Source organism: Candidatus Methylobacter oryzae (genome assembly GCF_003994235.2).
GTDB classification, from domain to species: domain Bacteria; phylum Pseudomonadota; class Gammaproteobacteria; order Methylococcales; family Methylomonadaceae; genus Methylobacter_A; species Methylobacter_A oryzae.
This window is the reverse complement of the sequence record NZ_RYFG02000106.1, coordinates 1-57,671: the sequence shown is the minus strand read 5'-3', so window position 1 is coordinate 57,671 and position 57,671 is coordinate 1. Positions and strand designations below refer to the sequence as shown.

51 protein-coding genes and 2 pseudogenes (1 of these 53 running past the window's edge) are annotated in these 57,671 nt (G+C 48.3%); 23 read left to right on the top strand and 30 right to left on the bottom strand.

The window, feature by feature from the left end; translation table 11 throughout:
- The 6 genes from EKO24_RS14515 to EKO24_RS14490 all read right to left on the bottom strand — a co-directional run.
- Positions 1 to 126, bottom strand: the 5' portion of a protein-coding gene (locus EKO24_RS14515) for an ExbD/TolR family protein (protein ID WP_127029338.1). The gene continues 285 nt to the left of window position 1, outside the view; the window shows 126 of its 411 coding nt (coding positions 1-126); it begins with the start codon at positions 124 to 126; its stop codon lies off the left edge, out of view.
- Positions 127 to 128: 2 nt separating this feature from the next.
- Positions 129 to 794: a MotA/TolQ/ExbB proton channel family protein gene (locus EKO24_RS14510; protein WP_127029337.1), complete on the bottom strand. Its 666-nt coding sequence runs from the start codon at positions 792 to 794 to the stop codon at positions 129 to 131.
- Between the two features lie 93 nt (positions 795 to 887).
- Entirely contained in the window at positions 888 to 1,700 is an 813-nt protein-coding gene (locus tag EKO24_RS14505; RefSeq protein ID WP_127029336.1) for an energy transducer TonB, read from the bottom strand.
- Positions 1,701 to 1,862: 162 nt separating this feature from the next.
- Positions 1,863 to 2,519, bottom strand: coding sequence for a VTT domain-containing protein (locus tag EKO24_RS14500; RefSeq protein ID WP_127029335.1), 657 nt, complete (start codon positions 2,517 to 2,519; stop codon positions 1,863 to 1,865).
- A 257-nt stretch (positions 2,520 to 2,776) separates the two neighbouring features.
- Entirely contained in the window at positions 2,777 to 4,012 is a 1,236-nt protein-coding gene (locus EKO24_RS14495) for a sialidase family protein (protein ID WP_127029334.1), read from the bottom strand.
- Between the two features lie 126 nt (positions 4,013 to 4,138).
- On the bottom strand, positions 4,139 to 6,595 hold the full coding sequence (locus EKO24_RS14490) for a TonB-dependent receptor (RefSeq protein ID WP_127029333.1): 2,457 nt from the start codon (positions 6,593 to 6,595) through the stop codon (positions 4,139 to 4,141).
- A 364-nt stretch (positions 6,596 to 6,959) separates the two neighbouring features.
- Here EKO24_RS14490 and EKO24_RS14485 point away from each other — a divergent pair, with 364 nt between their 5' ends.
- Positions 6,960 to 7,286, top strand: a complete 327-nt coding sequence (locus EKO24_RS14485; RefSeq protein WP_127029332.1) for a hypothetical protein — start codon at positions 6,960 to 6,962, stop codon at positions 7,284 to 7,286.
- Positions 7,283 to 7,816, top strand: a complete 534-nt coding sequence (locus EKO24_RS14480; RefSeq protein ID WP_127029331.1) for a hypothetical protein — start codon at positions 7,283 to 7,285, stop codon at positions 7,814 to 7,816. Before EKO24_RS14485 ends, EKO24_RS14480 begins: the two co-directional genes overlap by 4 nt.
- 91 nt (positions 7,817 to 7,907) lie before the next feature.
- Here EKO24_RS14480 and EKO24_RS22895 read toward each other — a convergent pair whose 3' ends face one another.
- The 7 genes from EKO24_RS22895 to EKO24_RS14450 form a co-directional block, all read right to left on the bottom strand.
- On the bottom strand, positions 7,908 to 8,099 hold the full coding sequence (locus EKO24_RS22895; protein WP_206667282.1) for a hypothetical protein: 192 nt from the start codon (positions 8,097 to 8,099) through the stop codon (positions 7,908 to 7,910).
- A gap of 362 nt (positions 8,100 to 8,461) precedes the next feature.
- A complete protein-coding gene (locus tag EKO24_RS14475) occupies positions 8,462 to 9,379 on the bottom strand; it encodes an FAD:protein FMN transferase (protein WP_127029330.1) in 918 nt (305 codons plus the stop codon).
- 34 nt (positions 9,380 to 9,413) lie between these two features.
- Complete coding sequence (locus EKO24_RS14470) at positions 9,414 to 12,059, bottom strand: DUF3570 domain-containing protein (RefSeq protein WP_206667281.1); 2,646 nt, start codon at positions 12,057 to 12,059, stop codon at positions 9,414 to 9,416.
- 124 nt (positions 12,060 to 12,183) lie between these two features.
- On the bottom strand, positions 12,184 to 12,390 hold the full coding sequence (locus EKO24_RS23410; protein ID WP_127029363.1) for a DUF4266 domain-containing protein: 207 nt from the start codon (positions 12,388 to 12,390) through the stop codon (positions 12,184 to 12,186).
- A 78-nt stretch (positions 12,391 to 12,468) separates the two neighbouring features.
- Entirely contained in the window at positions 12,469 to 12,981 is a 513-nt protein-coding gene (locus EKO24_RS14460) for a TlpA family protein disulfide reductase (RefSeq protein WP_127029328.1), read from the bottom strand.
- A gap of 98 nt (positions 12,982 to 13,079) precedes the next feature.
- A complete protein-coding gene (locus EKO24_RS14455; protein WP_127029327.1) occupies positions 13,080 to 13,538 on the bottom strand; it encodes a hypothetical protein in 459 nt (152 codons plus the stop codon).
- 628 nt (positions 13,539 to 14,166) lie between these two features.
- Positions 14,167 to 15,108 (bottom strand): hypothetical protein, encoded by a 942-nt coding sequence (locus EKO24_RS14450; RefSeq protein WP_127029326.1) that lies wholly within the window; start codon positions 15,106 to 15,108, stop codon positions 14,167 to 14,169.
- Positions 15,109 to 15,548: 440 nt separating this feature from the next.
- On the opposite strand from EKO24_RS14450, the gene aroG reads away from it, so the two are divergent.
- The 3 genes from aroG to trmB are packed head-to-tail and all read left to right on the top strand — an operon-like array spanning position 15,549 to position 18,349.
- A complete protein-coding gene (gene aroG, locus EKO24_RS14445; protein WP_127029325.1) occupies positions 15,549 to 16,637 on the top strand; it encodes a 3-deoxy-7-phosphoheptulonate synthase AroG in 1,089 nt (362 codons plus the stop codon).
- Positions 16,634 to 17,611: a sulfur carrier protein ThiS gene (gene thiS / locus EKO24_RS14440; RefSeq protein WP_127029324.1), complete on the top strand. Its 978-nt coding sequence runs from the start codon at positions 16,634 to 16,636 to the stop codon at positions 17,609 to 17,611. Before aroG ends, thiS begins: the two co-directional genes overlap by 4 nt.
- 48 nt (positions 17,612 to 17,659) lie before the next feature.
- The gene (trmB, locus tag EKO24_RS14435; RefSeq protein ID WP_127029323.1) at positions 17,660 to 18,349 is read left to right on the top strand and encodes a tRNA (guanosine(46)-N7)-methyltransferase TrmB; all 690 of its coding nucleotides are present in this window, start codon (positions 17,660 to 17,662) and stop codon (positions 18,347 to 18,349) included.
- 43 nt (positions 18,350 to 18,392) lie between these two features.
- On the opposite strand, the gene EKO24_RS14430 is transcribed toward trmB, so the two are convergent.
- The 3 genes from EKO24_RS14430 to hemW all read right to left on the bottom strand — a co-directional run bounded on the left by EKO24_RS14430 (position 18,393) and on the right by hemW (position 22,356).
- Positions 18,393 to 20,318, bottom strand: coding sequence for a dynamin family protein (locus EKO24_RS14430; RefSeq protein ID WP_127029322.1), 1,926 nt, complete (start codon positions 20,316 to 20,318; stop codon positions 18,393 to 18,395).
- Between the two features lie 217 nt (positions 20,319 to 20,535).
- Positions 20,536 to 21,192, bottom strand: a complete 657-nt coding sequence (gene pyrE, locus EKO24_RS14425; protein WP_127029321.1) for an orotate phosphoribosyltransferase — start codon at positions 21,190 to 21,192, stop codon at positions 20,536 to 20,538.
- A 30-nt stretch (positions 21,193 to 21,222) separates the two neighbouring features.
- Positions 21,223 to 22,356 carry a radical SAM family heme chaperone HemW gene (gene hemW, locus EKO24_RS14420; protein WP_127029320.1) on the bottom strand — a complete coding sequence of 378 codons (1,134 nt, stop codon included), beginning with the start codon at positions 22,354 to 22,356 and terminating at the stop codon, positions 21,223 to 21,225.
- Positions 22,357 to 22,524: 168 nt separating this feature from the next.
- Here hemW and EKO24_RS14415 point away from each other — a divergent pair, with 168 nt between their 5' ends.
- Together EKO24_RS14415 and EKO24_RS14410 are read left to right on the top strand one after the other, a co-directional pair.
- Entirely contained in the window at positions 22,525 to 23,184 is a 660-nt protein-coding gene (locus EKO24_RS14415) for a response regulator (RefSeq protein ID WP_127029319.1), read from the top strand.
- Between the two features lie 185 nt (positions 23,185 to 23,369).
- Entirely contained in the window at positions 23,370 to 24,965 is a 1,596-nt protein-coding gene (locus tag EKO24_RS14410; RefSeq protein ID WP_127029318.1) for an ATP-binding protein, read from the top strand.
- Positions 24,966 to 25,044: 79 nt separating this feature from the next.
- Here the strand turns inward: EKO24_RS14410 and EKO24_RS14405 are convergent, their stop codons facing one another.
- From EKO24_RS14405 to EKO24_RS14375, 8 genes and pseudogenes are all read right to left on the bottom strand, one after another.
- A complete protein-coding gene (locus EKO24_RS14405) occupies positions 25,045 to 25,479 on the bottom strand; it encodes a type IV pilin protein (protein ID WP_127029317.1) in 435 nt (144 codons plus the stop codon).
- 94 nt (positions 25,480 to 25,573) lie between these two features.
- Entirely contained in the window at positions 25,574 to 29,113 is a 3,540-nt protein-coding gene (locus tag EKO24_RS14400; protein WP_127029316.1) for a pilus assembly protein, read from the bottom strand.
- A gap of 48 nt (positions 29,114 to 29,161) precedes the next feature.
- Positions 29,162 to 29,653 (bottom strand): pilus assembly PilX family protein, encoded by a 492-nt coding sequence (locus tag EKO24_RS14395; RefSeq protein WP_127029315.1) that lies wholly within the window; start codon positions 29,651 to 29,653, stop codon positions 29,162 to 29,164.
- An 11-nt stretch (positions 29,654 to 29,664) separates the two neighbouring features.
- Positions 29,665 to 30,681, bottom strand: a complete 1,017-nt coding sequence (locus tag EKO24_RS14390; protein ID WP_127029314.1) for a PilW family protein — start codon at positions 30,679 to 30,681, stop codon at positions 29,665 to 29,667.
- On the bottom strand, positions 30,678 to 31,154 hold the full coding sequence (pilV, locus tag EKO24_RS14385; protein WP_127029313.1) for a type IV pilus modification protein PilV: 477 nt from the start codon (positions 31,152 to 31,154) through the stop codon (positions 30,678 to 30,680). The genes EKO24_RS14390 and pilV overlap by 4 nt, the downstream gene beginning before the upstream one ends.
- A gap of 43 nt (positions 31,155 to 31,197) precedes the next feature.
- Positions 31,198 to 31,581, bottom strand: a complete 384-nt coding sequence (locus EKO24_RS14380) for a GspH/FimT family protein (RefSeq protein ID WP_421743937.1) — start codon at positions 31,579 to 31,581, stop codon at positions 31,198 to 31,200.
- A 60-nt stretch (positions 31,582 to 31,641) separates the two neighbouring features.
- A pseudogene (locus tag EKO24_RS23650) lies at positions 31,642 to 31,728 on the bottom strand (pilus assembly FimT family protein); the annotation flags it as partial.
- 130 nt (positions 31,729 to 31,858) lie between these two features.
- Complete coding sequence (locus EKO24_RS14375) at positions 31,859 to 32,743, bottom strand: fumarylacetoacetate hydrolase family protein (RefSeq protein ID WP_127029311.1); 885 nt, start codon at positions 32,741 to 32,743, stop codon at positions 31,859 to 31,861.
- A 105-nt stretch (positions 32,744 to 32,848) separates the two neighbouring features.
- On the opposite strand from EKO24_RS14375, the gene rpe reads away from it, so the two are divergent.
- From rpe to EKO24_RS14340, 8 genes and pseudogenes are all read left to right on the top strand, one after another.
- A complete protein-coding gene (rpe, locus tag EKO24_RS14370) occupies positions 32,849 to 33,526 on the top strand; it encodes a ribulose-phosphate 3-epimerase (protein WP_143733233.1) in 678 nt (225 codons plus the stop codon).
- A gap of 112 nt (positions 33,527 to 33,638) precedes the next feature.
- Positions 33,639 to 35,126 carry an anthranilate synthase component I gene (gene trpE / locus EKO24_RS14365; protein WP_127029202.1) on the top strand — a complete coding sequence of 496 codons (1,488 nt, stop codon included), beginning with the start codon at positions 33,639 to 33,641 and terminating at the stop codon, positions 35,124 to 35,126.
- A complete protein-coding gene (locus EKO24_RS14360) occupies positions 35,123 to 35,710 on the top strand; it encodes an anthranilate synthase component II (RefSeq protein WP_206667280.1) in 588 nt (195 codons plus the stop codon). Before trpE ends, EKO24_RS14360 begins: the two co-directional genes overlap by 4 nt.
- Before the next feature lie 123 nt (positions 35,711 to 35,833).
- A pseudogene (locus EKO24_RS23250) lies at positions 35,834 to 36,190 on the top strand (IF-2-associated domain-containing protein); the annotation flags it as partial.
- Positions 36,191 to 36,208: 18 nt separating this feature from the next.
- A complete protein-coding gene (locus EKO24_RS14355; protein ID WP_196240027.1) occupies positions 36,209 to 37,243 on the top strand; it encodes an AAA family ATPase in 1,035 nt (344 codons plus the stop codon).
- Positions 37,244 to 37,245: 2 nt separating this feature from the next.
- Entirely contained in the window at positions 37,246 to 37,752 is a 507-nt protein-coding gene (locus EKO24_RS14350) for a cysteine--tRNA ligase (RefSeq protein ID WP_127029199.1), read from the top strand.
- Positions 37,753 to 37,812: 60 nt separating this feature from the next.
- Positions 37,813 to 41,907, top strand: coding sequence for a hypothetical protein (locus EKO24_RS14345; RefSeq protein ID WP_127029198.1), 4,095 nt, complete (start codon positions 37,813 to 37,815; stop codon positions 41,905 to 41,907).
- Between the two features lie 607 nt (positions 41,908 to 42,514).
- Complete coding sequence (locus EKO24_RS14340) at positions 42,515 to 45,163, top strand: methyl-accepting chemotaxis protein (RefSeq protein WP_127029197.1); 2,649 nt, start codon at positions 42,515 to 42,517, stop codon at positions 45,161 to 45,163.
- A 137-nt stretch (positions 45,164 to 45,300) separates the two neighbouring features.
- Here the strand turns inward: EKO24_RS14340 and EKO24_RS14335 are convergent, their stop codons facing one another.
- Positions 45,301 to 46,197, bottom strand: coding sequence for a hypothetical protein (locus EKO24_RS14335; RefSeq protein WP_127029196.1), 897 nt, complete (start codon positions 46,195 to 46,197; stop codon positions 45,301 to 45,303).
- Between the two features lie 232 nt (positions 46,198 to 46,429).
- On the opposite strand from EKO24_RS14335, the gene EKO24_RS14330 reads away from it, so the two are divergent.
- Both EKO24_RS14330 and EKO24_RS23245 read left to right on the top strand, forming a co-directional pair.
- Positions 46,430 to 47,152, top strand: a complete 723-nt coding sequence (locus tag EKO24_RS14330) for a tRNA1(Val) (adenine(37)-N6)-methyltransferase (RefSeq protein WP_127029195.1) — start codon at positions 46,430 to 46,432, stop codon at positions 47,150 to 47,152.
- 201 nt (positions 47,153 to 47,353) lie between these two features.
- Positions 47,354 to 47,929 (top strand): cold shock domain-containing protein, encoded by a 576-nt coding sequence (locus EKO24_RS23245; protein WP_127029194.1) that lies wholly within the window; start codon positions 47,354 to 47,356, stop codon positions 47,927 to 47,929.
- Between the two features lie 77 nt (positions 47,930 to 48,006).
- Here EKO24_RS23245 and EKO24_RS14320 read toward each other — a convergent pair whose 3' ends face one another.
- The 3 genes from EKO24_RS14320 to EKO24_RS14310 form a co-directional block, all read right to left on the bottom strand.
- On the bottom strand, positions 48,007 to 48,402 hold the full coding sequence (locus EKO24_RS14320) for a glycine zipper family protein (protein ID WP_127029193.1): 396 nt from the start codon (positions 48,400 to 48,402) through the stop codon (positions 48,007 to 48,009).
- A gap of 160 nt (positions 48,403 to 48,562) precedes the next feature.
- The gene (locus EKO24_RS14315; protein WP_127029192.1) at positions 48,563 to 51,040 is read right to left on the bottom strand and encodes an ABC transporter permease; all 2,478 of its coding nucleotides are present in this window, start codon (positions 51,038 to 51,040) and stop codon (positions 48,563 to 48,565) included.
- Positions 51,041 to 51,231: 191 nt separating this feature from the next.
- On the bottom strand, positions 51,232 to 51,969 hold the full coding sequence (locus EKO24_RS14310) for an ABC transporter ATP-binding protein (RefSeq protein ID WP_241674554.1): 738 nt from the start codon (positions 51,967 to 51,969) through the stop codon (positions 51,232 to 51,234).
- 1 nt (position 51,970) lies between these two features.
- Here EKO24_RS14310 and EKO24_RS14305 point away from each other — a divergent pair, with 1 nt between their 5' ends.
- The 3 genes from EKO24_RS14305 to EKO24_RS14295 all read left to right on the top strand — a co-directional run bounded on the left by EKO24_RS14305 (position 51,971) and on the right by EKO24_RS14295 (position 53,888).
- Positions 51,971 to 52,573, top strand: coding sequence for an arylesterase (locus EKO24_RS14305; protein WP_127029191.1), 603 nt, complete (start codon positions 51,971 to 51,973; stop codon positions 52,571 to 52,573).
- Between the two features lie 29 nt (positions 52,574 to 52,602).
- Positions 52,603 to 53,031 carry a GlcG/HbpS family heme-binding protein gene (locus EKO24_RS14300; protein ID WP_127029190.1) on the top strand — a complete coding sequence of 143 codons (429 nt, stop codon included), beginning with the start codon at positions 52,603 to 52,605 and terminating at the stop codon, positions 53,029 to 53,031.
- 110 nt (positions 53,032 to 53,141) lie between these two features.
- On the top strand, positions 53,142 to 53,888 hold the full coding sequence (locus EKO24_RS14295) for a DUF5765 domain-containing protein (RefSeq protein WP_127029189.1): 747 nt from the start codon (positions 53,142 to 53,144) through the stop codon (positions 53,886 to 53,888).
- Positions 53,889 to 54,010: 122 nt separating this feature from the next.
- Here the strand turns inward: EKO24_RS14295 and EKO24_RS14290 are convergent, their stop codons facing one another.
- Both EKO24_RS14290 and EKO24_RS14285 read right to left on the bottom strand, forming a co-directional pair.
- Positions 54,011 to 54,706, bottom strand: a complete 696-nt coding sequence (locus tag EKO24_RS14290; protein ID WP_127029188.1) for a class I SAM-dependent methyltransferase — start codon at positions 54,704 to 54,706, stop codon at positions 54,011 to 54,013.
- A gap of 57 nt (positions 54,707 to 54,763) precedes the next feature.
- On the bottom strand, positions 54,764 to 55,063 hold the full coding sequence (locus EKO24_RS14285; RefSeq protein WP_127029187.1) for a hypothetical protein: 300 nt from the start codon (positions 55,061 to 55,063) through the stop codon (positions 54,764 to 54,766).
- A gap of 215 nt (positions 55,064 to 55,278) precedes the next feature.
- Between EKO24_RS14285 and EKO24_RS14280 the strand changes: the two genes are divergently transcribed.
- The 3 genes from EKO24_RS14280 to EKO24_RS14270 all read left to right on the top strand — a co-directional run bounded on the left by EKO24_RS14280 (position 55,279) and on the right by EKO24_RS14270 (position 57,584).
- Positions 55,279 to 56,199, top strand: coding sequence for an SPFH domain-containing protein (locus EKO24_RS14280; protein WP_127029186.1), 921 nt, complete (start codon positions 55,279 to 55,281; stop codon positions 56,197 to 56,199).
- Positions 56,200 to 56,210: 11 nt separating this feature from the next.
- Positions 56,211 to 56,654, top strand: coding sequence for an NfeD family protein (locus EKO24_RS14275; protein ID WP_127029185.1), 444 nt, complete (start codon positions 56,211 to 56,213; stop codon positions 56,652 to 56,654).
- 120 nt (positions 56,655 to 56,774) lie between these two features.
- Complete coding sequence (locus EKO24_RS14270) at positions 56,775 to 57,584, top strand: sulfite exporter TauE/SafE family protein (RefSeq protein ID WP_127029184.1); 810 nt, start codon at positions 56,775 to 56,777, stop codon at positions 57,582 to 57,584.
- The last annotated feature ends 87 nt before the right edge of the window (positions 57,585 to 57,671 follow it).

Genomic DNA, 57,671 nt, shown 5'->3' with positions numbered 1-57,671 from the left:
GGATTGAGTTACTAACGGTGCGGTCACTAATAAAATAATCACCAACACCAGCATCACGTCAACGAGAGGCGTGACGTTAATCTCGCTCATCGCTCCTTCGTCTTCCGATTGCGGTTTAAAAGCCATGCCTACTCCTTGCCATTGGCATTTATGCTTGAGGCGATATGCGTAAAGCTGACAACGAAATTTTCCAAGTCCGCACGTTGTTTTTTAGCCCGGCGCAAGAAAAAGTTATACGCCAATACTGCCGGTACGGCGACCGCGATACCGATCGCAGTAGCAACCAGAGCATCGCCGATGGGGCCGGCCACCACGTCCAGGCTGGTCGAACCGCTGGCAGTGATCTCATGCATCGCATGCATGATGCCCAGCACGGTGCCGAACAGGCCGACGAACGGCGCAGTACTGCCGATACTGGCCAGTAACGTCAGTCCGCTTTCCATGCCATGCTGCTCTTTCTGCATTTGCACAAGCAACGAATGCTCCAGCAATTCAGCGGGAACGCCGCGATATTTAAGACTCTTGCCTGCAGACTGCTGACTTTCGTCCATCCATGTAAAGCCTTGCAACGCAATGCGCGCTTGCGGACCTCTGACTATATCAGTAGGTAGCGTCTTTGCTTGCTCCAGAGAAGGAGCATCCCAAAATGCCTGGTTAAAACGCTGGTTAAAATAATTATTTTTTATGAATTGCCAGATTTTGAAAAAAATTATCGTCCATGTGGCCACTGAAAAGGCCAACAAAGTGTATAACGTAGCGTCGATAATAAAAGTGGGGGTAACATGATAGGGCATTCCTATCTCCTCTGATCAATAATGAAATTAAGCAAACCGATCGTTTTATATTAGTCTTGATACGGACAATATATCCTGAAAAATACAAACCGATCATTGTGTGAGTTTAAATTGCAGCGTCTGAACAGCTCGCTGTTCAACAGCGACGCCATTCACTATCTTTTCTTTAAAAATCCACTGATTAATGGCTTTCAATGCGGCTTCGTCAAAGACTTCGGCCGGTTCCGCCTCAACAACAACGGCATTTTCAACTGTCCCGCTCGTGGTAATGGTAAATTCGATTTTAACCCAGCCTTCAATATGACGATTAGCCGCTCGCGCCGGATACTTAGGAGGAACTCGCTCCAAAGGAACCACGCCTGTGCTGATTTTCGGTTCATTACTAATGACAGCAGGAGCCGGCCGACTGACAGGCGGCTGAGGTGCCGGAGCAGGAACTGGAGAGACAGGAGCCGAATCGGAAGGAGCCGGCTTTTCTTCAGCAATAACCGGCTGCGGTTTTGGTAGCTCCGCCTGCTTAGGAATAACCGGTGTTTTTTTCTTGACCGGCTGTTTCGCAGGTTGTTTCTTCGGCGGTTCGGGTTTAAGAGGCTCCGGTGGTTTAGGTGGCGCTGGAGGCGTTACTTCGGCTTTTTGAGCCGGTGTAGAAAGCAGTGAAACCTCCATTACCATAGGGGCCGGAGGTTTGGGAGACTCAGCTGGTTTTAAAAACCAAAATCCAACCCCTATATGTAATAGCACCACTAACATAAACATCAGCCCGCCGATAAGACGCGGATGTTCTTCGCCGCCGCTTAATGTAACGAACAGTGATTGTTTTTCTTGCATTAACGGGCTCGCCTCGTCATTCGAAGGTTTTAAATTCCGGCCGGTTAAGCCACCTTCATGACTGTTAAATAAAAACATAGAGAAAATATTACCTTTTATATCCGATGGTACGTCTGTTATGTTCAGATTCCGGGCAATGCCGTATTTTGTTAGCGTGATTGTAATTACAGAACCTTAAAGCTGAGTTGAGCAGAGCTTGCCTGCTCAAACCCTATTTATGCCCTTGAGGTATAAAAAGCTCTAAACAGATTGCGGTTGCTTCAACAGTTTGACTTTTACAAGCTGCCAAATCATTGGCATGATCGACACAAAAACAATGCCTAAAACAACCTTCTCGAAATTGTGCTTAACCCATTCATTTGAGCCGAGAAAATATCCTGCTAACGTGATGCTCGTGACCCATAATGTCGCGCCGATGATGCAAAAAATGATGTATTTGAAATATTTCATGCTGCCCGCACCGGCTACAAAAGGAGCAATCGTACGGATGATCGGGATAAACCGGGCGATAATAACGGCCTTACCGCCGTGTTTTTCGTAAAAATCTTCGGTTTGGAGAATATATTCCCGTTTAAAAAAAAGAATTCGTTCCCGGGATTTTACAAAATTGCCAAAGTGTTTTCCGACAAAATGATTAACGTTATCGCCCATCAAAGCCGCGCCGATAAGCAGCGGAATGATAACCTGAATATCCAGTTTACCGGTCGACGACGCCAGCAACCCCACTGCAAAAAGCAGAGAATCTCCAGGCAGCAACGGCATCACGATTAAACCTGTCTCGACAAAGACTATCGTCGCAATGATCACATAAGTGAACATCTCGTAATGCACCAGAAAATCCTGCAGTATCGACAACGGATCTTTAAGCAGGTGTAACAAAAAATAAATCATATCCATAAAAGTAAACCTCATATCGTCAAAAGAGAAACATAAAGTACTCCTGATGCCTTGGCGATTATTTATTATCACTTGGTCTTATACAGTCTTTATTCCCAAAGGGCATAAGTAGGGTTTGAGCAGACAAGCCGCCCAACTCAACTTTATACCCAAAGGGCATAAGTTTCGTTGAACAGACAAGCTGCTCAACTCAGCTTTAACAATCGTCCGGACGAACTTCGACAAACCTGACAAGCCATGTGGTACGTCCCTACTTATTATATAGGTTTTAATTGATAGTCCTTCTGTGTTTTCCAAGAGAGATATAGCTTCTGCCCGTTGCTAACCAGAAAAGGCTGATCGGCGGCCTGGGCGTCTTCAGCAATTACTTCGGGCTTCGACCAGCTTTTGCCGTCGTCGGCAGACTTCATTAGCTTAATAATATTGTTGGTACCGTCGAATTCCTGCCAGACTATTCCAACCTCGGCACCTAAGGCCAATACGTGAGGATGGCCGGCTCCATCCTTGCCGAAATTAAATTGACCGGAAAAATGCCGTCCGGAATCCGTCGAATAAGCATAAAACAGTCCCTGACGGGTAGGAGAATTGCTAAACCATACGGCATGGTAAATGCCGGAGCCGGAAATCGACAATCCCGGCCCATGATGCGGACAGGCGTCGATTTTCCAGTTATCCCGGCCTACGCGGTGCGTATCGCCGGGAGTATTCCAGTCGTTGAATTTAACCAAGGCATGATCGCGTATGCCGCCTTCAAAAAGATGCCGCCACATGATAACCGGCGTATTGTCCGGTGCGATTGCCGTATCCAGCCGGCAGCACTGGCAGGTATGAGCCGCGATTCTTTGATTCGGATAAAAGTGCCGGCCGCCGTCATCGGACCAACTGTAATAAAGCGAAGAACCCTCGAATGTCTTGCCGGCTTTTTTTGCTTCTTCAACATTACGGCCATCCAGCCAGGCAATAAAAATCTCGCCATTTTTACCGACCGCCATACTGTCAAAGCGATGGCTGATAATATCCAAATTGTCATTGACGGTAACCGGAGCGGAAAAATGCCGCCCACCGTCTTCTGAGCGGCTAAAGCGGATATGGCCGCTATGACGGGCTTCCAGTTTCAACGTCCAGGTTAAGTAAATATTGCCTTTTGTATCCAGCTTTATTTTAGGGCGATATTCACCTTTGGCTTCGACTTTCTCGGCAACAGGATTGACCAGCATCGGCTCGCTAAAACTTAAGCCTTTATCGTTCGATGATTGCAGATAAATATGGTCTCTGTTTACCCAAGCAACCCATAACGTCCCCTTGCTGTCAAAAGTCGCGGTTATCGTTTCGGCGCATCGGTTTGAAGGCAATGCATTCGCATCGGAGCAAGCGGATTTTGCTTCGGTTGATGTTTGCAACTGCTTGCTGTCTGTGGATTCTACAACCGTGTCACTTGCACAACCGCTGACCAACAAGCCTATAAAAAATAAAAAAGAAATCAGGAGTTTCATGGATTAAACCGAATTAAAGGATCGAGCTGAATGGTATGCAGCCATTTACAAGTAAGGATCTTTTTCCATAAAGCCTAAAGCGCACATCCTTGTGCAGATCAATAAACTTGCGACTGTTGCTATATCTTAGAATTTATAGCCGGCTTGCATAAAGAACGTACGTTGCGGCAAGGGATGGTTAAAAAATGCTTGATAATCATTGATGTTGTCTATCCCGGCCGACACATGACCTTTTTTATCGTCGAAATGATAAGTGGCTTTTAAATCCACGTAGACCGATTCGGTAAAGGCGCTGTAGTACGGCAGCTGTAAATCCTTGTTATCCAATTGGGAGAACATCCTGCCTTGATAGCGGGTACCTACCGAAAAATCCCAATCCTTACCGTAGTGATAAGTCGTCAACAGGTTAGCCCGGTAATCCGGTAACAACGGAAAGTCTTTGCCGACAAAATTACGGTCGTTGTCGTTTTTCAGGATTTCCGAATCCAGGATTGTGGTGTCCAGTTTTACGTCGAAATTGGAGTCGAACACCTGGTTTTGATTGATAGTGAAGTCGATGCCGTTAATTTCGACTTCGCCGATATTGGAAATAACGCTGGTATAGTTTCCTGCCGGTGTTTTGCCGAGCGCCGAGTTCGATATAAACGAGCTGTAAATAGCGTTGCGAACATTCTCATGGAACAGGTTCAGCCGGATATAGCCGTTATCGAAATCATATTCGCCTAACAGGTTGTGGTGCGTACCGTCTTCCGGTTTTAAAGAGGCGTTACCGACATTGGCACTGCCGGTTAAACTGTTCGAGTTGTCGAATAATTCACCAACCAACGGGAAACGATAAGCCTTCGCAACAGAATAACGGAACTTCCAACGCCCCGGCTCGAAACCCAATGAAAACTTCGGCGAAAAGGCCGACGCTTGCCGGTCTGCCGGAGCATTATTCGCCGTAGCGGTTATCGCATTGTTAGCGTTAAGCGTGTTAACGGTGTATACGCCGTCGGACATATTCCAGCGTTCCAGACGGGTACCGACAGTCGCGTCCCAAGACGGCAGGAAGCGCCAGGATAATTGCCCGAACAATCCATGGGTGTCGGTTGCGCCGCCGCTTTTCAAAGCGACATTGGTTTGTTGGGCAGTCGTATAATTATTGGAACCGTATTGAGTCGTGAACATTTTCGAATGCTGGTACTCGTAGCCGGCAGCAAACGACAAATCCTTACGTCCTAAAAATTCCTGGTTATCGAATTTCGTCGAAATATTAATCCAGCCCATGCTGTCGACATCGGTAATCTGGCCTTTATTGGCATTGTTCGGATCGTTCGGATTTAAGGTCGATGCGATGGTTCGGTCATGGAGCACATCGAAATAACTGATATTGGTGTTGGTATTCCAATTACCGAACAGATTGCCTTTTAAGCCACCACCCAAGGTCAGCGTTTGCCTGTTCTGCTGGCTTGTTCCAAAGCTGCTCGCAACAGGAACGACATTCAAGCCGTTAAAATTGTAAGCGGTGCTGCCACTGCCGTATATTGGCGCACCGGCGGCATTGCTCAGATACGTTTGCCCGGTGCTGGTCACATCCAGATTTTCAAAAGCGGCTGTAAATAAAGCATCCAGTTTCGAGTTGATCGCATAGCCGCCTTTCCACTTGTACAAATCATCCACCGATTGCGTCACACCGCTATCGCCATAGGAAATACGCGGCTGCCCGGCATAACCGCCCTGGTTCGCTTGGCTGCCGACAGCTTTCGGATTTTGTTCTAAATACGCACCGCTTACCGCACCGCCAGTGCCTGTGTACCTTAATAACGGCCCGCCGTTTGCGCCCGCCAAATTCGAATAACCGTAAGTCGTCATCGGCTGCCCTTCATTCTCCAGATGGTTATAGGAGAAATACGTGCTGAGATCGCCGAACTTGTCGCCGTAAGAACCGAAGGTTTTGAAACCTTGCAGATTTTTATTGGTGCCTTGATAGGAATACGGTTGCAGCATATAAGTCGCTTCGGTGTAAACCTCGCGCTTTTGCGGCAGCACGGTATTGAAATTCATCACGCCGCCCATCGCATTGCCGCTGTATTCGGCCGAAAAAGGGCCGGACAGCACATCGACCGATTTGATTTCACCCGGACCGATCAAGCCCCAACGCGGCGAGCCGTTAAAAGTGTACTGCAACGAGTTCCAGATCGGCATGCCGTCCATAAATACCATGACCCTGCCGCCCTGATAAGGATTGGAGCCGCGCATGCCGACCGGTGCATTAGGATCGCCGATATAACGCTGACGAACAAAAACCCCGGATTCGTATTTGACGGAATCGGAGGTGGTAACCGCGTTGGTTTTTTCAATATCTTTCTTGGTGACTTTGGCGGTAGGCGTTGCAAAATCGGTTTTTGAAGGGCTCTCTGGCCTGCCGTCCTCCGACTCACCTGTAACCACAATATCGGACAAGACCATCGACGAAGATTTCTGCTTCTCGGCTTTGGCTTGGCTTTGCTTGGCGGCATCAGCCTTTTTAGCCTTAACCGGCTCAGCTGCAACGCCGCAATTTAAATAAATAATCCCAAGCAATAGTGAATACTTTTTCATTATTTTAATTTTTATAGTTATGGACGGGTCTATCCATAACAGCACGTTGCGTGCCAAGCTACCAATCTCGCGACCATGCTGACTGTCGAGCGGCCGTATTCGACTTTTTAATTTAACGTAGTCAATTACTTACGCATCATGCCTGAACTAACTTTGACTGTTTTAAACGCTATTAATCTAATGTCCTTGTTCTTCATCGGTTTAATAGATGTGTATCAAGATAAATTTTTAGCCATATGCCTCACTTAACACGCTAAATAACACAGTTTAATTAAATACCTGCTATCGACAGAAACTTATTGGTGATGTTGCGCATAGCGCCGAACAAAACTTAAGGCTTTTGGATAGCCGCCTCGAAGCGATTATGCTTGATGTAAGCGGCACTAGCGTTGTTGAGGGCACGCCGGTACCGGTTAGCGATACCTCGGGCGTATCTTATGTGGCAATAAGCGCATCGGAAACCCGTGCAATGTGTGTCTATAAAAATGGGAGCCCAGGCTATTTAGACGCTGTTATCTTTGATCTTAAAGCCGGTTCGGCATTAACTGCTAACTTGCCGGCTACCGTAAACAAGGTTGCATCGGCATATTGTGATTTAGCCAAAATAAATGGCAACGAGTTTGTTTTTTCTATTTCCGGCACGTCTACATATTTGCAGGCTGGAGTGATTGATGTGGGGGTATCGCTATGATTATTATGGTGAGGACTGCGGATAATCGGGTTATACATGCCGACACTGATTTAGTGTTGACGGATACTGGACTAAAATGCCCCGGCTGGGTTGATCATAATTACCATATTGGCAATGCAATATTGATCTCAGATGTTAAGCTTCCGGAGTTTTGGGCAGGCGGTGTTTGGTCATATGTTGATGGTGTTTGGGCAATTGCTGATCAGGCTAGGTATGATGAGATAGTTGCTCAATTCAATGTCGAAAAACAAGCAAAGATAGCGGTTAATCTTGAGCTATTGTGGCAGGCGGCTCATGACTATGAGTACGCTAGCATCAATGGCATGGCTATAGGCTTGTTGGTTATCGGAGTGCTTCAAAGTAAACCCAAGGCAATGACCATAAAACAGTGGTCTAATGATATTTGGACTTTGTATTACCAGCATAAATTATTGTTAACGGAGCATTTAGATTCTACGCTTAATGATTTTAGTTCTGTGGGTAATATGCCGTATTCGATTCCTGAGTTGATGGCTGAGGTTTTGGTTTAAAATTGTTTTAAATAACGCTTAAAAACCTTTAAAACTTTGTCGCAAATTTATTTTTTATTTATCGCAAATTTACCGACGCGCTACAGCTTGGTCATTTGAAATAAATAAAAATGGCAAAGTAATAAACAATAGTCATTGGGTATCGCCATAACTTCAAAATATCCAACTCAACGCCGCCGAGTTCGACAATCGGCGGCCTATCTCCACAACCACAACCACAACGGCTAAACCATCCTCTCTGGCGTTCAATCCCACAACCAAGCCATTTTTTATCGCCAACCAAATCAAAGGAACCAAGTTAAATTGGTCAAAATCAATCGAGGTATGACCTTATTGATTATTGATTATTGATTATTGATTATTGATTATTGATTATTGATTATTGATTATTGATTATTGAAGACTTTCAGTCCAATAACTTACTAATACAACAGTTGCAGTAACGGCGTCGACTGACTATGCAGCATAAGCGGTTCCGGCTTTAGTTCAATCTGGCGCTATGATGCATAGGACCATGTGTAGGAAAGACAGAAAAGTTATTTATCATGTTTTCCATGTTATTGTAATTTCCAGCTTGTTATAAACCTATAACTGCTACCGCACTCGCGAAAACATGCATTAACCCATGTTCACACCGTGCCAATACTACTCACCCGACACAAGCGTACAGCCCGTTTTACCTTGCACATCCACCCATAAATAAGGCAAACCCAAGCTTTCCAGCCATGCGGGGCCGCTATCTTCCTTGAGCATCGCAATAGTCGATGCGCTGCCTGCAACTACGCAGAAATCGGCAACCACGCTGGTCGCCGCCAAATGCCGTACCGGCCAGCCGGTAAGGGGATTGAGGATGTGACCGTAACGGATGCCGTCCACTATGATGCAACGTTCGTAATCGCCGCTGCTGGCAAGCGCGCCCTCATGCAATAAGACGGTCTGCATGACTGCCTCTTTGTCGCGAGGGTCGCGGATACCGACCCGCCACGGGCTACCGTCGACACGTGGGCCGATGACTTTGATGTCGCCGCCCAAATTAATCACACCATGCCGAATATCGGCTTGCCAACATAACGCCGCGGCACGGTCAGCGGCGTATTCCTTAACCACGCCGCCGAAATCAATCTCCATGCCCGGTTTCAAAAACTCAAGCACAGGCGGGGCCCAACGAAGCCGGTGCCAGCCGACTTTGTCGAGTAATTGCTGAATTTGCGCCTGATCCGGCAGTTTGCCCAGATCGAAACGCCAAACTTGACGCAGGATGCCGGAAGTAATGTCGAATAAGCCGTCGCTTTGCTCATAGCAGGTTGCCGCATAATTCAACAATCCTGCCGTCTCGTCATCCACGGTGATGGAACCGCCAACGGCCGCCACGCGATTGATTTCGGACAGAAAACTGTCGCTGCGGTAACGCGAATAACGCGCTTCAAGCCGGTGAACATCGGCAATAACCGCATCCGCGGCTCGTTGGGCGTTCGCATGACTATCGGCAAAAAGCTGTATCTCGCAAGGGGAGCCCATTGCCTTGAAAGTAAAATGATAGTCGGTCAGGCGCTTGGTTTTCATGTTAAGAATCGTAGTTCGCCGCAGAACATCGCTATCAAAACGCATAGCTCCAGGTAGCCGACAACGCGCCTTCACGCTGAAGCTGATAGCCGTTGACATCGTCGCTGACCGGCTGCAACCATTCAAAACCCAAGCTGTTGCCCTGCAAATCGCCGCTTGGGACGAAAGCATTGACGCCAAAACCGACATCCCAATAACGTCCTCCGTAGCTGGAAGGATAATCCACCGGCCCCAGTTTATTGAAGGTGCCGTTGAACTCGCCCTTTATTGAGCCTTGGACCGTGTAAACGCCTCGCACCGACGCTGAAAGCCAATTTAACAGCTTGTAGCTGCCCCAGGCAGTGGACTGAAATATATCGCCGAATGCAAATCCCGATTTGTTCTTGTCCTCAAGGCGTACGGTGCCGCTCAATTGCGCACCCCAGGAATACTGGTCGATATTTCCGGTATACGTGATGCTCGGTTTGAAATCCCAAGTACCGCTGCCCAATTGCATGCCGTAATGCTGGAAGCCTGCATCGATGCGATGGGTATCCCTGAACTTCACATCGACATCGCCGGTCGGTGCGCTAAGGCCCAAGGTTCCGTGAACATGATGGATAGTTTGATCGAACAGCTTGACCATCGCGTACATGCCGGTATCGCCGATACCGCCTGTAGTATGTTCGTGCAAAGTATGGTGATTGATCAGCGCCTGCTGTTCAACAGTTGCCGATGGAGCGCCGTCCAGTACCCGCGTGGTCATGTTCATGTCGACGAACTGGGGCATCAGCATCAGTGTTAAGCTGTCGGTAGGCGCGTACATCAGGTCGACCATGATCATATTCATGTTCATCCCGGTCGGCGTGGTAAAACAGGGGCTGCCGTTACAGCCGTTATTTATGATGGCTTGATCGCTGACGCTATTTGAACCTTGCAGTATATTGCCGGATTGGGTGCCGTACATGTAACGGGCGCCAACCATGATATCGCCGGACTTATCCAACATGTGGTCGAACATCACTCCGGCCGGTGCGTGGCCGCCATGATGGTTATGGAACAAGTGTTCGGCATGTTTACTACCCGCCGAGGACAGCGATAGCGAGGATAAATCAACTTTTAAAACGGCATTAACCATATAGGAGTTGTAATCCGCATAGGAACCTTCGCCGCCACCGCCGAGCTTCAGCGAACCTGCGTGCGTATAATATTCAGCGCCCGCCTCAAGCGTGACGCCTTTGGCAAATCGCTTGCTTACCGTGATGCCGCCGCTTAAAGCGCCGAATCCCGACAGTCGGTGATCGCTTGAATAGTTAGCGGGCAGCTTGCTGCCGTCAAACGGGACAGTTTTATTAACCGGATTTATTGCATTTTCATCGACAATTCTGCCGTTTGCATCGATCAGGTTAAAGTCCGCATCGCGAAAATAAACTTGTCCGTTATTAGGATTATTGGCTGAAACATAAATAGGCCTGCCGTTTGCATCGACAGCGTTTTTATTAAGCGCCTGATTGGAAACCATAAAAGGCGTGTAAAAGTCCGCTGCATCTTGGGAGTAATAGCGCACCTTCGGCGTGATCGTCCAATTATTACCGATCGGTTGAACCCAATCGGCTTCGAACGTATGGGCGTTGATTCCCCAGTCGTCGTGAAAAAAGCGGTAATCGAAATGAAAAGCGGCATCCAGGCCGGCAATATGTTGAACGTAGCGTAGGTTTTCGGTCCATTGATTACGCTCTTCGGGCCGCTTTTCAAGTAATCCGATAGCCACTCCGCTTAATACGTCGCCGGTCTGTGAAGGATCAACGAACGCAGTCTCCACCGTTTTATAAGGATTCGCCATATAGCCGGTGCTGCGATTGTAACTGACTCCAGCCTCAAGCAATGCGCCTTCGTTCAGTATCTGGGTTACGCCAAAAGCCGTGCCCCAATCCTGCCGATTGCCTTGCAGTAAGGTATTTCCTCCGGTTTTTGTGATTTGGCTGTTATTCGAGATGATATTGCGGACTTCGTAACCGCCGCTTGTATTCCAAATATAAGGTGTAACGTCATGATCGAGTATCGCATGGGTGTCGCTGTTGGTATAACTCAAACCCAAGTTCAAACTGGTCAGCTTTTGGTTAAGATCCCAACGTCCTGCCAAATTACCGAACCGTGATTCATAGTCGTTTTCTACCGAGATTCCTCCGCCTACATCCAAAGAAACCTCGTTCCATTCATAGCCAAGCTTGAAATCGCCTTGTCTGCGAACCTCGGGTGAAGCGGCGGACAGCGTATGGACTAATTGAGTATCCTTAACGAGCTGACCGGTCAGTGCATCTTGCTTAAGCGGATTTAATTGCCTATCAAACAGTACGTTATTATTTTGTAAAAAAGGCGTCGCTCCTGAAATCACACCGCCCTCTCTATTGCCTTTGAATGATAGCGGCGCAGTTGCAATCGGCGTGGCACCGCTCCAGACATCTTGTGCGTAGTTGAAGGCAAATTTCACCCGGTCGGATAATTTAATCTTTGAACTGCCTAAAAGGCTATCTACGACAATGGGATTGAATCTGCTGTTGACGCCGGCAAGATTACGGCTGCTTTCTTCGTAATAACCGTACAGCAAACTGGCTTCTTCCTCCGCGGCATGGACGGGAGTGGGGATCAATCCTGGTAATGACAATGCGGCCGCAGTCAGTGCTTGTAGCGATGTGCTCACGGATGTTGTTGTGGCAGGTTTCGGCCGGGCGCTACGGGGCAATAGGCGATCGGTCAAGTATTTATAAGCATTTGTAAGACGAGAGTGCCGGGCTTTTCCGGCAGGAAGCTTTGCCGGTGTGTTCTTAGTTACAGCCACAGCCGCCGCCTCCAGCGGAATTACCGCCCATAGCAGCCTCACGGCTGTTGTATATATGCCCCTGAAAGGTGTTTTGCATAGGGTAAGGATCTAAAGCCATCTGCTGCGAGGCGAGTTTACCTCGTTGCCATGGCGACACCGGGGTGCAGCCCGTAACGCAAACGCTCAAGACGATTAACAGCGCTTGTTGCATTAACTTCATTTGCCGTCTCTATTCATGGTCTTGTTTATCATCGCATGTTCCAACTGTACCGCTATCGGGACCGGCTATTTATTTCGCCTTCTCTGCCAGCAACTGTTCCGCAAGAGTCCGAAGCTCTTTAACGTCTTCGGATCGGAAACCGAAATTTATATGGCGAACGATGCCGTTACGATCAATCAAGTAAGATGAAGGCATGGCCTTAACATCAAACTCTTTCGCGCAATTTCCGTTTGCATCGGCCAGTACGGTAAAGTTGGCCGGATATTTTGCAAGAAATGCCTTGGCGTCTTCGGATGCCTGATCCAGATTCACCCCAATAACTTGCAACCCTCTGTCTTTAAGATCGCGGTCCAATTCGTTCAGAAACGGAACGGATTTCGCGCAAGGCGGACACCAAGAGGCCCAAAAATCCACATAGAGTATTTTGCCGCGAAATTGTTGCAGGTTAGCGCGTTGAACATCGTCACTGATTGAAGTTAACTCGCAATCAGGCGCCGCACCGCCAATTTCTGCTGAAAATATCGTTTTAATCGGGATAAGCGCCAGCGCGGCGCAGAGTAGCACTAATATTCGCTGTTTCATTGAGGGATCTTCTTTGATTAGCCATTGAGTTGCCGCATTGGCAGGCTGCCGTGTCGTTTAGATGATAATGCCCGCGATTGAAAAAGTACGCTGCCAATTTACTGGGCTTGATAAACAACGATATCCGTACCGGTATGAACGCCGCTACTGGTCAAGCAATGCCAAACGACATCAAAAAGCCTTGCTCCGGCGCCGGTTTTTGTAGCTGATAGATAGTAGACCCCGGCACCACCGTTAAGCGATATTTCCGGACTATACCCTACGTCCCCTGAAACGGTATCGGTGCTGGTTGTCATCTGTATACCTTTATAGATATGAAGACTCAACAACAGCCCAGATACAGGGCCGGACATATCCTTAATCTGAGCGGATAGATGGTGCGGTGTGCCGTTGCCATCGTCAAAACAAGTAATTGCCGCAAGATCGGTGGCACTGGCGTTATTGCCGCCAGGATCGAGTACGCCGCCCCCGCTATGCGCAAGCGCACTATCGACATTTCCCACTGCGAACAAAATCAGTGCAGTCATAAAAGCTTTTTTTAAAAATGCAATTTTCATAATAATCCTCGTGGCTAATTGGCGCACTTGTGGAAAACCAGTCAAAAGCAATAATAATGCATCGCTTTTAAACGGTTTTCAGAGAAATCAACAGAATCGTGGCTGACACTTGTAAACTTAATTTTTATGTTAACCGACCTTTAGTTAATCGCGAAGTTTACCTTGCGCCAACAACAAACGCATTAAAATAATAAATCATTTAAAACACATAAATGAAACATAAGCTCCCATTGCATCGCTATCCGCCGTCAGAACTTGTTGAAACAATGCGATATTGCTCTCCTCATTATTGACTGCCGTTAGTCGCACGACATCATCATTATCGTGCAATGCATTTTACAAAATATTAGGATGCTCTCGCGCCTTTTCGATACACAAACTGGAAACAGCCCTGGGCTCATCCTGACATTCGTGCCGCTTTAGGCCGTTTAAGCAGCCGATAGCATTTTTATTACATCGTTCCGTTGCAAGACGTCGTAAATTTCTACAGTCCGTTAAAACAAGAAAGTCTGCGGCAATTGTTATCGCCGCAGACCTCCTAACAATACAATGCCCGGTAATCACAGACTACTGCCCCTATTTACCGGGTGCTATACGCAGGAAATGAGTCAAAGCAATAGTTTGAGCATTATTGCCAATAGTTAGTGCCGTTTTGTTGAGTACCTGACCAGATAGGCAATTCAGCATTAATCTGTTCCGCAGATGGGTAAATATAAATATCATCGCCTGCTCCGCCGTTACCTGTGCAACCTGCCGGCAGCGGATTAGCAGCAACAGCCGCACTTGTCAGGGTGGCAGGAGTACCTGTCGTGTTTCTAACCACTTTCAGAGTAGCCGGCGATCCCCAACCATCCCCTGCAATTGTGTGGGCCGCATCAGCATAGCCGTCATAATTGGAATACTTAGGACCGACAGGAACATTGCGGGCCGCATCCGCTGTAGCCGCACCAAAAGGAGCACCGGGAACGCCGGTAAAATTCGGAATAGGCGACCAATAAAGAATTTCCTCATCTTTAGCCGCAGCACCCGGTACCGAAGCATCGCAAAAATCAGCAATCGCAAGTTCGAACGTCACCGAACGAGCGCATGAGGCAGGATTGATTTTAACGGCAGCAGAATAGAAATCGATGTTAATCGGCGTGGAAATAGTTTGATCATAGGCTTTGCCGCCAGCCCAGAATCCGTCAAGGTTGCCCAACTTGTCAGCCTTAATGCCGGTAGTTTGCCATGGCCCACCTGTACGGATTAAAGCGCCGATACCCGCCAAAGTTGTTAGATAAGTAGAAGCCGGGTTGGATGTATACACTTTGCCGGAACCGGAATCGACGCCTATCACAGGCGTATAGCTGACGGCATTAGGAAATACCACGCTCGTTCCAAACGTAGCTTTTCTGGCAGTACCGGCAGGACAGCCATGTCCAATATTTACCCGGTTGTGAACCTTGGTATTTTCAAGAACTATCGGCGTTTCCAGCCTGGTATGGGCGAAAACGCCCTGACTGGCAGCGGCCGCCACTACAGCTGTCAGTGAACACATGGCCAGTTTTCTAACAGAAATTGACTTTGACATTAAACCCTCCTTTATTATTGTGAGAAATACATTTTCAGAATGAGCATTTCAAGATGAACAACCCATAATTAATTATCAGCATATTCTATGCCATCAACAAAAACCGTAGTACAGCTAGCTCTCCGAGAAATTTGAAGAAATTTTAGATATTAACTGCGGGATATGGCTCAATAAAAATACGTTAAATAACATAGTTTAATTATATTTATATCTTAGCCGGCCATAATGCCGTGAGAATTGGCTGATAGAATTAACAAATCAAAAAATAAGCTCAGCTTATCTTACTCACGCCTAACGCAGTAAAAAGTCTTTTTGAAATAACTGCCTGGCGTCAAGTCAAGTGAAAATGCCTGGCTGTTCGGCAAGAACTAACAAAAGCATTTTGAAATCGGTTAAAATGATCAATTCCGACAATAATCCTGCAATGGGTTGATAGTTTCATGCATACAAAATATATTACTGATGACCTGAGGATTTGCGAGACTAAAGAAGTCATTGCCCCGGTTCAGGTTCATACTGAAATGCCGATTAGCGAGGCTGCGGCGCAAACAACCGCACTAGCCAGGCTTGATATCCACAAAGTGCTGGCCGGCCAGGATGACCGGCTGGTTGTAGTAGTGGGGCCTTGCTCCATTCATGATCCGGTAGCCGCGCTTGATTACGCCCAACGTTTGAAAGCGATCAAAGAAGAACTTATTAATGAGCTTGTGATCGTGATGCGCGTTTATTTTGAGAAGCCGCGCACGACAGTAGGCTGGAAAGGCCTGATTAACGATCCTGACCTGGATTCCAGTTTCAATATCAACAAAGGCCTACGTATCGCCAGACGGTTGTTATTGGACGTGAATGAAGCCGGCGTACCGGCCGCAACAGAATACCTGGATTTAATCACGCCGCAATATGTCTCCGACCTGATCGCCTGGGGCGCAATCGGCGCCAGGACGACCGAAAGTCAAGGGCATCGCGAATTGGCGTCAGGCGTATCTTGTCCTATCGGCTTTAAAAACTCCACCGACGGCACCATCAAAATCGCTATTGATGCGATTGGCGCGGCAATGAGCCCTCATCATTTTATTTCTCTGAACAAAGCCGGCCATTCGGCTATTTTCTCTACCACCGGCAACGAAGACGTGCATATCATTCTAAGAGGCGGCAATGATCGCCCTAACTATGATGCGGTCAGCGTGGAGCAAGTTGCTGAAGGCCTGGTCAATGCTGAACTAAAACCGAACATCATGATTGACTTCAGTCATGCCAATAGTTTGAAACAATGCCAACGACAATTGATCGTCGGCGAGGATGTCGCCGAACAAATCGCGAACGGCGACCATCGGATCATGGGCGTAATGATCGAAAGCCATCTCAAGGCAGGCAATCAAAAGGTTATTGAAGGACAACCGTTAGTCTATGGACAAAGCATCACTGACGCTTGTTTGTCTTGGGACGATACTGTTCCTTTATTAAGAGAGCTGGCGCAAGCGGTTCAAAAACGCAGAACCGTCGACACCAGCCGGAGTTTAAGTAAATGATAGTTTATGTTAACGGCGAAACCCGTGACTGCGCCGAAAACAGCCGGGTTGCCGATGTGGTTGCCGAATTGGGCTTAACCGGTAAAAAAATTGCAATTGAATTGAATAAAGAAATCCTGCCTTTTCAGCAATATGACACTCAGTTGTTACAAGCCGGGGATCGCCTTGAGATTGTGCATGCGATTGGCGGCGGACAAGATGATTCGTTCATGCTTGCCGGGGCCGAATATCATTCGCGGCTACTGGTCGGTACCGGCAAATACAAGGATTTGGAAGAAACCCGCCTGGCTATTGAAGCCAGCGGCGCGCAAATTGTAACCGTGGCGATACGCCGCACCAATATCGGCCAGAATCCCGACGAACCTAATTTGCTGGACGTCATTTCGCCGGACAAATACACCATCCTGCCGAATACTGCCGGTTGCTATACCGCGGAAGATGCAGTCAGAACCTGCCGTTTAGGCCGGGAGTTGCTCGGCGGCCACAAGCTCGTAAAGCTGGAAGTCTTGGCCGATCAAACAACCTTGTTTCCTAACGTAGCCGAAACTTATACAGCCGCTGAACTGCTGGTCAAAGACGGCTTTGACGTGATGGTCTACACCAACGACGACCCGATTGCCGCCAAACGCCTGGAAGAAATAGGCTGCGTGGCAGTAATGCCGCTAGCTGCGCCGATCGGTTCCGGCTTGGGCATACGCAATCCTTATAATATCTTAACTATTGTTGAAAATGCGAAAGTGCCCATCCTGGTCGATGCCGGCGTCGGTACCGCTTCTGACGCTGCAATCGCAATGGAACTGGGCTGCGACGGCGTGTTAATGAATACCGCAATTGCCGCCGCTAAAAATCCGGTATTGATGGCCTCGGCCATGCGCAAAGGCATCGAAGCCGGCAGAGAGGCATTTTTAGCCGGTCGTATGCCGCGCAGACGTTTCGCTTCCGCTTCATCGCCAATTGACGGCCTGTTTTTTTAATTTTCGACAGGACGCCTGATTGGGCGTCCTTTCTGCTTCTTAGTTATCATGCTCTCTCCTGAACAAACTCCATCGCATAAAATCCGCAGCTTTATCCGCCGTCAAGGACGCATTACCCAAGGCCAGCAATTAGCGCTGGATAATCATTGGGATAAATACTGTCTCGACCCTAATGCCGACTATGATTTCAGCCAAGTTTTCGGCCGTGCCGCACCGTTGATTGTTGAAATAGGTTTCGGTTCCGGCGACAGCTTGGCGAAGATGGCGGCAGCGAATCCCGATAATGACTATATCGGCATTGAAGTACACAGACCGGGAGTCGGTCATTTAATGCTGCTGCTGGACCAGCAAGGCCTGACCAACGTCAGGATTTATTGCCACGATGCGATGGAGATTATTGAACACAAGATTGCCGACAATAGCCTGACCGGCGTACATTTATTCTTTCCCGACCCATGGCCGAAAAAAAAGCACCACAAACGGCGCATTGTCCGCCCGAGTTTTGTCGAGCTATTAACCAGAAAATTAAAGCCGCACGGCTATTTTCATGCTGCGACCGATTGGGAAAATTACGCGGAACACATGCTGGAAATATTGTCGGCCGGAACCGGCTTCAGCAATGCCGCTCCCAGCGGCGACTATTGCGAACGCCCCGAATATCGCCCGTTAACAAGATTTGAGCAGCGCGGCATACGCTTAGGCCATGGCGTATGGGATTTGATTTTCAAGAAAAAATAAGAACACTCAAGATACAGGGGGAGCTAATGCTTACTCCTGTTTATTATTTAGCATCCAATTGCATCGCATTGATGATGACCGCTAACTCATCGCATTGACGTTTTAACGGTTCCAATTCCGCTTCAAGATTGGCGATATTTTCAATAACGCTGTCTTTCGATTCGTTTATTTTTCTCAGCATTTGCAGACGTCCTTCGATTTGTTTTTTATGGTCTTTAATTTGATGCATCAAGGGCGTTAAAACCCCGTTACTCCATGTTGTGGCATCGGCATGCGCTTGTCTGAGTATGTTTCTGGCTTTGGCAATCAACGTGCTGTAAAGCTTATTAATGACGATACTTTGTTCAGACATCGTGGTTCTTGCGCTGGTACGAAAAGCTTCGCCCTCATCAAAGATCTGTTCCAATTCAATCTGGTATTGTTTGATTGAAAACAGTTGCGGTTCGATCTCCTTAAAGCCGTATTCATCCTTAAACTTTTTGTGTATCGCTTTTACTAATCGCCGGGTTTCATTGGTGATATCGACAGAGTCTTGCAACAGATCCCGCAACTCATCGAATAATTTGCGCATGTTTTGCTTCATGCCGTAAGTTGTCAGGCTCTTTGCCATGTCGTGCTTGGTAGTCTTGATGATCGCATCGATTTTTTCTTTAGCAAAAGAATCAATCAAAATCTGCGCTTGAACACCAAAAACCCGGCGGCTGGCCTGAAAGTTTTCGACATTAGCCATATAAAGGTTTTGCCGGTCGCGCGTTTCGGCCATCAACTTGCTGGTCATGTCTTGGTTTTGAAAATCGATCTTTTTAAATTCATCAAGCTGTGCAACCGCATTTGCCAATGACGCATTTGCCAGACTGGAAGACTCGTTAACCAAAAAGCCGATGTCGCGAACAATGGTTCCAAGCAGGATATTTTTGCGCTGTTTTAAAATATCATTGGCCAGATAGTTTTCCAGCGCTGCCAGACGGCTTTTTGCCAGCAAATCCTCATCACCCTTAACTTTGGCAAGCAAAGCCTGCTTGGCAGAAACAGGGAAAATAACATCCTGATCTATTTTTAACGTAGTCGCCGAGCTTTTGATTTGCGAGCGAATAGAGTCGTCATAGCCGTTTTCACCGGCAAGGTCATCCCACATTGCATCGATTTTATTCATCACTACGGCTAAACCCTGCTTGCTGCCGCCGCGATTATGACAAACATGGTTATGCCACATTTCCAGGTCGCTCTTGGTAACGCCGGTATCCGCGGCAAGCACGAAAACAATGGCCTGAGCGCTAGGCAACATGCTTAAGGTCAATTCCGGCTCGGTTCCCAAAGCATTCAAGCCGGGCGTATCGAGTATCGACAAGCCCTCTTTTAATAACGGATGAGGAAAACTGATCAAGGCATGACGCCAACAAGGGATTTCAACTTTCTCGGGGTTGACGATACCTTGCTCTGCCGCTTCACGTTCATTCCATAAACCCAACTTATCGGCAATTTCCCGGTCCACCAGCTTGGTAGCGACCAGCTCTTTAAACGCTTCCTGCATTTGGGTCGGAGAATCGCAGTCCAAGTCTATTTGTGTCCAACGATCGGGATTTTTCTTGAATTCGGATAATGAAATATCTTCAAGACGGCTTTCGATGTTAAGCAAACGAATGTAATTGCCGCCTTTTTCATCGTGGAAAAGCTCGGTTGGCGACATAGTAGTGCGTCCCGGTGACGACGGGAGTAATCTGACACCTGTTTCAGCAAAAAACAGGGAATTGATCAGTTCGGTTTTACCGCGGGAAAATTCAGCAACAAAAGCGAGTGTGATTTTATCCGATTGCAGACCATTAAGAATATTTAGAATGGTTTCAGTGCTATGAGGATCATTCATGCCGTAACGGCTACGCCATTGGTGATACATTTCTATAGCTTGAACCAACTTTGCACGCCATACCGAATATTCGTGCATTTGTTCTTTGAATTCCATATTCCTCATGGTGCGCCTTTTGTTGCTAACATGATTTTTTAATTAGCCGAAATATCGGTTTGTGCTCCTGCATAAACCGCATGGATGTGGTGAATGCAAATATTGCACGGATAAAATCTATCCATGCAACCGTCGAATAACGATGTTTTTTTGGGATAATTGTAGTCTATATCTTAAGAACTGTTAGCTTAAGATAATTTTATTTTTTAGCCAAATTTGCGTATCTCTAAATACCGTAAAGACCTTGATAAACTTTTATCCGATCAAGTAGGGATGCGCTATCCACGCCTTCCACTGCTGCGCCGTCCATTAGATATTCAATAATATTTGCCAGAGTAATAATTGCGACTACCGGCATTGCAAACTGATCTTTAACTTCCGCAATAGCGGAAACATCATTTTGGCCTTTTTCCTGCCTGTCCAAGGCGATCAATACGCCTGCCGGTGTTGCATGGGCATTTTTTATAATTTCAACGGACTCCCTGACCGAAGTGCCGGCAGTAATCACATCGTCAAGAATCAGTACCTTACCTTGTAACGGAGCTCCGACCAGACTGCCGCCCTCGCCATGATCCTTGGCTTCTTTGCGATTGAATGAAAAGGGAATATCGTCGCCGGTCAACTGGGCATAAGCTATTGATGTGGCGCTAACCAGCGGAATGCCTTTATAAGCCGGACCGTAAAGAATGTCCGGGTTAAGCCCGGACTGGACCAACGCCCGGGCATAGAACTGCCCCAATTTGCCGAGCTGGGCGCCGGTATTAAATAAACCGGTATTAAAAAAATAAGGGCTGGTACGGCCTGATTTCAACTGGAATTCGCCGAATTTGAGAACGCCGCATTCTAGGGCATAGGAAATAAAATCTTTTTGATAATCAAGCATGATAAATTATTGTTAGCGTGTTTACAGGAATTAAGGAATGAAATTCGCTAAGACATTGTCCAGAAAATTCCAACCTTGTTCTGAGCAATAATAGTGATTGTTTTGCCGGATAAGCAAGTTTTGTTTCACACAGCGCGATAAAGCCGGCTCCAGTGTCGCGGGGGCAAGGCCTGTTGCAGCTTGATAATCTTCCAGGCTAAATCCTTGCTTCAGGCGCAAATGATTCATCACAAATTCTAAAGGCAACTCCGCTACAGCAATGACATCGGCTCCGCCGTTTTGTTGTACATTATTTAAGTACTGTTCCGGACTTTTAGTTTTAAAACTGCGAATAATAGCTTCCGGCAAACTTTGAGTAATTTTCCCATGCGCACCGGCGCCAATACCCAGATAATCGCCAAATTGCCAATAATTTACATTATGCCGGCACTGCCGGCCTTGTTTACTATAGGCCGAAACCTCATATTGGCGATAACCGTGACTGGCCAATATTTGCTGACATTCTTTTTGCGTGTTGAATATTGTTTCGTCGTCGGGAAGTTGGGGAGGAAACTTATGAAACCAGGTATTAGGCTCCAAGGTTAACTGGTAAAAAGAAATATGCGTAGGCTCGAGGCTTATCGCCGTTTTTATGTCTATTTTGCTACTGTCAGGACTTGCGCCGGGCAAGCCGAACATCAAGTCCAGATTAAAATTGTCAAACCCTGACTGATGGGCAATTTCGGCGGCATGAATAGCTTCCTGCGCTGAGTGAACGCGGCCTAATGCTTGTAATAACTGATCGTTGAAAGTTTGTATGCCGATCGATAAGCGGTTGATGCCCAACGCCCTGAACTCAGCGAATTTATGGCTTTCAAACGTGCCCGGATTAGCTTCTAGGGTTATTTCCAATCCCTCTTCAAGCTTTAGCTGTTGCTCGACGCCGCGTAACAGCCGATTCAGCGCTTCCGGCGAAAATAAACTGGGCGTGCCGCCGCCGATAAAAATGCTGCTTATCGGTTGGGTGATATTATAGCGTTGTATATCGCAGGCTAAATCATCCAACAATGCAGTTATATAGGCGGACTCAGGCATGTCGGATTTAGCCGCGTGTGAATTAAAATCACAATAGGGGCATTTTCTGATACACCAGGGAATATGAATATAGAGACTAAGCAGGGGCAAGAGATTTTTGCTACGTGGTTAAAATAATTTGCAGTTTAACATGCGGGCTTCCGATTAATAAGGCTCCATGTCGGCTTGCAAACCTGCCAGGAACTTAAGTAATGCTTAACTTTGCTTGGTTACGCTTATACTTTTTGTTGATAACTATCTAATTTAAAGCGAGAACATATGCGACTATTACTAGTTGAAGACGACGAAATACTGGGCGATGGTCTGGTCGAAGGCTTAAAAATGGAGGGTTATGCGGTTGACTGGCTGACCAACGGCAAACTTGCCGACGAAGCCCTGAAAATCAATAGCTATGAGCTGATCGTGCTGGATTTAAACTTGCCGGACATGGAAGGCCTGGATATTTTGAAAGCGCTAAGAGCGCGTAAAGATGAAACGCCGGTAATGGTCCTGACAGCCAAGGACACCGTGCCGGATCGCGTAATGGGACTGGATAGCGGTGCCGACGATTTTGTAATCAAACCGTTCGAGCTGGACGAAGTGTGCGCCCGATTAAGGGCGTTGGCGAGAAGAAACGAAGGGCGTAGCGCTCCGAATATTGAATATAAAGGCATTGTTCTGGACCCTGCCTCGCGCCAAGTTTCATGGAACGATGAAAAAGTCGATTTGTCGCAAAAAGAATTCGAGATATTGAGCTTTTTGATGGGCAATATCGGCCGGGTTATTTCCCGCGCCCGGCTTGAAGAAAGTATGTACTCATGGGATTCCGATGTAGAAAGCAATACCGTGGAAGTGCATATTCATCATTTGAGAAAAAAACTCGACCCGTCCATTATCCGCACCGTCAGGGGTGTGGGCTATATTATCGATGAAGATTGATTTTAATAATGGAACACTGATGACATTAATTTAACGGATAATCACTGATTATACCCACAGGACATAAGTTTCGTTTGAGCAGACCAGCCGCTCAACTCAGCTTTAAAATCGCAAAATATTTAAAAATCCGTCTTATCAGCATCATCCGTGTTCCGTTTCCGCCTATTAAATCGTTCCAAGAATAAATGAACTATTCGCTACGCCAACTGTTATTGTTTAGCCTGCTTTCCGCATCGATGCTGATTTGGGGAGTAACCGCCTACATGAGTTATAAAGTCACCCGTGACGAAGTTGCCAGCCTGTTCGATGCGGAATTGGCGCAATCGGCAAAAGTGCTGCATGTGTTTGTTGAAAGTTTGGTGCGGGAAGGTTCGCTATCCAAACATTGGGCGCAAACCCAGACTGACGAACATTTACATCCTTATACCGGCCGCAAGAACAAAAGTGCGTTTCAACTCTGGGCTAAAGGAGACAGCCTTCTGCTACGCTCGGAAAACTCGCCTGAATTTGCGGTACACGGATTCAGCAAGAAAAATATCGACGATCAATTATGGGATGTATTTGACGGCCTTTTGGAAGCCAACGCTTTAGGTCATAAATATGAAAGAAAAGTTGCTTTTCAATTGTGGTCCAAAAATGACGGTTTACTGCTACGTTCAGAGAGCGCGCCAACATTTGCCTTTTCCGAAGCCGCTAATGGTTTTAGCGAAACCAAGATCGACGGGCATGTATGGCACGTATTCAGTATCTCCAGCTCTAATGGCGAGTATGTTATTCACGTCGGCCAAAAGGAAGAAATTCGTGCCGAATTAACCGATGAAATATCGGCGCAATTGGTCATGCAGTTTTTGGTCGGCTTGCCGATTTTAGGTATCGTTATCTGGATCATTGTCGGACATGCGTTAAAACCGCTTAATCGCCTGGAAATAGCCTTATCCAGACGGGAAGCCAGCTTTCTTAAACCGCTGTCCAGTAAAAAACTGCCCAAAGAAATCATCCCGGTCGTCAATGAGATCAACAACCTGTTTGCCCAGCTTGAACAGGCTTTTGAGCATGAACGCCGCTTTACCGCCGATGCCTCGCACGAATTAAGAACGCCATTGGCAGGCCTGTTGACGCAAGCTCAAGTCGCAATGCGTACTAAGGATGAGGCAGTGCGCCACCAAGCACTGAAGCGAATCGAACAAGCCGTCAACCGCATGACCTACATGGTTCAGCAATTATTGACATTCTCCCGTATTGAATCCGGCACTGAATATTTGGCCAAAGAAATGACGGTGCTCAGCCGCGAAGTGCCAAGAATCATTGCCGAACTCGACCCTGAAGCGCACAAAAAGCGCATTCACATGGAATACGATGAGGTTAACGCCGTACCTATCGTCGCAAATACATTGTTAATCAATATCTTGGTCAGGAATGTCATTGATAACGCGATCAAATATACGCCCGCTCAAGGCATAGTCAGGGTTAGCCTGGTAGGGACGGAGCATCAATTGAAGCTGTGCGTTGAAGACTCGGGGCCGGGCATAGCCCCCGATCAATATGAAAACTCGCTAAAACGATTTCACCGCTGTGTTGAGACCGCGAATAAAGTCCAGGGTACAGGTCTTGGCTTTTCAATCGTGCAACGTATTGCAACGATACACGATGCTGAACTGGTGCTGGACGAATCCGAATTCGGCGGCTTGAAAGTGACAGTAATATTTACCTTGCCGGTTAGGGCGGTGGTTAAAAAAAGCGTGGGAAAATTAAGCTTTTTTACTATTAAAAGAGGCACTTAAGATAATTCCATCGTAAAAACGAATTATTTTATTGCGCCGAATAATGAGCGGATTTTATCGTCTTAAGCGATACAGAAAATCACCAACACTCGGCGACAGGGACGGAAGTTGAAACACCTTTAACGCCGGTTTGCGTTAACGATAACGTACCGCATCTGTCATTGGCCTGAGCGCCGGTTGGCGTCGCATATAGCGTATAAGTGCTGTCAGTTACTGCATTAATCGTTAGATTGTAATAGGCAGTGCCGCCACCTACCGGACTGGTAGTCGAAAAAATAGTCGGGCTTCCGGTATTGTTACTGGTCGTGCCTGCCCCTAAATAACTGTTCGTTTCCGTGAAATGCCGCTCCATCGCATTAGCTAACCCTAACAACGCGCCTTTCGCATCCGCCCGGCGCGATTTCATAACACTATCTTGATAGCTGGGATAAGCGATACCGGCAAGAATACCGACGATTACCACAGTAATCATCAGTTCTATCAGTGTGAAGCCATTTTGTTGCTGCTGTTTCATTCACTATTTCTCCTAAAGTTCAAGCATGGAAGCAACCGATAAGCATATCGGTTGCTTGGCATCATTAAAACAGTGATATCTCTTGTTGATAAATTTATTGAAGCTGCCGCCAGGATTGTCTATTGCCCGACGAACTTGAAAGATGTTGTCCTTTTACATTTAGAAGCGCTGCATTCTTAGTGCTACTAAAAATGAAGTCTTCCCGCTTTCCGTCTACAAGCACAGCAGGTGCACTAACGCCGCCATCAAGCTGTAAGCCTGACGGAGCAATATGAGTACCATCGGAAAGCGCTACCAAATCATCGGCGTTTATCATTCCATCCCCGGTAATATCCCAGGGTGCACCTCCTGCTGTACTCGGCAACTGACTGCCGGTCAATGCATCCAACTCCATTAACCAACTGGTTGCCTCGGAACCAGCACCACAAATCTCTGTTCCAGATGGAGGAATAGGAATTAAGGTAGTGAAAATAATGTGCCCGTTACGTAGCATTGGCGCATTCACGACGCGTTCACCATTGCTGGATAAATTCATATACCACCCTTTTTGGGTTGGGTAATTAACAGCGTTATTGGTACTTATCCGTAAACTAAGTGCCCCAACTGTCGCGACCTGTGTAATGGTCTGAGCTTGTAAATCAGTCTTTGCCACGGCGGCGTTATTATCCCAGATGCCATAAAAAGTCTGGGTTTGTGCGCCGGTCACATTATTGTCGATGGTTTCAAAATATTTGCCGGTACCGAAATACACCATAATGCCGGCAGACTGGCCTGATCCTATTTTACCGACTTGCGGCTTGGCCGTAATCGGCTGTCTCGTGGTATCGCAAGCACTTTGATTAGTGCAAGCAACAAACAACGGTGCCGGTGCCGACGTTGTACCGTAAGCGACTTTCCATTGATTATTATTCGAAGAGCTTACATCGAACTTCCACAGATTACCGAGTAAATCGCCCGCATAAATAACATCCACGATTCGGTCGTCATCCGTGTCAACGGCAATCGGCGAGGATAATCCATTCGGCGCAGTCGAACTTCCGGCTTTTGTATCGATAGCGGTAATGAGCCGGCCTGTCTGCACGTCAATAATGTATAACACCGCCAAGTTATTAACACTGCCATAACCATTGGCCACAATAGCCGCCCATGAGCCATCGTGCATTCTCACAATCGCCGGCTGCGGCAAAGTATAGCCCAAATTGCCGGCAAAACCGCGCTTCGCCGATGTATCCGAGGTTAGGTCGGAAGCCACAGGGCTGTCGCTGTCGCTGATTTCCCATAACACATTGCTGCCGCCGAAACTGCTCGGATTAGTCACATCCAGTCCAAACACCGCTTTGCCGCCTGCACCGGTCGTCCCCACCAGCATCGTATGCCAAGCGCTGCCGAAATACGCGTCGGCTACGCGCGGGGAACCATCCACCATATATTGATGGCTGTAGCCGGGCGACGATAGCGCATTAAGTCCGCTATAAACCGCGTTAGGGATATAAGCAAGGATTTCCTTACCCGCATCGGTACCCGATGAACTGGCATCAAAACCATGCAGCATCCCATCATTAGCTCCTACATAAACCATCTTGCGCCGAGAGGCATTGCTGGTCAGAAAAGCTTTATAAGACGAGCCCTCCGAACCCGATAATTTGTCATAACCGTAATTCTCATTACTGACATACACAGGATTGGAATTGACAATATCACCTAAAACCCAGGGATCGGGTGAAACCATAGCAAGCGTCGTTTTATCAAGGTGGGTTCGATTACGAAAAATCCTATCAGCCGCAGTCGCCGACCTTATACTGTCGGTATCGGTACGTGCCGGATTCATTTCTTCATGACTCCAATCGCCGCGTATATAGTTTAATCGCCACACTCCTTGATCGGTCGTACTGGAACAATTCGATATACCTAGCGCAGTTTTCTGGCTGGCCGTTAAATTGGCGCAAGTAAAAGTTACTCCCTTTGAAGTACCGGCAGGATTATAAGTAAAAATATTCCGGGAACCGAAAGCCGGAATATGCTCGGCAGCGTTCCATAAAACAGTTCCAATAGCGCCGCCATCCAGCTTGAGATTTCCATTAGCATCTTCACCGGAATCCAAAATCCCATTGCCATTGGTATCTTCGCTAGCACCAAGAGGAAACATTGATAAACTTCCCGTCCAGTCGGCGCTGTCGAACTTCCCTTGATAAATGGCAGAACCGGCATCCAGTTTTGCAGAATTAGCTACCGCCGAAGAAGATGAGCTGACTTTACTGACAATGCTTGAGGTAATATTATCCAATGCATCGGCCAGCGTTGTAGTATCCGTTGCGTAAATAAACTGACCACCGCCCTGAGTCGCCGTATCGATTAATAAAGGATTAACACCTGCTATCGAAGGATCAATCGCCGGGTCGGCAAAACCAACGGTATAAGTGGTAATATTATTTTTTTCCCCGTTGACCTTCGCCAAGTCCGGCCTTAAATCCATCTCATATAAAGCCTGGGCAACATCATCAAGATAATCGCTGGAACTACTACCGGCATTACTTATGCTTAGATTGGGGGACGCACCGTTACCGCCCGGATAAGCATAAGCTTTTTTCATATCGTAAGTGGTGCATAGGCTGCTGTTGCTACCGGAGCAATCACCGTCATAGTCTTGCAAATAAGTGCTGATATTCCTGTCCGATGACGGTAAGCCGTCACTCAAAATTATCACGGAGCTGGTTTGGCATACCCCTTGAATAGGGTTAGCGAGTGTTGTTCCGGTTGAATTCAAAATACTGTGGCTATTGAATACGGTATCTACCGTCGCGGTTGTTCTAGAGGTAGAGGGATGCAGCGTGAGATTCCCGGAATAGCCTGTTGCAAAATAGCGCCCAATATCGGACAACGTTTCCGCCAGCGGGGTACTGGAATTGGCGGTAAAACCGGCTATTTGAGTGGTAACTGCTGTTGCCTTGGCTGCATCCAGTTCGCCAATGGCGGTTAAAAGTTCCCCCCCCGTATCACCATTATATCTGGCAAGCCCTAACCTAACAGTGGGAGATGAGCCAGTATCGGGTACCAGTGCATTAACAAAACTGGTCGCGGCATCTTTGACAATTTGAAGCCTTGTTATAGAACTTATTACGCTGCCCAATGAGCCATTAAAAGCTCCATTATATGTGTTAAAAAACTTGTTTAACTGGCTGCCCGTATAAACACCTAATCCGGAAACATTGTAATATTTACTGCTGTTAAAACATTTTTTTCCACTCGAATTGCCGAAACGGGTGGAATTGCTGCTGGTACAGCTTCCAGTACTTGGACAAAATTTTGCGCTACCTGAAAAAACCTGCATGGTAATTACGCTGGTTGCACCTGCCGAGGTCGATGAACCGGAGGAGTAATAGTAGGTACTGCTGCAACTGGTAGAAGCAGATCCTGTAACGGCATTCGGTGCTAAAGGAGTGTCTCCAACTATCACAGTCTGATCCATCGACATCGAATTGTCCACCATCAGCATGATATTCGGTTTAGCCGCAGCCACTCCCAAATACAAAGGAGTTTGTGCCGGTGTAATCGCCTCCGCCGGTTCCAGTACTGTGCTTAAAATAACTCCGAAAAAAAGGACAATAGTCGTCTTTCGAATTTTATTAATGTCCATGCCGAACTCCTGAATACCGATGCATTATGTGAAGACAAAGTTTGGGATCTATCGTATGTAAGTGGATTGCAGCACGACTACGGCATTGGCGGTGCCGCCCGTGCCGCGAACAGTGATTCGGTACAGCCGGGAACCGCCCGTTGGAGGAGGCGCTCCGCCTTCGCAAGGCGAACACCCTCCAGTACTATCGGCGCTGCCTAAGTCTTCAATAGTATATAGCGGGGATTGGCTAACACCCGTCAGCATTCCGCCGCTATAAGTCGTCACCGCCGCATTCGTCCAATCGGTCGTCGATGCGCCGGTATAAAACGGCGACGTGCCTGTAAATAACGTAGGCGCTCCTGCCGTAGCCGCCTCGCCGGCTCGCAAAGCCGCTTCCGCGGCTTGAAAAGCAAGATTGGAATCCTTGCTGTTGCCGGCCATTTTCTCTTCAAGGCCGGTGACTTGAGTGGCGGTGATGCTGATCAAAGTCAGCAATAGCAACATGATCATGCTAATCGGCAATACCACGCCGGATTGATGTTTCAATGAAAAAATCATAACTCTGTTCCTCATGGGAGCCGATTGCGCAACGCAATGGTTGACGTAAAAACCCGCCTGATCCGCCGGTCGGTCGGCGTAACCGTTGCTCCATTGTAGGTGTAAGCTACCGGCTGCGCGGCTAAACCGTTATCCATGCTTCTGACTAAAATACTGATGCGGATACTGACTACTTGATTCATATTGAGTCCGGCAGGCACATAATAATTAGGTGTACCGTCCGGCGTGGCATCCGTATCGGCTCCATATAGAATTTGCATATTTTCAACACCTTCAACTAATTCGACAGGATTGGTTGTACTGACAGGTATGGCGTTATCCAGCCGCCATAATGCCGGTTCGCCGGCGGCGTTATTACGGATAAAAAAACTGTAGGATCGATAGGCCAGCACCTCGGCATCCGAACCGTATGCCTTGCTTAGATTGTTACCGGTATTATTACTACTGGAATGGGCGATAGACTGCTTTTCACTGCCGGATGAGGCGTTTGTTGCGATAAAAATATCCGTTGAGCTGCAATCGGAAACCATCACCACATCGCCGGCACTGATATTGCAACTGTTAGGTGCCGGTATTTGAATATTCGCGTTTACCGGAGTCAAATTACCGATTAAGTTAGCGCAACCTGCGCCAAAATGATAAGTCAGCGCGTCGGTGCCGGCGACACAGTTGGTACCGCCACAGGCGCTAGAGCTCCAATTATTAGCCACATTATCGCTGCCGATAAGCGGCGTGCTAAGACCGCCGACAAGCGTGACAGGAGCAAGACTCGGCAGGGCGATAACGTTAGGAATTACCGACCGCGATCCGCAGCCTTGGTATCCGATCATACGGTTATCCCGCGTTATAAAATCCATCGCAAAGCGGCCGTTTTCCTGGAGCCTGGACAGGTTTTCCTGCATTCTGTAAGTCTGCCTGGAACCGATGAATATCTGCATGATGCCGCCGACTAAAAACAGGCCCAGCAGCATGGCCACCATCAGTTCCACCAGCGTAAAACCTGTTTGCGAGCTTTGAGATTTTTTCATAATTGAAAGCTCACTAAGAAACTCGTGTTAGAACCATCGGGGTTGTCCTTCCAGCTAACGGTAATCGTAAAAACCCGCGTTGCCGCGACAACCGTTATTGTTCCTGTGCCGCTGGGCAGAGTGCCGGCTAAGGCCGCGTTCCACTGGAATAGATCGTTTTGAGCCATTTGCGCGCGGGTACAGCCGGTCACGGTTTCGCAACTCGCCTGAGCTGCCGCGCTTGTCGGAGCAATGGTAAGGTAGGTGCTGGCGGCAATAACGCTGCCGCTTGCCGGATCCAGGCTCTCGTTTTTATTGGCCCGCATCCTGTCGGCCATGTCGTAGGCCAACTGCGTGGCCTGGCTGCGATTATAAGCGCTCAAGTTATTCTTGATGCTGGCCGCCTGAAGCCCTGCCAGCCCAAGTAAGCCGACGGCTAAAACAAGCGCCGCGATTAAAATCTCAATTAGCGTAAATCCGCTATTTTTATTCATAAAGAATCACAACTAAATAATAACTATCGGTTTTCAGGCCGGACTAAGGACATGATGATGCAGTTCCCTCTGAAGTTTTTGGGCGCCCCAACGCATTTATTGCGATTGCACGTGAATTTGACGTATTGGTCGAACTGGTGCATAACCTGAAGGTGTCGCCGGTAGAGTCTAAGCTTAAGCCACTCGGTAAATAAGCCGCAAAAGTTTGGTAACCGGCATTTCCGGTTCTCAACGTAAAGCCGTTGGTTAAAGCAGGGTAGGTTTTCAGCGGCGTGTCCGCAGTATCAAGTGTGCCGTCTCCGTCCAAATCGGTGAAAATATCCCAACCGGAATCCCAGTTATTATTGGAACTTCCCTTTCTTCTGACGCTGACCTGCACGCCTCGTTTAACGGCTTCGCTACGAGCCAGATTTAACGAAGCAACCAACTCATTGGCATAAGTTGTTAATTGAATGCTTTGTATGGTTGAGTTAAAACCGGGTATCGCTATGCCGACAAGAATAGCCGCTATCGATATTGTGACTATGAGCTCGACCAGAGTAAAACCAAAGTTCTTTGTTAATCTGTTTCTCATCGGCGGCTAATCCCTACTTAATTATTGATTTCAAATATACTTAACGAACACAAAAAAACAACACTTCCTATCACGTTTTCTTACGATCAACTCAGTAAATGCTTACCTCAGACACAAGTATAGTTAAAAATTAGCGTGAAACCGACATGCCTCCAAAATCATCCGGCTCCTCGATAACCAGATTAACTAACGTTCCAACACCCTCAATTTCAATCCTCGCTGTTTGTCCCGGCAGCATATAACCGCGCGGTTTCATCTTTACGCCGACCCCGCCGGGCGTGCCCGTAGTAATAACGTCTCCAGGCTCCAGCGTCATTGCCTGCGATAAATAAGCGATCATTTCATAACAGTTAAAGATCATATACCGGGTATTGGAGTTTTGCCGCAACTCGTCGTCGATCCAGGTTTTAATGTCCAGGTTATGCGGATCGGCGATTTCATCGCTGGTCACTATCCACGGCCCCAACGGTCCGTGCGTATCGAACGATTTGCCCAGTGTGAACGTCGGCGAACGGAACTGCCAGTCGCGCACCGAAACATCGTTAGCCACCGTAAAGCCGGCAATTACTTGATGCGCTTTATCGGCAGAGACATGACGGCAGCGCTTGCCGATCACGAACGCCAGCTCGCCTTCGTAATCCAGCTTATCGGAGACTTTCGGCCGGTGTATCGCTTCGCCCGGCCCGATCACGCAGGTACCCTGCTTGGTGAAAAAACTCGGATACTCGGGCTTATCCAGGCCGGTTTCCTCGATATGGTCGGCATAGTTCAGGCTGATGCCCAAATATTTTCCGGGCCTTGGCACCGGCGCATGCAGTTTGACCTGGTCCAATACGATACGGTCATTGCCGCTGTCGATCTGCTGCTGCATCGCCTCCAGCGCGCGAGCGCCCGCGCTTAGAAAGTCGAGCATCGCGGCTGGGATTCTAGTATTATTTTTGCCATCGACAACAAAGTCGCCAACGACAGCGCCGACGCGGGTTTCGTGATTATGAGTGAATGTTACCAATTTCATGAATTAAGATTTTCCGTAAGGTTTTAACGGCGGCTATTGTAAACGTAAGAGTTTGCGTGAAAAAAAGATATAATTAATAATTTTTTAATTTAAGAGGATCAGAAAATGAACGAAAACTGGATTGCTCCATCCATCCTGTCAGCCAATTTCGCTAAATTGGGTGAAGAAGTCGATAATGTTTTAAAAGCCGGTGCCGACATTGTGCATTTCGATGTGATGGACAATCATTTCGTACCCAACCTGACCATCGGGCCTTTGGTTTGCGAAGCATTGAAAAAACACGGCGTGACCGCACCGATCGACGTGCATTTAATGATCGAGCCTGTGGACCGTATCATTCCCGACTTCGCTAAAGCCGGCGCCGATATTATTACTTTCCATCCCGAAGCATCCGTGCATATCGACCGCACGCTGCAATTGATCAAAGACAACGGTTGCAAAGCCGGCTTAGTATTCAACCCAGGCACACCGCTGCATTATCTGGACTACGTAATGGACAAACTGGACATGATTTTGTTGATGTCGGTTAACCCCGGCTTCGGCGGCCAGTCTTTCATTCCGTCTGCGCTGGACAAACTGCGTGAAGTCAGAAAAAGAATCGACGACAGCGGCTTGAACATCCGCCTGGAAATCGACGGCGGCGTTAAAACCGACAATATCCGCGCGATTAAAGAAGCCGGCGCCGATACTTTTGTCGCAGGTTCAGCAATTTTCGGCCAACCCGATTACAAAAAAATCATTGACGACATGCGCGCTGAATTGGCTAAAGCCGGAAAGAACTAAACATCTTTCGTTCCCACGCCGGAGCCCAAAATTGCTAAAGCGCCGACGTGGGAAACAGCGCTAGTAATCGCTCCAGCGTCATCGCGTTTGCACATACCCATTGAATACAAACATGACCCCAGAACAATTCATCCACTACGCCCAACAGGGCTACAACCGCATCCCGGTTTGCCGCAAGGTGTTGGCCGACCTGGACACGCCGTTAAGTGCTTACCTGAAACTGGCCGACGGCCCTTATTCCTATCTGTTTGAATCGGTGCATGGCGGCGAACAGTGGGGGCGTTATTCAATTATCGGTTTGCCCTGCAAGACCGTCGTTAAAATTACCGGCAACCAAATCCGCGTCGAACACAACGGCGAATTGCAAGAATCGCTGACGCACGACAACCCGCTGGTTTGGATCGAGCAATTCAAAGCGCGCTACAACGTGCCCGACATCGACACCCTGCCCCGCTTCAACGGCGGCTTGGTCGGTTATTTCGGCTACGAAACCATCGGCTACGTCGAACCGAAACTGCGCGGCAACGATAAAGACGATCCGCTCGGCAATCCGGACATCCTGCTGATGGTGTCCGAGGAAATGCTGGTGTTCGATAACTTGTCCGGCAAAATGCTGCTGTTGACGCACGCCGATCCCGCCGAAGCGGACGCTTACGACCGCGCCGTAGCCCGGATCAACGACTTGGCGGTCAACCTGCGCAAACTGCAAGCCAAACCGGAAAATCACAACACACCTAGACAAGTCGAGGAAGCCGATTTTGTCTCCGGCTTTACCCAACAAGGCTTCGAAGACGCGGTATTAAAAGCCAAAGAATACATCACCGACGGCGACATCATGCAGGTCGTGCTGTCGCAACGCATGTCCATCCCTTGCACCACCTCGCCGCTGAATGTATACCGGGCTTTACGTTGTTTGAACCCTTCACCGTACATGTTTTACCTGAACCTGGACGATTTCCATATCGTCGGCTCGTCGCCGGAAATCCTGGTCAGGCTCGAAGACAACCTGGTCACGGTGCGTCCGATTGCCGGCACCCGCCGCCGCGGCACGACGCCGGAGCACGATCTTGAGCTGGAAAAAGACCTGCTGGCCGACCCGAAAGAAATCGCCGAGCATTTGATGTTGATCGACCTGGGCCGCAACGACGTCGGCCGCGTCGCCGAAATCGGCTCGGTGCAATTGACCGACAAGATGATCGTCGAGCGCTATTCGCACGTGATGCATATCGTCTCGAACGTAACCGGCCAATTGAACCAAGGCAAGAATGCGTTCGACGTGCTGGCCGCGACGTTCCCGGCCGGAACCGTCAGCGGCGCACCGAAAATCCGCGCGATGGAAATCATCAACGAACTGGAACCGGTCAAGCGCGGCATTTACGCCGGCGCGGTCGGTTATATCGCCTGGTCCGGCAACCTCGATACCGCGATTGCGATCAGGACCGCCGTCATTAAAAACAACATGTTACATATACAAGCCGGTGCCGGCATCGTTTACGATTCCGTGCCCAGAAACGAATGGGATGAAACCATGAATAAAGGCCGCGCCATTTTCCGCGCCGTCAGTATGGCCGAGGCAGGTTTGGAAGGGGAACAATCATGAGCGTCAAAGTCGTCATGATCGATAACTACGATTCGTTCACCTACAACCTGGTGCAATATTTCGGCGAATTGGGCGCCGACGTGACCGTCGTGCGCAACGACCAAGTCACTGTCGAAGACATCGAAAAACTGGCGCCGGACAAGCTGGTCGTTTCGCCGGGGCCATGCACGCCGAAAGAAGCCGGCATCTCGGTCGAAGCGATTCTGAAATTCGCCGGCAAACTGCCGATCCTGGGCGTCTGCCTGGGCCATCAAAGCATCGGTTATGCGTTCGGCGGTAATATCATCCACGCCAAAAGCATCATGCACGGTAAGACGTCATTGGTTTACCACGAAAACCAAGGCGTATTCAAAGGCCTGAACAACCCGTTCACCGCGACTCGCTACCATTCGCTGGTCATCGAACAGCAAACGATACCCGATTGCCTGGAAATCACCGCCTGGACCCAGGACGAAGCAGGCAAGCTCGACGAAATCATGGGAGTCAGGCATAAGGAGTTGGACATCGAAGGCGTGCAGTTCCATCCCGAGTCGATTTTGACCGAGCATGGGCATGATATGTTGCGGAATTTTTTGGAAAGATAAATTCATCATCTATATCTAAATACCGTAATAAAAGCAGTAACAGGTCAAAATTTCATTTTTCACTAAGAAAATAGGTGGACTTAACTTGCTGAGAAACAAAAGAAGTACGCTAGTGAGGATGGGATGAATAATAAGACAGTGCGGCAATTGGCAGAGGTGGTCAAAATACCTCTGGAACGGTTATTAGAGGAACTGAAAGAAGCTGGCCTATCTGCGACTTCCCCTGACGACGTCATCAATGATGATGAAAAAATGAAGTTGCTTACGCATTTACGCAAACGTCATGGTAAAGACGGTGGCATAGCGGATAGTTCATTGAAACGTGTGACTCTTAAGCGCAGATCCGTCAGTGAACTCAAACAAGCTAGCGCCCCAGGCAGTACTACGAAAACGATTAGCGTTGAAGTCCGGAAACAGAAAACTTATATCAAACGTAACGAAAGTGCCGATTCTGACGAACAAAGAGAAATAGAATTGAGCTCAGACAAAATCACCCGAATGACGCTTAATAATTTGACTGTGTTTTCAGCGGTGGATCTTGAATTCGGACGTGATCTGAATGTAATCATTGGCGAAAACGGCACAGGCAAAACACATTTGCTTAAGACGGCCTACTCATCATTATCTGTAGGCTTCGAGGAGAGTCGTAAGCAAAAAACAACGCAACCCACTAAATCATTTCTACAGTCACGACTGGCAGACAAACTGGTTAGTGTTTTTCGGCCCGAGGCACTAGGCCGCCTAGTAAGACGAAAACAAGGACGAGAGCGATGTGATATTAGCTTAGTGTTTGAACGAAGCGATTGGGATATAGCATTCAGCTTTGCCACTAACAGTAAATCCGAAGTTAATATTGAAACGTTGCCTGAAACCTGGATAGACGTTTCTCCCGTGTATTTGCCAACGCATGAATTATTGACCCTAAACCCCAACTTTATTGCCGTTTACGAAGGACACTACCTTGAATTTGAAGAAACCTTGCGAGATACCTGTCTTCTACTCGGCGCGCCCATACAAAAAGGAACAAAGGAAAAACGAATTCGAGAACTTCTTGAGCCTTTAGAAAAAGCAATGGGCGGTTCCATAGTACTGGAACCAAACGGGCGTTTTCATTTAAAAACTGATAGCGGTCGCATGGAAATGACATTGATCGCGGAAGGCTTACGCAAACTAGGAATGCTCGCACAATTGATTGCAACGGGGGCACTTCTGGATAAAGGTTATTTGTTTTGGGATGAGCCAGAAGCCAATCTCAATCCCGTACTGATAAAACAAATCGCCAAAAGTATCCTGGACTTGTGCGACTCTGGTATTCAAGTGTTTATCGCCACACATAGCCTTTTCTTGCTGAGAGAGCTCGAAATTTTACTGTCCGATAAAAATCGCAAAAAAGTTGACGCAAGATTTTTTGGCCTTCATCAAACCGATGACGGCGTTAGAATCGATCAAGGTTCTAGCATTGGCGACATAGGCGATATTGCCGCGCTCGATGAAGAACTTGCGCAATCCGATCGTTTTTTAGCGATTGATTAATCATGCAACTTATTGATGTGGATGGGTTGAACTTTGAGTTTCCCGACGGCTGGCAAATTGGTAAATACGACGATTGGTCGTTTTATCAAAATCAATTCAAGCGAATGAAGATCGGAATCAAAGCGTTGGGTTTAATCGCGGTTGATCCGAGTAAGACCGCATGGCTTATTGAAGTTAAAGATTACCGCATCAACCGACGTACAAAGCCTTCCGATCTATCAGAAGAAATAGCTCATAAAGTTTTTGACACATTGGCGGCAATCATTCCATCTAAAATCCACGCAACCAATACAACTGAAAAACAGCTGGCTCGCGCGGTATCGGCGTCACATGAGTTAAGAATAGTCTTACATCTTGAACAACCGAAAAACCCTTCAGCTCTGTTTCCGCGCGCTATTAATCCCGCGAACGTACAACAAAAAATGCGGAAATTGCTAAAACCTGTCGATGCACATCCGATGGTGGTTGATATGAGCTCAATGAGAGAGCTTCAGCGGAAGGTGAGCTAACGAGTAGCGCCATATAAATAACTCTTCTTTTCTTCGTGATTTAATAATCAGGAGTACATCATGAGCCGTCTAGTCTGGCTATTTATCAGCATCGTAGTGTTTGCATCAGCCGCCCAAGCTAAACCGTTAACTCCCGAGCAAGTGCCGGAACCACTGAAACCCTGGATAGCCTGGGTATTGCAGGACAATACGCCAGAGCCCGTATGCCCTTTTATCTACAACAGTTATGAAGAAAAACGCTGTAGCTGGCCTACGCAAACACAGCTGGATTTAATGCCCGACAAAGGCGTCTTTTCGATGACCTGGCTGACCTACCAAGACAGTTGGATCGTCTTGCCGGGCGATCAACAGCACTGGCCGCTTAACGTAACAGTTGACGGCAAAACCGCGTTGGTCATGAATAAAGACGGCAGTCCTTCGCTTAAGCTGACCGCCGGTCAACAACACCAAATCAAAGGCGGATTCTTGTGGACCGCCATCCCCGATAACTTAAAAATCCCCGACGATATAGGCCTGGTTGAGCTACGCATTAACGGCAGGACAGTAGCGGCGCCGGCCATTAAAGACGGGCAGCTGTGGCTAAATGAAAGCGAGACCGGCTTGAAAAAACCGGAAAGCATCCAGAATAACCTGGATATTCAGGTCTTCCGAAAAATCAGCGATGACGTGCCCGCGCAGGTCCTAACCCGGCTGGTGCTGGACGTCTCCGGCGAACAGCGCGAGGTCAAATTGCCGCGGCCGATTCTGGACGGTTTCATCCCGCTGAGCTTGCAAAGCCCATTGCCGGCACGGCTGGAACCCGACGGACAGCTATTGGTGCAGCTACGGCCCGGCCGCTGGCAAATCGACCTATTGTCCAGAAACACTAAAGAGCTGAATGCCCTTCCCGCGCCACAACAAGAATCCGGAAATCAGCAAAATAGCCAATGGCCGGAATCGGAAATCTGGGTGTTCGATGCACGGCCGCAACTCCGCGTCGTTGAAATCGAACAGCTGAGCGCCGTCGATCCCAATCTGACCAATTTGCCTGACGACTGGAAAAGCTTTCCGGCTTATAAAATCAGTCAAGGCCAGGCCATGGAATTTAAAGTCATACGCCGCGGCGACCCGGAGCCCGAACCGAACCAGCTCAATCTAAGCAGGAAACTATGGCTGGATTTCGACGGCCAAGGCTATACCGTCAACGACACGATCACCGGCAAAATGACGCGCGGCTGGCGGCTCAATACGCTGCCGCAAACGCAGCTTGGTAAAGTCACTTTAGACGGCAACAGCCAGTTTATTACCCAGGATAAATCCGGCAAGCAAGGCATTGAAGTCAGAAACGGCACGATAGCGCTGAATGCGGACAGCCGCGCCGTCGGTGCGGTCAGCGCTATCAGCGCGGTGGGATGGGAACAGGATTTCCACAACGTCAGCGCCGAACTGAACCTGCCTCCGGGATGGCGCTTGCTGGCAGCCGGCGGCGTCGACAATGTGCCCGACAGCTGGATTTCCCGCTGGACATTGCTGGACTTGTTCCTGGTTTTAATCGCCGCGCTGGCGACGGGCCGGCTGTGGAATCCGTATTGGGGCGTTCTCGCTTTGATAACGTTGACGCTAATCTGGCATGAACCCGAATCGCCCCATTTCGTCTGGCTGAATATTCTGGCCGCGACCGCATTGATCAAGCTATTGCCGCCGGGCAAGTTTTTGAAATTCATGAGTTGGTACCGCAATGTTTTCTGGCTGGCGTTAGTAATGACCGCCTTGCCCTTTATGCTGAATCAAATACGCACCGGACTTTATCCGCAACTGGAACAATCTTGGCAAACGTTCGCTATGCAGGAGATGCAATACGGCGATATGGCCGGGCAGGTTGCGGAAATGGCCGCACCGGCGCCTCAAGCGTTCAGAGCAATGAAAGAAGAAGCGCTAAAAAAATCGATACCGGCCCCCTCATCATTACCTTATAGTTATTCGGACTCGACAGTCAATTTCGACCGTATCGACCCTAAGGCCAAGGTACAAACCGGCCCCGGTTTGCCGCAATGGCAATGGAAAAAAGTATTGCTGTCCTGGAACGGTCCGGTTGATGCCCAGCAACAGCTGCACTTATGGTATTTAACGCCGACGCTGACAATGCTGCTCAATTTCATCCGGGTGATTTTAATCGCGGTACTGGCCCTGCTGATGTTCGGCATTGCAGAAAAGTTCGAGTTTAAACGCATTCGCGCTACGGCGCCGTTGCTGTTATGGTTTTTGCTGTTGCCGATGCTGTCCGCGCCTTCGCAAAAAGCCTACGCCGACATTCCGGATAAGGCCGTGTTGGACGAACTGCGCAACAAGCTGCTGGAAAAACCGGTGCCACCGGATTGTTTGCCGGTTTGCGCGCAAATACCGCAGATGAAAATAACCATTAGCGATGCGGAACTGTCAATCGCTTTGCAGGTTCACGTCCAACAATCGGTGGCTATTCCGTTACCCGCCGAATACGAACAGTGGTTTCCTAACCACGTCTTCGTTGACGGAAAAACAGCATCGGGGCTTTATCGCGACAACGACAGCTTATGGATTAAGCTGGACGAAGGCGAGCATCAGGTCGTGCTGGGCGGGGCCGTGCCGCTATTGAACAAATTTACGCTGCCGTTGCCGTTAAAACCGAATTGGGTCGGCATTCAAAATAGCGGTTGGCAAGTCGCCGGTATGCAGGAAAACAGTCAGGTTGACGATCAATTGCAATTCAGCCGTATAAGCCGGAGCGAAACGCAGCGCGATCAGCCCGTACTGGAACCGGGAGCCTTGCCGCCGTTTGTCAGGATTGAACGCACGCTGCAACTGGGTTTGGACTGGCGGGTTATCACCCGGATTATTCGCGTGTCGCCGGCGGATTCAGCCGTATTTTTGTCCGTGCCTTTACTGCCGGGCGAGTCGGTTACGACGGCCGGTATCCGCGTTCAAGAAGGTAAAGCCGAGGTTAATATGCCGGCCCAACAATCCGAACTGCAATGGCAATCCACGCTGGAAAAATCGGAAAAGATCGATTTTGCCGCAACCGAAACCACGCAGTGGATCGAAGTGCTAAAGGCCGACGTCAGCCCGATCTGGCATTTGCAAACTTCCGGCATTGCGATGATACATTTAAATAACGACGGCGAATGGCTGCCGGAATGGCATCCCTGGCCCGGCGAAAAAATCACTTTGCAGATAACCCGGCCCGCGGCCGTGGAAGGACGGACCTTAACGATAGACAATAGCCGTCTAAGCATCAAACCGGGACAACGTAGCCGGGAAGCCGAGCTGAACGTCAGCCTGAGAAGCTCTCAAGGAACACAACACACGCTAACCCTACCCGAACAAGCCGTGTTGCAAAGCATCGCGATTGACGGACAGGTCCAGCCGATCAGGCAGGAAGGCAGAAAGCTGACCGTACCGGTCAATCCCGGCAAGCAGCAGCTATCGATCAACTGGCGCGAACCTTCCGGCATAACAACCGTGATGACATCTCCCGAGGTTGGCTTGGGCCTGGACAGTGTTAACGCCAGCCTGAATGTCAATCTGGGCCAAGACCGCTGGGTATTGTTTGCGATAGGGCCGAAACTGGGACCCGCGGTTTTATTTTGGGGCGTGCTGATTGTTATTCTGCTGTTATCGCCGGGTTTGAGCAAAATCCCGCTGACGCCGTTAAAAACCCGGCAATGGTTTTTATTGTTGGTCGGGCTTAGCCAAATTCCGCTCGAATCGGCGGGCATCGTCATTGCATGGCTGGTGTTGCTGGGTTGGCGCAAAACGCAACAAGCTTCCGAGTTGCGCTATTTTAATGCGCTGCAAGTGATCATCGGCATATTAACCTTGGCATCGCTGGGCATGCTGTTCCTGGCGGTCGAGCAAGGTTTGCTGGGCTCGCCCGACATGCAGATCGTCGGCAACCAATCCTCAGCGTACAACTTAAACTGGTACCAGGATAGAAGCCCGGCGATGCTGCCGACAGCAACGCTGGTTTCAGTGCCGCTGATCGTCTATCGCTTATTGATGCTGGCCTGGTCGCTGTGGTTGGCGGTTTCGTTGCTGAATTGGCTGAAATGGGGCTGGGAGTGCTTTTCAAGCAACGGCTTATGGCACAAGAAAATAGTCGAAAAGGAAGTTGAACAAGCCCCAAGTTCTAACAGTCAATAGATCCAAATGTCCCGTGCACCTAACCGGAATCCGGTTAGGTGCACGGGACATGTTTTAAAAGCCAGACCTATTCCATTTTGGATTTGGTCAAAAATAACTTGTAGAAATCCCTATTTTCGGTCGGAATGTCATTACAAATCATATCCTTTGCAGTGTTTCTACTCGCAAAACCAACCGCAATAACGACCGATATTAATCATACGATTTAGCAAAGGCAGCTGTCTTTGCTTATTTATTTCACTGCCGAGTATATTTTTATCACTTCCAGTCAAAACATACAGAAGCTTATTGCAATCATTCGCTTATCGACGCTTATAAAAGTCCTGATGTCCGGCTCTTGAGTGGCTGGGCGGATCCTGAGTTTTAAATCCAGTTACACGCTGATATTGTTGCTCCTGTCTGTCATTGCATAGAAACCATTCATTGCGTATGATTTAATTGTAAGGGAAATCTTACACCGCCCCGAAAACGCTATTTCGTACTTCGACAGACCGTATTGATTCATTATTGAAGACTTCAATTGCCTTGCCTGATAAAAAATATATCCAATACCATTAAAGCGGCTGCCATCTCCCAAAAAAAACAACAATAAAAGCTTATCTGTCAAATGTTTAAAAATATTTTTATTAGTTTCAAAAACCGTATCCTGCTGGGATTTTGCAGCCTCATTATTATGATGGCTGTTATTATCTATGTGAGTTTGGCCCAGTTTTCAAAAGTCCAACACAACACGGCTGAATTAAACACTGCGGTTATGCCGCTTGCTCAAGCCGCTGAAGCGATGATGGTTGATGTAATACAAGTCCAGCAGTTCTTAACGGACGTTTCCGCCACCCATAACCCCGGAGGCTACAAGGATGCTGAAGCCGCCGCTGCTGATTTTAAATCGCGAAAAGAGCAAATTCTGTTATCCGGCACCATTGCCTCTTCGCAGAAAGAAGAACTGGCTAAAATCGATCTTGCTTTTGACCAATTTTATAATCAAGGCAAACGCATGGCGGCTACGTATACCGATCAAGGCATTGCGGCCGGCAATGCAATTATGACGGATTTCGATGCCGCCTCGCTCCGTTTGGCCGGCCTGATGAAAGAATTCAAGAGCCATGCGGTCAATAATGAATTACAAACAATCACCGGGCTGAATGAACTATCGAAGCACGCTTCGCAGCTTTTACTTGTGGTATCCGCCCTGCTGGTCACGCTGAGCCTGGGCGTCGCGTTCTATTTAACGAATTATCTCTACAAACAGTTAGGCATAGATCCGTACTATGCAAAAGCCATTGCTAAAGAAATAGCCGGAGGTAATTTTAACCGGGACATTAACTTGGACCCGGGAGATAACAGCAGCTTACTGTATGCGATTAAAACCATACAAACATCGATCAATGCTTTCGTCGCTGCGCAGAACGTTATGTCGCAAAAGCACGCGGAAGGCTGGATCGGGGAAGAAATAGATGCAACACAGTTTCGCGGCACTTACGCCAAACTGGCACGCGACATCAATGCGCTGGTTAAATCCCATATCGATGTAAAAACGCAAGTCGTCAAGGTCATCTCGCAATATGCCAAAGGCGACTTCAGTCTTGATATCGACCGGTTGCCCGGCGATAAAGCTAAAATTACCGAAGCTATCGATAATGTTAAAAAGACTTTGTTTGAGGTCAGCAGTGAAATCAATGCCCTTGCCGCGGCAGGTGCCGGAGGCGACTTTTCCAAACGTGCAAACGCCTCCAAGTTCGAATTCATGTTCAAAGACATATTAACCAATTTCAATACACTGATAGAGACTTGCGATACCGGCTTTGAAGACATACGAAAAGTGACCGATGCGATGGCGCAAGGCGACATGACCCAGACTATCGGCAAGAACTATCCGGGCACTTTCGGCGAAGTTATCGCGGGCGTTAACGCAACCGGGCAACACATTAAAAAACTGGTCAGTGAAATAAAGGATGCAACCGAGGCCATCAATACTGCCGCCAAAGAAATTGCCTCGGGCAATAACGATTTATCGCATCGCACCGAACAACAAGCCGCCAGCCTCGAAGAAACCGCAGCCAGCATGGAGGAGCTGACATCGACAGTGCAGGCTAATACCGAGAATGCCAAACAGGCTAACCAGTTAGCTAAAAACGCGTCTGAAATAGCGGATCAAGGCGTTACGGTAGTCGGTAAAGTGGTTAGTACAATGGAATCGATTAATGAATCCTCGACTAAAATCGGCGATATTATCTCGGTCATAGACAGCATTGCTTTCCAGACCAATATTTTGGCGCTTAATGCCGCGGTGGAAGCCGCCCGTGCCGGTGAACAAGGCCGGGGATTTGCTGTTGTCGCCAGTGAAGTACGCAATCTTGCTCAACGCGCAGCGTCAGCTGCCGGAGAAATCAGAGGCTTAATCGCCGATTCGGTGGAAAAAGTCGAAGACGGAAGCCGGCTCGTCAACCAGGCGGGACGCACTATCAAGGAAATCGTCAACTCCGTTCAACGGGTTACAATGATTATGTCGGAGATTTCCGCCGCGTCTGTCGAACAAAGTTCCGGCATCGCGCAAGTCAACCAGGCTATCGCGCAAATGGATGACGTGACGCAGCAAAATGCCGCGCTGGTAGAACAGGCCGCTGCCGCAGCAGAATCAATGGAAGAACAAACGCAAAATCTCTCAAAGACGGTCGCTGTTTTTAAAACGGATGATAACCGCTCGCTGAGTTCCGGCTTTAACGCGATCAAACAAAAAGCGCTGCCGGTAAAAATGGCGTCCCCTACCAATAAGCTCGGCGCTCCTGTTGCTGAAATTAAAGCAATCGAAAACGTCGAAGAAATCACCGTCGAGCTTGATAACGCGTTGCACAAGCATGCTGAATGGAAAGTAAAATTCCGTACCGCCCTTGAGCATCACGACAAAATGGATGTCGCAACGATTTCGAAAGATAATTGCTGCCATTTCGGTCAATGGCTGCACGGCCACGCTAAATCCCGTCTAGGCCATCTGGACAGTTTTTCCGACTGTATGTCGCACCATGCCGCATTCCACATTGAGGCCGGTAAAGTGGCGCAGGCTATCAACGAAGATAGACGCCATGAAGTTAATGCAATGCTCAATCCCGGTTCCGCTTTCACAGAAAAATCGAGCGCTGTCGGCGTTGCGATCATGCGCTTGAAAAAAGATGTTGTTGCGGCTGCAAAACCTGCTGTGGCAAAATCGCCCCCCCGACAACTGGCGGCTGTTTCCAATGACGAATGGGAGGAGTTTTAGATAGCCGCCGCCAAGGGCTGATTCAGAAGCAGTTCATGCCAAAATGCGCAATTGCCGATAAACGCAATTCGTCTGAATAGACCTTATACCCAAAGGGCATAAGTAGGGTTTGAGCGGACAAGCCGCTCAACTCAGCTTTATCTGAACAAATTTTCAACCATCTTGTTAAACGGCAAGCCCAGTATCATTTTGATGGTCAAGCTATCTGAGTCCTGGGTCCAACCGTATCCGACACCGAAGTTGACGTTGACGTTAGCGACCGTCGTATCCAGCGCAAGGTAAGTATTCTGGCCTTGATGCCGGAGAGCTTCCACTTTGTGGACCATGCCTAGATCGGCGAAGTGCTCGACGCCCAGCACCCAATTACCCGCGATCACACGGCCGACTTTAAGCATCGGACTGAAAGAAGGAAGAAAAGCATCGCGGCCGACCAAACTCCAGCTAAACACCGGATTGAAGGCCAATCGCCAAGCTTCGCCGTAATAGCCGATGATAGGCCGCAGTTCCTGATTCCAGGGCTGTTCGTTGCTGCGCTTCGTAGTATGTCCCACCTCCGTATTGAAACCATAATAAAAGCCGCTGTCTTCCTGCTTTAAGTATTTGATACGCATTTTTCCGCCTTCCGGACGCGTTGTTCTCCCTTGAGACAATAACGGCAAATAAGCGCCCAATTCCCAATCGTTGCCAAGTCCATAAGAAAATTCCGAAGTTTCCCGAAACGATCCGTAAGACGGTGCGTCACCCTCGTAAGCGGGAATGCGTGTTCCCTCTGCGACATAATTACTGTGGATTTCCAAGCCGAATTGTCCCGGCGCATTAATAGCGTTGTTGTAGACCTGAATTTCGTCGTCAGTACTGGACAACGCAACTGCCGGCGCCAGCAACAAAGCCAAAAATGGCGTAGTTCGGCTGGACGGGTTATAGTTCTTGGTAAAAAGCCAGCGGCACTTGTCCGGGAAGAAAGACAAGCTTCGCCCGTAACGTCCAATGAAGCTGAACGAGGAATAGTTGCGCAACATGTGATTATCGATCACTTTTTCTTATTATCGGGTAAGGGTTATAGGCAGGCCTACCGTCAATCATTAAAGCTCCAACTGATTTTGACGGCAGTCTAAAATCATAAATCATTATAATAGATTCAATAGCTTAGCGCGATTATTCAAGACAACGCAGGTGGATTTTTCAGCATCGGATTTTGAAGACGATAGCGTCATCATGTAACGAATTTCATAGCACATCCAAAATCAACATAAACTTTAAGAATCGATGTCGACTTTCCACTTCCAACAATTTTCAGTATTGCAAAAACACTCCGGCATGAAAATTTGCACCGATGCCGTTTTGTTCGGCGCGATGAGCCCGGTCAAAAAAGACGACCATGTGCTGGACGTTGGTACCGGAACCGGAGTGCTTGCACTAATGACAGCCCAGCTGGGCGCGGCGAAAGTGACTGCCGTTGAGTTGACGCAAGAAGCATTTAAAGAAGCTGATATTAACTTCAGCCGTAGTCCGTGGGCGAAACGGCTTGAAGCAGTACATCAGGATATTCAAAGCTTCGCCTTAACTGCTGGACGACAATACGACCTGATCATCAGTAATCCCCCATTCTTTGAAAATCATAACAAGACCGCCAACACTCTTAGAAATACCGCCCGGCATACCGACCAACTGCCCTTTTCCGATTTAATCGGCATTGCCGGACGGTTATTAGCTCCACAAGGTTTGTTTTATTTGTTGATTCCCGCGCATGCAGTAACAAAGTTTCGTGCTCAGGCTTTAGCGGCGGGATTTTATTTAATCAACCGAACCGATTTTCGCGGCTATGCGCATAACGAAGCCAAAGTTTCCGCGCTAACTTTCAGCCGCCTGGAAAGAGCGTTTGCGCCAAGATTACTGACCATTTATGAATCCCACAATGTTTATAGCCGGGATAGTGAAGCCTATTTGGCGGATTTTCTGTTGCGCTTTGCCAAAAATCCAAAGCAATGACTCATACAAGAAGCCTAAATGCTTACGCTAAAAGTTTTAGCAATATACTGACAAATTATGTTAGTTTGCGTAGCGAGTAAATAATTACGTTTATTCCAGCCACTGCGCCGAGATAGAGTTTATAGATATGGCTCCGATCCATCTGCATTCCTTTATGCTTTACATAAGCAACATGCTTTCTAAACTTTCAAAATAAAAGCCATGGATAATATTTTCAAAGGTAAATTGAAACGCTGGAACGATGATAGAGGATTTGGTTTTATCAGCCCGGAAAACGGGGGTAACGAAGTCTTCATCCATATTTCAGCATTGAAAAACATCAGCCGGCGACCTGTCGTCGGTGATATGATTTTGTATCAATTACATATTAATGATGACGGAAAAAGCAAGGCTATCAAGGCTAAAATTGATGGCGTTTCATCGGCTAGGGCAAGAACTTATCACAGCAATGAAAAGGTTAAGCGTAATTGGATAGCCAGAATAACCTTTATTGTTGTTTTGTTTTTTATCGGATTATCTTCTTATAAAAAACTTACAGAAGTAAACTATCTATCAAATGACAGTTACGCCGTAAACAGCTTAGTTACAGATATTTCCGAGAAACTTACAGCGAACGCAGAAAAGCCCAAGCCCAGCTATACATGCGATGGTAGAACTCACTGTTCTCAAATGACTTCATGCGAAGAAGCAACGTTCTTTATAACTCATTGCCCCGGCACTGAAATGGATGGGGATAATGACCGCATTCCATGCGAAAGTCAGTGGTGCGGTCATTAAACTCATAAATTGATGTAAAAACTCTTACGGTCTGCACATCCCTGTGTAGATATACCGTTTTTTAGAGCTTAACCCGATCAGTTAACAACACGATGTCCGCGGTTTCTCATACAGTTGGAATAGGCTCTTTTATATCCGGCTTCCCCTTCAAAGCCTTGTTTAGCGCCGCCGCCGATACCGCCGGCGGCCGCCCCGATTGCCGCGCCCGTTCCAGGGTTGCCGGTGATTGCACCTAATGCCGCACCGCCGGCCGCACCAATTAAACCGCCTACGCCTGCACCGATAGCGGCTTCTTTTGCGGTACCGCCGGAGGCATGGCTCGCTAAATTTTTGCAGTCAGCCATGTCCTGATTGATTCGGTAGGCGTTGGGATCGTTATAGGCATCAACGGTCGGCGTCCATCCGCCTTGGCTGTAGCAACCTGCGATTAATGTACTGCCTATAAAAACGATGCTGCTTGTTAGTTTTTTCATATTGATTACCTCTAGTAAAAATTGTTTCCTTACAGAATACGTCACGTTCATGAATCAGATATGAACGTCATGAAACTCTAATCTTTTGTAATTTTACAAAAAACGTTGATGATGTGGAGTTCAATACCGACAGTATTGACAAGTCCGTAAGGCCTTAAAATTATAGCTCTCTTAAAACCTCGAGAGGGGATTTATTCACTACGTTTCTTACCCCCCAACAGCCCGCCAAACCCACGAATAATGCACCGGTTAGCGGCACATAAAACCATAAATAAAAATTAGCCTTATATTCCATATGCATGACGTAGGTGTACAAAGCATAGATCACCGCTTCCGAGATAACGACCGCCAGCAGGCCGGCAATCAGGCCGAGCAGCGTAAATTCAATAATGTGCGTATTCCGCAAAAATGCACGATTCGCACCCAGCGTTCTCATCAATGCGCCCTCGTGAATACGGCTATCCAGCGTTGTATGAACAGCGGCGAACAGCACTGTAAAACCGGCCATTAACGCAAAATACAACAGATAATTGATCGCCTCGGTCAACTGGCTCAGTATCGTTTGAAGTTGGCGCAAAATTAAATCGACTTCCAAAAGCGTCGTGCTGGGATATTGTTTTACCAATGCGTTTAAAAAATCCTTCCGGTTTTCCGGCAAATAAAAGCTGGTGATGAACGTGCTGGGAAAAGCGTCAAGCGTACCGGGCGAAAAAATCATGTAAAAATTCGGCCTCATCGTATCCCACCGGAGTTCGCGGATGCTGGCCACCGTAGCTGTAAATTGTTGACTGCCGACGGTAAAGGTTAACGAATCGCCCAATTTGACCTTCAAGCTTTTAGCCAATTTCTGCTCTACGGAAACCTGACCGGCCTGAGCATCGGGCCACCAGCTCCCGGCAGTGATTTTATTATCCACGGGCAGCTCTTTCGACCACGTTAAACTGAGCTCTCGATGCGTGGCGTTTTCGCCTTGAGAGTCCTTACTGACGATTTGCTGCACCGGCGTATTATTAATCGTAACCAGCCGCCCCCTGACTACCGGATAAAACCGGCTGCCGTCGATTTGTTGCTGTTGCAAGTCTTGCTGAAAATTTTGTTGCTGATCGGGAAAAATGTTCAATGCAAAATAATTGGGCGCGTTAGCAGGCAACTGTTTGTGCCAGTCGTTGATTAAATCGGTACGCACAATAAAACTGAGCACCATCGCCACCAACGTGATGCTAAAAGCCAGTATTTGACTGACACTGCCCCGGCTGTTTTTTAGCAAACCCTGCAAACCGAAACGCCAGGTCAGGCCAAGATGCGGTAACAATCTCCGGCTAAGCCTCAGCGATACATTAACCAGCAATCCGAGTACCAACAAAGACGCCAAGCCGGCACCGAGAATAGTCGCGGTCATTTTAAGATCACCGGTATAACGCCAGATCAGTACGCCGACAATACCGACCGCCAGACTGTAAATCAGCCATGCGCTGCTCGGCAAAGGTTCAAGCTCGCGGCGCAATACTTTCAGCGGCGAGACTTTTTTAAGACGCAATAACGGCGGCAGCGCAAACCCCGACAAAGTTGCCATGCCGATAATGAAGCCGAAAAACACCGCCAACATGCTGGGAGCGGCAACCTGTTGAGGCAATAACGATCTTAATAAACGGAACAATGCTTCCTGCGCAAACCAGCCCAGCAGCAAACCTATCGTACTGGCCAATAAACCCAATACCACAAACTGGCTGCCGTAAAGCCAGAGAATTTCGCGCTGTTTGCAGCCGAGGCAACGCAATATCGCGGTGGAGTTAAAGTGCCGTTCGGTATAACGCCGCGTCGCCATCGCAATCGCTACGCCGGCAATTAAAATGACGATAATGCTGGAGAGTCCGAGATAACGTTCCGCGCGCTCCAACGCCGAGCCCAGCTCCGGACGGTCGTCATGTATATCCATGATGCGTTGGGACGGATTCAGTTGCGGTTTCAGCCAATGATTGAATTCGCTTAGCGCTTTGGTGTCGCCGCTGAATTGAAAAAAATAATGCACGCGGCTGCCAGGCTGCACTACCTCGGTCGCCTGCAAGTCGTCCGCATTAATCATTACGCGCGGTGAAAAACTGTAAAAATCACTGCGCTTGTCAGGTTCGTAAGTAATGATATTGCCGATGGTGAGCTGTTTTTCGCCGACATGCAGCGCATCGCCGAGCTTAAGTTTAAGCGCCGATAAAACTCGCTTATCAACCCAAGCTGTTCCCGGCTTTGGACCGGAATGATGAACGGTTTCAGTGGGTGCCGCATCGGTTTTTAAAAAGCCGCGCAACGGATACGCGGAACTGACCGCTTTAACGCCCGCCAGTAACAACTCGTCATGCTCAATCAATACGCTGGAAAATTCGACCGCCTGGGCTTGAGCAAGATTCAGCTGTGTGGCTTTAGACAGCCATTCACTAGCAATCGTGGCCGGGCTTGAGATCACCAAATCGGCTGCCATAAATTCCGCCGCCTGAGTCGCCATCGTACGTTGCAAACGATCGGCAAACAGCGATATGGCGGTCGAGCTGGTGACCGCAATAATCAAAGCCAGCGTCAGTATCGTCAATTCGCCGGAACGGCTGTCGCGCCATAATAAGCGCAAGGCTAAATTGAAACGAGTCATAAGAGTATCCACAAAATTAATATTGATAATGTCCACGAAAAACACGAAAGCCACGAAAAAATCAATAATGAGGCCGGGAGTTACCAATCGGCTTCAATTGCTATCCAAAAGGAGAGTAGTCGAACAAATTGTGCTATAGATACTTTTCGTGTTTTTCGTGGACTATGCTTTTTCATTGGACGTGAGCAACATCAGCTCTCTACTATACGTCCGGAATCCAATCTAATCGTGCGTTGACAGCGCGCCGCCAACGCCTGGTCGTGCGTGACCAAAATTAATGTCGTCTTGTTTTCCAAATTAAGCTCGAACAGCAAGTCGATAATATGAGCGCCGGTTTTACTGTCCAGATTGCCGGTCGGCTCGTCGGCAAACAAAATCGCCGGCTTGGTTACAAAGGCTCGGGCCAAGGCTACGCGCTGCTGCTCGCCGCCTGACAATTTCTGGGGCGTATGCGATAAACGATGCGACAAGCCGACTCTGTCCAATAACGCGGCCGCTGAAGCTTTAGCGTTTTTGTCGCCGCTTAATTCCAACGGCAACATCACATTTTCCAGCGCGGTCAATCCCGGCAGCAATTGAAAGGCTTGAAACACAAAACCTACCAGCTCATTGCGCATCGCCGCCCTGCCGTCTTCGTCCATTGCGGTTAATAATTTGCCGTTCAAACTGACATTGCCTGAGGTCGGTGTATCCAGGCCGGCCAACAGGCCGATTAACGTGGATTTGCCTGAACCGGATTCGCCGACTATGGCTATACTTTCACCGGATTTGATTATCAAATCTATGGATGACAAGATATGTAATATTCCGTCGGATGTGACAACCGATTTGCTCAGGTTTTCCGTTGTTACAATACCTGGGACGGTAGGTATGCCGCCAGTCTGCCGTGAGCAGGCGCGGTCAACATTGTTTAATGGCTGAGTTTGCATAATGATCAAATTTGTATTTGCGATGATAATCTCGTTAGTATCGATGGCCGCTACGGCCAAATCCATTGTCGTTTTGGGAGATAGTATCAGCGCCGGTTATGGAATTGAAGTCTCGCAAGGCTGGGTGGCCTTATTGCAGCAAAAACTGAACGAGAAAAGCCTCAATTATGTTATTAACAATGAAAGTATCAGCGGCGATACTACGGCCGGCGGTTTGGCGCGTATCGACCGGGCCTTAACCTTGCATAAACCCGATGTCGTCATTATTGAGCTGGGCGCTAACGACGGCTTGCGCGGTTTATCGCCGGCATTAATAAAAAATAATCTTGCCGAAATAGCCTACAGGTCGCAACGAGCCGGAGCCAAGACATTGTTGCTGGGCATGAAAATTCCGCCCAGTTACGGCAAGCGTTATACCGATCTTTTTTTCAATATTTATCCGCAGCTAGCTAAGGAGCTGGGAATTCCGTATGTACCTTTTATCATGGAAGATGTCGCACTGAACGAGGATATGATGCAAGCGGACCGCGTGCATCCGAATGCCAAAGGCCAGCCGTTCATTGCCGATAAAGTATGGCCTCAATTGCTCCCTCTATTAAAATAACAATAACATCAACAGGAAGAGATCCCTAAATGAAATCATTAACACTTGAAAAAGCCAATCTGATTATCAATACCGCAACCAATAAAGCGCGCAAGCTCAACATGGCGCCTATTACCGTGGTGGTTTTGGATGCGGCAGGACATTTAAAAGCCATGCAACGGGAAGACGGCGCGACAGTGATCAGGGAGCAGATTGCGACTGCAAAAGCTTGGGGAGCTGTCAGCATGGGCATATCGTCGCGCAGTCTGGCGAACGTAGCCGTGGACAGACCCGATTTTATGAACGCCTTACTGAATATGGCGGATGGAAAAATAATGCCGGTTCCGGGCGGCGTGCTGATCCGCGACACGAAAAACAATGTCATCGGCGCAGTCGGCATCAGCGGCGACATTTCCGACCAGGACGAGCGTTGCGCGATTGCCGGTATTGAGGCGGTGGGTTTTATAGCCGGGGTTTGAGATTACAAGCCGAATTTCACCTATAAACCTATTCCCTGCGATAACGGGAATAATCCAAAGCCAAACAGTCCGGATAGCGTATCCGGACTTAACAAATTAATGGAAAACCTATGTGCTGGAGTGGGGAAGCCTCGACTGTACTAGCGACTATCGGATTATCGAGCACCGCTTATTTTTATTATAAAAAAGAACCTGCCCCGCTTTGTTATGCGTTGGGCTTCTTCTCATTAATGGAAGCCTTACAGGCCTATACCTATACGGTAATCGACGATTGCAGCAATCCCGGCAATCAGGTGGCCACCTTGTTGGGTTATATCCATATCGCGTTCCAGCCGTTTTTTGTAAACGCGGTATCGATGTATTTTATTCCCGAAAAAATCAGGGACAAGATTTCCGCATCGGTTTACTTCATCTGCCTGGTAACCACGGTTTGCTTGCTGATACGGCTGTATCCGTTCGAATGGGCGCCGTTCTGCTACGAGGTTAAAACCCGGTTTATCCTGTTCAGCCAATATGCCGAGTCGTTCAACGTACCGTTTTGCGGCAGGCGGATTTGCTCTATTTCCGGCGACTGGCATATTGCCTGGGAGATACCCGCGACTGCCAATCTGGTGCTGTTCAATATGTATGTTGTCGCGGCATTCGTGATGCCTATTTTTTACGGTTCCTGGAAAATGACGACTTATCATATTATTACCGGGCCGCTGCTGGCGTGGCTGACCACCAGCAACCCCAACGAATGGGCGGCGGTTTGGTGTTTGTACTCGATTGGCTTATTGCTGTTGCTGGTCAAAACGCCGATACGCAATTACTTGCATGTGCGTAGCTGGTTTTGGTGGAGGTACCTGAAATCCTGAAAGGCTATATCAGGTAAATGCTTAAAAGCTATCACCACGAAGACACGAAGAAATAAACTCTTCGTGTCTTCGTGGTGAATAAAAAATCTTAATTGTACGAAATATTGCGGATCATGAACCGCTCAGATCCGGTAACAAAATAGCCGAGTTCCGCGCCTGTCTGCAATTTGTAACACCGACTCCGGCGGCCAGTCCGGTACCGGAAAGGATGAAGAGATAAACAAACTGCCGGGGCGCATTTCTCGCCTGACTTTATCACCCAACTCGACCATGACTGCCGGCGAAAGGAAAACAAACACCACATTGTAGCCGGCAAGATCACTGTCCCATAAGTTGGCGCGATTTACCGCAACATTCGCCAGCCCGCGGCTGCGCCAGGCGAGAATCAACCACGGTAACGGCGCACGTTCCCAGGCTTCAACCTTCATCACCGGATGGCGCTCCGCCAGCGGCACAGCAACCGAACCGACACCCGCGCCAAGATCGGCAAAGGCTGCGGCATTTTCCCGCTCAACCATGGCGGCCAACGCATCGGCCACTGCATGGGAAGACAAAAACAACGGCACGTCGCCTTTGACCGTTCCCCAAAATACCAACGCCAACAGCAACATAGCTGACAAATACAACCAGGAAGGCAGTTGCAAGGCGAGCATCGCAATTGCCAGCGGCAAGAACAATAAATGTATTGGAATCCACCAGTAAGGCTGGCGTAACACAACGGACCACAAAGCCGCCGCAATGCCTTGTATCAACACCAACCTTAATACGCCGTGAAACAGCAGGGGAGACGCCCAGGCCAGGACCATCGTAAACGTCAAGCCCAGCGCTTGCGCGGCAAGCGCTTTGCATAAAGTGTTCAGGCTCGACGTTCCTGATTATTTAGTCGAAGAACCGGGTTTAACTGCCGGGGTCTCAGGTACCGGCACAGGAACAGGAGCCGAAGATGGCGTCAGGATTTTGGATACGGCTTCTTTGGTAGCCTGTTCCTCTAAAGCTTTACGCCGGTTGCCTTCGCCGAAAAGTGTAGCCGAGACCATAAACAAGACGGTTGATATAATCAAAATCAAAAATCTATCCGGCTTTTTCATAAAGAATAAAGGCCATTTCGGATTAATCATTCCGACAACAAAAAAAATCAGGGTCCAGACCCCTGTATGAAAAGCGGCGTTTATCATGATTATAATTTCTCGTTAACTTACATTTAGATAGTTTTATATTATTATTAGTTGAACGGCTGTTTGCAACACGCCGTCATGTTATTTTAACGGTTTTACTTTATCAGGGTCCGAATTGTTGGCACCGCATGTTTCTGTCAGCTGACACTTGACGTACCCTACATCAAAAACTCTTCACTACTGAGTTTTTCAAATAACAAAGATAAGGGGGCTCTATGGGTGGTTTTGCTTTAGCATTGTTAATTTTCGCTGTGTTGATGGTATTTATGAGCGTTAAGTCGGTTCCGCAGGGCATGGAATATACCGTTGAGCGCTTCGGCAAATACACGAATACACTGACTCCCGGTTTGAATATTATCGTGCCCATTATTGATCGCATCGGTAAAAAAATGGTGATGATGGAACAGGTCATGGACGTACCGTCACAAGAAGTTATCACCAAGGACAACGCAATGGTTACCGTCGACGGAGTCATCTTTTATCAGGTTATGGATGCCGCCAAAGCCGCCTATGAAGTCAGCCAACTGGGCTTGGCCATCCTGAACCTGGTCATGACCAATATTCGTACCGTAATGGGTTCGATGGACCTGGACGAACTATTATCGCGACGGGATGACATCAATGCCAAATTGCTGTCCGTGGTCGACGACGCGACAACACCGTGGGGCATCAAAGTCACTCGCGTTGAAATCAAAGATATTGCCCCTCCCAAAGACTTGGTCGAAGCAATGGGCCGGCAAATGAAAGCCGAACGTTTAAAACGCGCGTCGATTCTTGAAGCCGAAGGTTTAAGACAATCCGAAATTTTACGCGCGGAAGGTGCGCAGCAAGCGGCCATTCTGGAAGCGGAAGGCCGTAAGGAAGCCTCTTACCGCGATGCCGATGCACGGGAACGCTTGGCTCAGGCTGAAGCCCGGGCAACATTGATGGTCTCGGAGGCGATCGGCAAAGGCGACGTCCAAGCCATCAACTATTTTGTCGCGCAAAAATACATTGAGGCATTAAAAGATATTGGCATCGCCAACAATAGCAAACTGGTTTTTATGCCGCTGGATTCATCGAGTGTAATCGGCGCTCTCGGCGGCATTAGCGAATTGGCGAAAGAAGCCATGTCCAATATCCGCACAGGGCACTAGGAAAGGCTGACATGGCTGAACTGGAAATTGTTTTTTGGAACTGGTGGGTATTAGCCCTCCTTCTGCTAGTGGTAGAACTGCTGGCTCCCGGTTTTTTCTTTCTGTGGATGGCGGCGTCAGGATTTGTCACAGGCTGCTTATTATTGTTGAATCCGGCTGTCGGCATCGAATTACAGGTTTCTATTTTCTCAGTCCTGTCGGTTGTCTTCATTACGCTCTGGAAGCTTTACGGCAAAAAACACCCAATCGTAACCGACCATCCCTTGCTGAATAAACGCGGCCAACAATACATCGGCCGCGTTTTCAACCTGTACCAACCGATAGAAAACGGCGAAGGCAAAATAAAAGTCGACGATTCGATCTGGAAAGTTCACGGCCAAGATTGCGACATTAACACCAGGGTCAAAGTCATTGCAGTGCGCGGAACCGTGTTTGATGTGGAAAGAGTCGAGTAACCACCCAACCTTAAATACCTTGAGCATACTCATTAAAACCCGCGGGCGTTAAGGAAATAGAACTACTCGCCTGTTATAATGGCCGGCTTTTTAGACGCGTTAAAACAAGGGTTGGTTTTTATGAATTGGGCATATACTTTTTCCGGTCTCTCTGTAGGACTGCTGGTGGGCTTGACCGGTGTAGGCGGTGGCTCGCTGATGACGCCATTACTGGTTTTTTTGTTTGGCTTCAAACCGGCCGTTGCAGTCGGTACCGACCTGCTGTTTGCCGCCATTACCAAAACCGGCGGCGTGTGGGTACACCATAACAAGCACAGCTCAGTCGATTGGAAAATCGTCGGATGGTTGGGCCTCGGCAGCATTCCTTCCGCTTTAGCAACTTTGTATGTTCTCAAACATTTAATGGACGTCGGTAAGGAAACTACCGGAGCGATAACATTTACTCTAGGTGTTGCGCTGCTGTTAACGGCTTCCGCGCTAATAGTGCGAAGCATCCTATTAAGCCGGGCCGCAAAACTTAATCCTATTGACGACGAGCATAGCAATCCCGAAAATGCCGGTCGATTCAAACACCTGCAAATCCCGGCAACCGTATTTATTGGCGTAGTACTAGGCATATTGGTGACGTTGTCGTCCGTAGGAGCCGGTGCATTAGGTACTGTCGCGCTGCTATTTCTTTATCCCAGAATGACTACGCTGAAAATTGTCGGCACTGATTTGGCTCACGCAATCCCGCTCACTGCTGTCGCAGGGCTGGGGCATCTTAGCCTGGGCAACGTGGACTTGATGTTATTGGGCAGCTTGCTGGTAGGTTCTATACCCGGCATCTGGATTGGCAGCCACTTGAGCGCAAAAATTCCTGAAAAAATTTTACGGCCGATTTTGGCTTGCGTGCTGATGTTAATCGGACTTAAATTTGTATTGCAATAAAGCTGAGTTGAGCGGCTCGTCCGCTCAAACGAAACTTATGCCCTTTGGGTATAAAGCTGAGTTGAGCGGCTCGTCCGCTCAAACGAA

Bases quoted from the DNA above. Each gene is read 5' to 3' on its own strand.
- EKO24_RS14310 (WP_241674554.1), bottom strand. From the start codon at position 51,969: ATGCAAACTCAGCCATTAAACAATGTTGACCGCGCCTGCTCACGGCAG.
- pilV (WP_127029313.1), bottom strand. From the start codon at position 31,154: ATGAATAAAAATAGCGGATTTACGCTAATTGAGATTTTAATCGCGGCG.
- EKO24_RS14455 (WP_127029327.1), bottom strand. From the start codon at position 13,538: ATGAAAATTGCATTTTTAAAAAAAGCTTTTATGACTGCACTGATTTTG.
- EKO24_RS14300 (WP_127029190.1), top strand. From the start codon at position 52,603: ATGAAATCATTAACACTTGAAAAAGCCAATCTGATTATCAATACCGCA.
- trmB (WP_127029323.1), top strand. From the start codon at position 17,660: ATGCTCTCTCCTGAACAAACTCCATCGCATAAAATCCGCAGCTTTATC.
- EKO24_RS14395 (WP_127029315.1), bottom strand. From the start codon at position 29,653: ATGATTTTTTCATTGAAACATCAATCCGGCGTGGTATTGCCGATTAGC.
- EKO24_RS14405 (WP_127029317.1), bottom strand. From the start codon at position 25,479: ATGAAACAGCAGCAACAAAATGGCTTCACACTGATAGAACTGATGATT.
- pyrE (WP_127029321.1), bottom strand. From the start codon at position 21,192: ATGCTTGATTATCAAAAAGATTTTATTTCCTATGCCCTAGAATGCGGC.
- EKO24_RS23245 (WP_127029194.1), top strand. From the start codon at position 47,354: ATGGATAATATTTTCAAAGGTAAATTGAAACGCTGGAACGATGATAGA.
- EKO24_RS14505 (WP_127029336.1), bottom strand. From the start codon at position 1,700: ATGTTTTTATTTAACAGTCATGAAGGTGGCTTAACCGGCCGGAATTTA.
- EKO24_RS14295 (WP_127029189.1), top strand. From the start codon at position 53,142: ATGTGCTGGAGTGGGGAAGCCTCGACTGTACTAGCGACTATCGGATTA.
- EKO24_RS14480 (WP_127029331.1), top strand. From the start codon at position 7,283: ATGATTATTATGGTGAGGACTGCGGATAATCGGGTTATACATGCCGAC.
- EKO24_RS14495 (WP_127029334.1), bottom strand. From the start codon at position 4,012: ATGAAACTCCTGATTTCTTTTTTATTTTTTATAGGCTTGTTGGTCAGC.
- EKO24_RS14320 (WP_127029193.1), bottom strand. From the start codon at position 48,402: ATGAAAAAACTAACAAGCAGCATCGTTTTTATAGGCAGTACATTAATC.
- EKO24_RS14330 (WP_127029195.1), top strand. From the start codon at position 46,430: ATGTCGACTTTCCACTTCCAACAATTTTCAGTATTGCAAAAACACTCC.
- EKO24_RS14485 (WP_127029332.1), top strand. From the start codon at position 6,960: ATGCTTGATGTAAGCGGCACTAGCGTTGTTGAGGGCACGCCGGTACCG.
- EKO24_RS14490 (WP_127029333.1), bottom strand. From the start codon at position 6,595: ATGAAAAAGTATTCACTATTGCTTGGGATTATTTATTTAAATTGCGGC.
- rpe (WP_143733233.1), top strand. From the start codon at position 32,849: ATGAACGAAAACTGGATTGCTCCATCCATCCTGTCAGCCAATTTCGCT.
- EKO24_RS14270 (WP_127029184.1), top strand. From the start codon at position 56,775: ATGAATTGGGCATATACTTTTTCCGGTCTCTCTGTAGGACTGCTGGTG.
- aroG (WP_127029325.1), top strand. From the start codon at position 15,549: ATGCATACAAAATATATTACTGATGACCTGAGGATTTGCGAGACTAAA.
- EKO24_RS14375 (WP_127029311.1), bottom strand. From the start codon at position 32,743: ATGAAATTGGTAACATTCACTCATAATCACGAAACCCGCGTCGGCGCT.
- EKO24_RS14410 (WP_127029318.1), top strand. From the start codon at position 23,370: ATGAACTATTCGCTACGCCAACTGTTATTGTTTAGCCTGCTTTCCGCA.
- thiS (WP_127029324.1), top strand. From the start codon at position 16,634: ATGATAGTTTATGTTAACGGCGAAACCCGTGACTGCGCCGAAAACAGC.
- EKO24_RS14360 (WP_206667280.1), top strand. From the start codon at position 35,123: ATGAGCGTCAAAGTCGTCATGATCGATAACTACGATTCGTTCACCTAC.
- EKO24_RS14355 (WP_196240027.1), top strand. From the start codon at position 36,209: ATGACGCTTAATAATTTGACTGTGTTTTCAGCGGTGGATCTTGAATTC.
- EKO24_RS14415 (WP_127029319.1), top strand. From the start codon at position 22,525: ATGCGACTATTACTAGTTGAAGACGACGAAATACTGGGCGATGGTCTG.
- EKO24_RS14475 (WP_127029330.1), bottom strand. From the start codon at position 9,379: ATGAAAACCAAGCGCCTGACCGACTATCATTTTACTTTCAAGGCAATG.
- EKO24_RS14315 (WP_127029192.1), bottom strand. From the start codon at position 51,040: ATGACTCGTTTCAATTTAGCCTTGCGCTTATTATGGCGCGACAGCCGT.
- EKO24_RS14390 (WP_127029314.1), bottom strand. From the start codon at position 30,681: ATGAAAAAATCTCAAAGCTCGCAAACAGGTTTTACGCTGGTGGAACTG.
- EKO24_RS14280 (WP_127029186.1), top strand. From the start codon at position 55,279: ATGGGTGGTTTTGCTTTAGCATTGTTAATTTTCGCTGTGTTGATGGTA.
- EKO24_RS14500 (WP_127029335.1), bottom strand. From the start codon at position 2,519: ATGGATATGATTTATTTTTTGTTACACCTGCTTAAAGATCCGTTGTCG.
- EKO24_RS14400 (WP_127029316.1), bottom strand. From the start codon at position 29,113: ATGGACATTAATAAAATTCGAAAGACGACTATTGTCCTTTTTTTCGGA.
- EKO24_RS14510 (WP_127029337.1), bottom strand. From the start codon at position 794: ATGCCCTATCATGTTACCCCCACTTTTATTATCGACGCTACGTTATAC.
- EKO24_RS23410 (WP_127029363.1), bottom strand. From the start codon at position 12,390: ATGCAACAAGCGCTGTTAATCGTCTTGAGCGTTTGCGTTACGGGCTGC.
- EKO24_RS14285 (WP_127029187.1), bottom strand. From the start codon at position 55,063: ATGATAAACGCCGCTTTTCATACAGGGGTCTGGACCCTGATTTTTTTT.
- EKO24_RS14345 (WP_127029198.1), top strand. From the start codon at position 37,813: ATGAGCCGTCTAGTCTGGCTATTTATCAGCATCGTAGTGTTTGCATCA.
- EKO24_RS14340 (WP_127029197.1), top strand. From the start codon at position 42,515: ATGTTTAAAAATATTTTTATTAGTTTCAAAAACCGTATCCTGCTGGGA.
- EKO24_RS14450 (WP_127029326.1), bottom strand. From the start codon at position 15,108: ATGTCAAAGTCAATTTCTGTTAGAAAACTGGCCATGTGTTCACTGACA.
- EKO24_RS14350 (WP_127029199.1), top strand. From the start codon at position 37,246: ATGCAACTTATTGATGTGGATGGGTTGAACTTTGAGTTTCCCGACGGC.
- EKO24_RS14305 (WP_127029191.1), top strand. From the start codon at position 51,971: ATGATCAAATTTGTATTTGCGATGATAATCTCGTTAGTATCGATGGCC.
- EKO24_RS14275 (WP_127029185.1), top strand. From the start codon at position 56,211: ATGGCTGAACTGGAAATTGTTTTTTGGAACTGGTGGGTATTAGCCCTC.
- EKO24_RS14430 (WP_127029322.1), bottom strand. From the start codon at position 20,318: ATGAGGAATATGGAATTCAAAGAACAAATGCACGAATATTCGGTATGG.
- EKO24_RS14460 (WP_127029328.1), bottom strand. From the start codon at position 12,981: ATGAAACAGCGAATATTAGTGCTACTCTGCGCCGCGCTGGCGCTTATC.
- trpE (WP_127029202.1), top strand. From the start codon at position 33,639: ATGACCCCAGAACAATTCATCCACTACGCCCAACAGGGCTACAACCGC.